The sequence below is a fragment of the Mesorhizobium sp. M0306 genome (assembly GCF_040321655.1).
GTDB lineage: Bacteria > Pseudomonadota > Alphaproteobacteria > Rhizobiales > Rhizobiaceae > Mesorhizobium.
Window position 1 is genome coordinate 220154 of record NZ_JAMYRY010000001.1, and the last position, 57523, is coordinate 277676.

General features: G+C 62.9%; 49 protein-coding genes and 2 pseudogenes (2 of these 51 cut by a window edge). 20 read left to right on the top strand and 31 right to left on the bottom strand.

Annotated elements, in window-relative coordinates; translation table 11 throughout:
- Together NKI95_RS01190 and NKI95_RS01195 are read left to right on the top strand one after the other, a co-directional pair.
- A protein-coding gene (locus NKI95_RS01190) for a transcriptional regulator NanR (RefSeq protein WP_352713369.1) crosses the window boundary here: on the top strand, positions 1-664 show its 3' portion. The gene continues 50 nt to the left of window position 1, outside the view; 664 of the gene's 714 nt are visible here — the last part of the coding sequence; the start codon falls outside the window, past its left edge; its stop codon occupies positions 662-664.
- Between the two features lie 309 nt (positions 665-973).
- Positions 974-1942: a GlxA family transcriptional regulator gene (locus NKI95_RS01195; protein ID WP_352713371.1), complete on the top strand. Its 969-nt coding sequence runs from the start codon at positions 974-976 to the stop codon at positions 1940-1942.
- A gap of 77 nt (positions 1943-2019) precedes the next feature.
- On the opposite strand, the gene apnL is transcribed toward NKI95_RS01195, so the two are convergent.
- From apnL to NKI95_RS01230, 7 genes are all read right to left on the bottom strand, one after another.
- Positions 2020-3927, bottom strand: a complete 1908-nt coding sequence (apnL, locus tag NKI95_RS01200; RefSeq protein WP_352713374.1) for a D-apionate lactonase — start codon at positions 3925-3927, stop codon at positions 2020-2022.
- Positions 3924-4958, bottom strand: a complete 1035-nt coding sequence (locus NKI95_RS01205) for a Gfo/Idh/MocA family protein (RefSeq protein ID WP_352713376.1) — start codon at positions 4956-4958, stop codon at positions 3924-3926. Before NKI95_RS01205 ends, apnL begins: the two co-directional genes overlap by 4 nt.
- 1 nt (position 4959) lies before the next feature.
- On the bottom strand, positions 4960-6024 hold the full coding sequence (locus NKI95_RS01210; RefSeq protein ID WP_352713379.1) for an ABC transporter permease: 1065 nt from the start codon (positions 6022-6024) through the stop codon (positions 4960-4962).
- The gene (locus NKI95_RS01215; protein WP_292663146.1) at positions 6021-7565 is read right to left on the bottom strand and encodes a sugar ABC transporter ATP-binding protein; all 1545 of its coding nucleotides are present in this window, start codon (positions 7563-7565) and stop codon (positions 6021-6023) included. Before NKI95_RS01215 ends, NKI95_RS01210 begins: the two co-directional genes overlap by 4 nt.
- Positions 7562-8215, bottom strand: a complete 654-nt coding sequence (locus tag NKI95_RS01220; protein ID WP_352713382.1) for a DUF2291 family protein — start codon at positions 8213-8215, stop codon at positions 7562-7564. The genes NKI95_RS01215 and NKI95_RS01220 overlap by 4 nt, the downstream gene beginning before the upstream one ends.
- A gap of 113 nt (positions 8216-8328) precedes the next feature.
- Positions 8329-9270, bottom strand: coding sequence for a D-ribose ABC transporter substrate-binding protein (locus NKI95_RS01225; RefSeq protein ID WP_352466724.1), 942 nt, complete (start codon positions 9268-9270; stop codon positions 8329-8331).
- Between the two features lie 264 nt (positions 9271-9534).
- Positions 9535-10362: a phosphogluconate dehydrogenase C-terminal domain-containing protein gene (locus NKI95_RS01230; protein WP_352713384.1), complete on the bottom strand. Its 828-nt coding sequence runs from the start codon at positions 10360-10362 to the stop codon at positions 9535-9537.
- Positions 10363-10693: 331 nt separating this feature from the next.
- Here NKI95_RS01230 and NKI95_RS01235 point away from each other — a divergent pair, with 331 nt between their 5' ends.
- The 3 genes from NKI95_RS01235 to NKI95_RS01245 all read left to right on the top strand — a co-directional run bounded on the left by NKI95_RS01235 (position 10694) and on the right by NKI95_RS01245 (position 13201).
- Positions 10694-11368, top strand: a complete 675-nt coding sequence (locus NKI95_RS01235; RefSeq protein ID WP_352713386.1) for a DUF2161 domain-containing phosphodiesterase — start codon at positions 10694-10696, stop codon at positions 11366-11368.
- A gap of 150 nt (positions 11369-11518) precedes the next feature.
- A complete protein-coding gene (locus NKI95_RS01240; protein ID WP_292663156.1) occupies positions 11519-11944 on the top strand; it encodes a hypothetical protein in 426 nt (141 codons plus the stop codon).
- Positions 11945-12010: 66 nt separating this feature from the next.
- The gene (locus NKI95_RS01245) at positions 12011-13201 is read left to right on the top strand and encodes an NADH-quinone oxidoreductase subunit D (protein WP_352713388.1); all 1191 of its coding nucleotides are present in this window, start codon (positions 12011-12013) and stop codon (positions 13199-13201) included.
- A gap of 286 nt (positions 13202-13487) precedes the next feature.
- Here NKI95_RS01245 and NKI95_RS01250 read toward each other — a convergent pair whose 3' ends face one another.
- Entirely contained in the window at positions 13488-13919 is a 432-nt protein-coding gene (locus tag NKI95_RS01250) for a hypothetical protein (RefSeq protein ID WP_352465792.1), read from the bottom strand.
- Between the two features lie 476 nt (positions 13920-14395).
- On the opposite strand from NKI95_RS01250, the gene NKI95_RS01255 reads away from it, so the two are divergent.
- The 3 genes from NKI95_RS01255 to NKI95_RS01265 all read left to right on the top strand — a co-directional run bounded on the left by NKI95_RS01255 (position 14396) and on the right by NKI95_RS01265 (position 17238).
- The gene (locus NKI95_RS01255) at positions 14396-15364 is read left to right on the top strand and encodes an HlyD family secretion protein (RefSeq protein ID WP_352713391.1); all 969 of its coding nucleotides are present in this window, start codon (positions 14396-14398) and stop codon (positions 15362-15364) included.
- Complete coding sequence (locus NKI95_RS01260; protein WP_352713393.1) at positions 15361-16974, top strand: DHA2 family efflux MFS transporter permease subunit; 1614 nt, start codon at positions 15361-15363, stop codon at positions 16972-16974. Before NKI95_RS01255 ends, NKI95_RS01260 begins: the two co-directional genes overlap by 4 nt.
- A gap of 93 nt (positions 16975-17067) precedes the next feature.
- Complete coding sequence (locus NKI95_RS01265; protein ID WP_352713396.1) at positions 17068-17238, top strand: hypothetical protein; 171 nt, start codon at positions 17068-17070, stop codon at positions 17236-17238.
- Here the strand turns inward: NKI95_RS01265 and NKI95_RS01270 are convergent.
- Together NKI95_RS01270 and NKI95_RS01275 are read right to left on the bottom strand one after the other, a co-directional pair.
- Positions 17235-17987 carry a metallophosphoesterase family protein gene (locus NKI95_RS01270; RefSeq protein WP_352713397.1) on the bottom strand — a complete coding sequence of 251 codons (753 nt, stop codon included), beginning with the start codon at positions 17985-17987 and terminating at the stop codon, positions 17235-17237. The genes NKI95_RS01265 and NKI95_RS01270 overlap by 4 nt on opposite strands.
- Entirely contained in the window at positions 17980-18792 is an 813-nt protein-coding gene (locus NKI95_RS01275) for a nucleotidyltransferase family protein (RefSeq protein WP_352713400.1), read from the bottom strand. Before NKI95_RS01275 ends, NKI95_RS01270 begins: the two co-directional genes overlap by 8 nt.
- 721 nt (positions 18793-19513) lie before the next feature.
- Between NKI95_RS01275 and NKI95_RS01280 the strand changes: the two genes are divergently transcribed.
- Positions 19514-20377 carry a hypothetical protein gene (locus tag NKI95_RS01280; RefSeq protein WP_352713402.1) on the top strand — a complete coding sequence of 288 codons (864 nt, stop codon included), beginning with the start codon at positions 19514-19516 and terminating at the stop codon, positions 20375-20377.
- Between the two features lie 59 nt (positions 20378-20436).
- On the opposite strand, the gene amaB is transcribed toward NKI95_RS01280, so the two are convergent.
- The 16 genes from amaB to NKI95_RS01360 all read right to left on the bottom strand — a co-directional run bounded on the left by amaB (position 20437) and on the right by NKI95_RS01360 (position 44193).
- Positions 20437-21948, bottom strand: coding sequence for an L-piperidine-6-carboxylate dehydrogenase (gene amaB, locus NKI95_RS01285; RefSeq protein WP_352713404.1), 1512 nt, complete (start codon positions 21946-21948; stop codon positions 20437-20439).
- A gap of 184 nt (positions 21949-22132) precedes the next feature.
- Positions 22133-23395 carry an RNA polymerase sigma factor gene (locus NKI95_RS01290; RefSeq protein ID WP_352713407.1) on the bottom strand — a complete coding sequence of 421 codons (1263 nt, stop codon included), beginning with the start codon at positions 23393-23395 and terminating at the stop codon, positions 22133-22135.
- The gene (locus NKI95_RS01295; protein ID WP_292663532.1) at positions 23392-23766 is read right to left on the bottom strand and encodes a YciI family protein; all 375 of its coding nucleotides are present in this window, start codon (positions 23764-23766) and stop codon (positions 23392-23394) included. The genes NKI95_RS01290 and NKI95_RS01295 overlap by 4 nt, the downstream gene beginning before the upstream one ends.
- A gap of 85 nt (positions 23767-23851) precedes the next feature.
- Complete coding sequence (locus NKI95_RS01300) at positions 23852-24970, bottom strand: DNA topoisomerase IB (RefSeq protein ID WP_352713408.1); 1119 nt, start codon at positions 24968-24970, stop codon at positions 23852-23854.
- A 118-nt stretch (positions 24971-25088) separates the two neighbouring features.
- On the bottom strand, positions 25089-25973 hold the full coding sequence (locus NKI95_RS01305; protein WP_352448166.1) for a transglutaminase family protein: 885 nt from the start codon (positions 25971-25973) through the stop codon (positions 25089-25091).
- Positions 25974-25980: 7 nt separating this feature from the next.
- Entirely contained in the window at positions 25981-28392 is a 2412-nt protein-coding gene (locus NKI95_RS01310) for a circularly permuted type 2 ATP-grasp protein (RefSeq protein ID WP_352713410.1), read from the bottom strand.
- A gap of 6 nt (positions 28393-28398) precedes the next feature.
- Positions 28399-31770 (bottom strand): transglutaminase family protein, encoded by a 3372-nt coding sequence (locus NKI95_RS01315; protein ID WP_352713411.1) that lies wholly within the window; start codon positions 31768-31770, stop codon positions 28399-28401.
- 380 nt (positions 31771-32150) lie between these two features.
- Positions 32151-33341: an acyl-CoA dehydrogenase gene (locus tag NKI95_RS01320; RefSeq protein ID WP_352664437.1), complete on the bottom strand. Its 1191-nt coding sequence runs from the start codon at positions 33339-33341 to the stop codon at positions 32151-32153.
- Between the two features lie 239 nt (positions 33342-33580).
- The gene (locus NKI95_RS01325) at positions 33581-35893 is read right to left on the bottom strand and encodes a Tex family protein (protein WP_352713413.1); all 2313 of its coding nucleotides are present in this window, start codon (positions 35891-35893) and stop codon (positions 33581-33583) included.
- Between the two features lie 120 nt (positions 35894-36013).
- On the bottom strand, positions 36014-37195 hold the full coding sequence (locus NKI95_RS01330) for a serine hydrolase domain-containing protein (RefSeq protein WP_352713415.1): 1182 nt from the start codon (positions 37193-37195) through the stop codon (positions 36014-36016).
- A 26-nt stretch (positions 37196-37221) separates the two neighbouring features.
- On the bottom strand, positions 37222-38418 hold the full coding sequence (locus NKI95_RS01335; RefSeq protein WP_352713417.1) for a serine hydrolase domain-containing protein: 1197 nt from the start codon (positions 38416-38418) through the stop codon (positions 37222-37224).
- A gap of 62 nt (positions 38419-38480) precedes the next feature.
- Positions 38481-39509 (bottom strand): extracellular solute-binding protein, encoded by a 1029-nt coding sequence (locus NKI95_RS01340; RefSeq protein ID WP_352713418.1) that lies wholly within the window; start codon positions 39507-39509, stop codon positions 38481-38483.
- Positions 39510-39551: 42 nt separating this feature from the next.
- Complete coding sequence (locus NKI95_RS01345; protein WP_352713421.1) at positions 39552-40364, bottom strand: ABC transporter permease; 813 nt, start codon at positions 40362-40364, stop codon at positions 39552-39554.
- Complete coding sequence (locus NKI95_RS01350) at positions 40357-41286, bottom strand: ABC transporter permease (RefSeq protein WP_352713423.1); 930 nt, start codon at positions 41284-41286, stop codon at positions 40357-40359. Before NKI95_RS01350 ends, NKI95_RS01345 begins: the two co-directional genes overlap by 8 nt.
- Positions 41286-42386 carry an ABC transporter ATP-binding protein gene (locus NKI95_RS01355; protein WP_352714565.1) on the bottom strand — a complete coding sequence of 367 codons (1101 nt, stop codon included), beginning with the start codon at positions 42384-42386 and terminating at the stop codon, positions 41286-41288. The genes NKI95_RS01350 and NKI95_RS01355 overlap by 1 nt, the downstream gene beginning before the upstream one ends.
- A 139-nt stretch (positions 42387-42525) precedes the next feature.
- Positions 42526-44193 (bottom strand): amidohydrolase, encoded by a 1668-nt coding sequence (locus tag NKI95_RS01360; protein ID WP_352713426.1) that lies wholly within the window; start codon positions 44191-44193, stop codon positions 42526-42528.
- Between the two features lie 141 nt (positions 44194-44334).
- On the opposite strand from NKI95_RS01360, the gene NKI95_RS01365 reads away from it, so the two are divergent.
- The 7 genes from NKI95_RS01365 to NKI95_RS01395 all read left to right on the top strand — a co-directional run bounded on the left by NKI95_RS01365 (position 44335) and on the right by NKI95_RS01395 (position 52001).
- A complete protein-coding gene (locus NKI95_RS01365; RefSeq protein ID WP_352713429.1) occupies positions 44335-45366 on the top strand; it encodes a histone deacetylase family protein in 1032 nt (343 codons plus the stop codon).
- Between the two features lie 237 nt (positions 45367-45603).
- On the top strand, positions 45604-47247 hold the full coding sequence (locus NKI95_RS01370) for an MFS transporter (protein ID WP_352713432.1): 1644 nt from the start codon (positions 45604-45606) through the stop codon (positions 47245-47247).
- Between the two features lie 137 nt (positions 47248-47384).
- The gene (locus NKI95_RS01375) at positions 47385-48245 is read left to right on the top strand and encodes an FAD binding domain-containing protein (RefSeq protein WP_352713436.1); all 861 of its coding nucleotides are present in this window, start codon (positions 47385-47387) and stop codon (positions 48243-48245) included.
- Complete coding sequence (locus NKI95_RS01380; RefSeq protein WP_352713439.1) at positions 48245-48721, top strand: (2Fe-2S)-binding protein; 477 nt, start codon at positions 48245-48247, stop codon at positions 48719-48721. Before NKI95_RS01375 ends, NKI95_RS01380 begins: the two co-directional genes overlap by 1 nt.
- A gap of 2 nt (positions 48722-48723) precedes the next feature.
- Positions 48724-50988, top strand: a complete 2265-nt coding sequence (locus NKI95_RS01385; protein WP_352713442.1) for a xanthine dehydrogenase family protein molybdopterin-binding subunit — start codon at positions 48724-48726, stop codon at positions 50986-50988.
- Positions 50988-51233 (top strand): MoaD/ThiS family protein, encoded by a 246-nt coding sequence (locus tag NKI95_RS01390; protein ID WP_352713444.1) that lies wholly within the window; start codon positions 50988-50990, stop codon positions 51231-51233. Before NKI95_RS01385 ends, NKI95_RS01390 begins: the two co-directional genes overlap by 1 nt.
- A gap of 204 nt (positions 51234-51437) precedes the next feature.
- Positions 51438-52001: a GNAT family N-acetyltransferase gene (locus NKI95_RS01395; RefSeq protein WP_352713446.1), complete on the top strand. Its 564-nt coding sequence runs from the start codon at positions 51438-51440 to the stop codon at positions 51999-52001.
- 89 nt (positions 52002-52090) lie between these two features.
- Here the strand turns inward: NKI95_RS01395 and NKI95_RS01400 are convergent, their stop codons facing one another.
- Positions 52091-52489 carry a GFA family protein gene (locus NKI95_RS01400; RefSeq protein ID WP_352448190.1) on the bottom strand — a complete coding sequence of 133 codons (399 nt, stop codon included), beginning with the start codon at positions 52487-52489 and terminating at the stop codon, positions 52091-52093.
- Between the two features lie 208 nt (positions 52490-52697).
- Between NKI95_RS01400 and NKI95_RS01405 the strand changes: the two genes are divergently transcribed.
- Positions 52698-53195, top strand: a complete 498-nt coding sequence (locus NKI95_RS01405) for a GNAT family N-acetyltransferase (RefSeq protein WP_352713449.1) — start codon at positions 52698-52700, stop codon at positions 53193-53195.
- 54 nt (positions 53196-53249) lie between these two features.
- Here the strand turns inward: NKI95_RS01405 and NKI95_RS01410 are convergent.
- From NKI95_RS01410 to NKI95_RS01425, 4 genes and pseudogenes are all read right to left on the bottom strand, one after another.
- Positions 53250-53426 (bottom strand): annotated as a pseudogene (locus NKI95_RS01410) (hypothetical protein); the annotation flags it as partial.
- A gap of 44 nt (positions 53427-53470) precedes the next feature.
- Positions 53471-53584: pseudogene (locus NKI95_RS01415) on the bottom strand (Lrp/AsnC family transcriptional regulator); the annotation flags it as partial.
- A gap of 121 nt (positions 53585-53705) precedes the next feature.
- On the bottom strand, positions 53706-54218 hold the full coding sequence (locus tag NKI95_RS01420) for an OmpA family protein (RefSeq protein ID WP_352664401.1): 513 nt from the start codon (positions 54216-54218) through the stop codon (positions 53706-53708).
- 10 nt (positions 54219-54228) lie between these two features.
- A complete protein-coding gene (locus NKI95_RS01425) occupies positions 54229-54888 on the bottom strand; it encodes a L,D-transpeptidase (RefSeq protein WP_352713452.1) in 660 nt (219 codons plus the stop codon).
- A gap of 282 nt (positions 54889-55170) precedes the next feature.
- Here NKI95_RS01425 and NKI95_RS01430 point away from each other — a divergent pair, with 282 nt between their 5' ends.
- From NKI95_RS01430 to NKI95_RS01440, 3 genes are all read left to right on the top strand, one after another.
- Complete coding sequence (locus NKI95_RS01430) at positions 55171-55581, top strand: DUF1194 domain-containing protein (protein WP_352713455.1); 411 nt, start codon at positions 55171-55173, stop codon at positions 55579-55581.
- Between the two features lie 341 nt (positions 55582-55922).
- Positions 55923-57053: an efflux RND transporter periplasmic adaptor subunit gene (locus tag NKI95_RS01435; RefSeq protein WP_352714567.1), complete on the top strand. Its 1131-nt coding sequence runs from the start codon at positions 55923-55925 to the stop codon at positions 57051-57053.
- Positions 57050-57523, top strand: partial view of an efflux RND transporter permease subunit gene (locus NKI95_RS01440; RefSeq protein ID WP_352713458.1) — the start only. Its footprint extends 2730 nt past the window's final position; 474 of the gene's 3204 nt are visible here — the first part of the coding sequence; the start codon lies at positions 57050-57052; its stop codon lies off the right edge, out of view. Before NKI95_RS01435 ends, NKI95_RS01440 begins: the two co-directional genes overlap by 4 nt.

A 57523-nucleotide genomic window follows, 5' to 3' on the forward strand; every position in this document is an offset into this window, starting at 1 on the left:
CTTGAGACTGAAGCGCCTGATCACCAGCGGCGAATTGCTGCCGGGTGACGACATGCCATCGGAGCGCGAATTGATGGAGCGCTTCGAGGTCGGCAGGCCGGCGATCCGCGAGGCGATGCAGGCGTTGAGCAATATGGGACTGGTCGCGATCTCGCATGGCGAGCGGGCCAAGGTGCTGCAGCTGACCGCCAAGTCGATCATCAAGCAGGTCGACGGCGCAGCCAAGATCATCCTGTCGTCATCGAAGGACACGCTCGAGCACCTCAAGAACGCGCGCATCTTCTTCGAGCGCGGCATGGTCAAGGAAGCTGCAGAAAAGGCCACAGCCGAGGACGTGCAGCGGCTGCGGGCAACGGTCGCCGAGCAGCGCAGCCATCGTGGCGACTCGGAAGCCTTCATATCCGCCGACATGAAATTCCACACCCAGATCGCGGCAATATCCGGCAACCCGATCTATGTCGCCGTCAGCGAGGCAATGCTTGGCTGGCTAAAGGAATACCACACCGAAATGCTGATCTGGACCGGCAAGGAAAAGTTCACGCTGACCGAGCACGAAGAGATCATCGGACGCATCGAAGCCAAGGATGTGGATGGCGCCGAGAAGGCGATGATCAAGCACCTCGAACGCTCGCGTGCGCTCTACGTGATGAACTCCGGAAACTGAAAATCTAGAGCAAGGTCCCGACCGGCGTAGCGGCCGGCACCGTGCTCTCGGCCTACTGACTGACCACAGATCAGCCTGAGCCCGGACCGACGAAGTTTTCTGTTGCCGTCTGAATCCGATGTATTTGCCGCGTGTTTTCATTCAGCGATTTCAGCATTTGTAGTTCCCAGCCATGGATTTCCGCGGGCGGCGTCGTCGGCAGCCCGCATGCGGCCATCCTGGAGGCGCCGCGGTTGCTCTGGAATTGGCAATTTTGACAAAGACTATGCTAGACTTGCCAGTCGACGAGAACGACACTGGAGTACCGCAATGGCTGTCAGGAGCCTCCACGTTGTGATCTGGCTGCCGTCGAATTTCTATTCGGCCGTTGTCTCGACGCTCGTGGAAATGTTTCAGCTTGTGAATGACGTCTGCCGTTCACAGGTTCTTTCATGTGAGTTCGTTTCAAGGGGCGCGCCGTCGACATCAAGCACCGGAATTTCCTTCCCGACAAAGGCTCAACCATCCCGGAAAATGGATGTCCTGATTCTCATTGCGATGCCGGGTGTCGAGATTCCCGAGCTTCTGCGCTCGCTCGACGAGGAGAGTGAACATTCAAAACCGCTGATCGCGCTCGCACAACAGCAGGGCGCAATCATCGCAGCACATTGCGGTGCATGTTATCTGCTCGCCAATTCAGGATTATTGGACGGCAAACGCGCAACGATATCCTGGTGGCTGAAAGCCGAGGCAAGCCGCCGGTTTCCGCAAGTGCGATGGGACGCTTCCCGCTTGCTCATTCGCCAGGACCGCCTTTACACATGCGGAGGCGGGTTTTCCGGGCTCGAACTCGCCAGGGCTTTGCTGATCGATCTGGGCTTCTCGAAGGAGGAGCGAATCATTCGAAAACTTCTGGTTCTTCCTCCGCCGCGCAAATTCCAGAGTCCCTACGAATTTCCTCTCGACGAAATTTCGAACGAGGCCAGCCCATTCGAGAACAAGCTGCGCGAGCTCTCGAAAGACAAGATGTCGGAAATCGATCTGAAATTTCTCGCAACCGAATTGGGCATGTCTTCGCGAACCCTGTCTCGCAGATTTTTCGACGAACTCCAGACAACGCCGGGAAAATGGATCCAGGAACGGCGGCTGGAGTTGGCAAAATCCATGCTTGAGGAAACGAAACTGAGCGTGTCAGAAATTTGCTATCGGGTGGGATATCAAGACGTCGCCTCGTTCAGCCGTCTTTTTTCCAAGACAACTGGAATGGCGCCAGGCGAGTTTCGAAAGCAAATCCGGTGACAAGTCGGCAACGGAAGTGCTGCGGCTGCGGGCAACCGCTGCGGAAGGCGGCTACCCATGAACCTCGGCAAATGACTTCAGCCGACCCGCACGATTGCGTAGGGCGTCATCACAAGACGGTCTCGGCCCGACGCGTCTTGCTGAATCTGGCGTGACATTCGTCCATCCCAAATCTTGAGAGGGCCCTGATCGGAGCCGAGCCCGGAAACGTCGACCGGAACGTCGTCCGGGGTAAGATTCGCCAGCCAGACGATGATCTTGCCTGTCTGGGAGCGGCCGGCCAGCGCCAGCACCCGCGTCTCATCAGTCGTTGTCGCCGCCACATGCGCATGGCCGGCCAGCTCGCAAAGTCCTTTCACCGCGTGGAAAATCGGCCGGGGTGTACCTTCTTCGACAGGTTCGCCCGACGAGGCCAGTACGCCGAATGGTCCGGTGAAGCTGCAGAGCGTGAGCATTTCGAGCCCGGCCGGCGCAACATGTGCGGCATAGCCGATCGTCCATGCGGCCCCGAACAGCCCGGCATGGCGCGGGTCGCGGTCGGCCATGGCGATGCGCTGATTGTCGGGATTGGCCTTGGTCGCGCCGCCGTAAGGGTTCTGGCGCATGGCAATGGTCGACGGCCCGATCCGGTAAGGTTTTGTTCCAAAGATCGCCCGTACAGACGCCGTTATGAAAGGCAGTGCCTCCAGCGATTGCATGACGCTGAGATCGTCGGCGGCATGCACGATCGGGGAGGTGCAATGCGTGACGAAATCGAGCGGATCGGCCGGCACACGCTTGCGGTTGAGTTCGGTGAAATAGCTGAACATGCCGCCGCCGAGGCGGGTGTCGGGAAAGGCGCGCCGCGCCGCGGCATAGACGTCTTCGAGCGGCGGGCATTGCGGCCACGCGCTGCCCGGTGGCGTCGACTGCCGGTCGACCGAGGGCGAGACGGCAATGGCCGAAAGCTTGAGCCCGGCCTGGCGCACCCTGTCGGCGACGCCTGAAAGCTCGGCGTCGAGATCGCCGTCGCCGGCAATGACACATTCGAGCGTTGTCCGGACCGGATAGGCGGCGGCGAGCCTGGCATAGGACCGCAAGGCGGCGAGCCCGTGGCCGCGCGTCGGGTCATAGTGGAACATCAATTGCTGCGGGCCAAGCCCGGACAGCACCGACAGCTTGCCCAGCGCCGCCTCGACCTCATCCGGGTAGATGATAACGCCGATATCCGGCAGCACCGGTCCGGCTTGGCCGAGCCTGACACGAATCGGTTCGGCACTTGCCGCGGCGGCCGGCACTTTCCCGCGACCCGCCACCCGCAAGCTGATGGTTTGGCGGAAGGTCTCGCCGGCCGGCAGCACGTATGGCCATGGCAGCGCGAGCGGCCGGACATAGGTCTTGTAGGAGGCATCCGACCAGTTGCGCTGGTCCTCCATCTCGAAGGTATCGCCTTCCATCCGGCATTCGGCGGTGACGCCCGGCCGGACCTGGTGGGTGATCGCCCGCAGATCCTTGAACGGCTGCCAGGGATCGATCAGCTCTGGAAGCCTGGTCGCGACCACGCTGCCATCGGTATGCTCGACCGTGACCGGGCTGCCGGCCAGGCCGGCGATCGGATGCAGGATGCAGAAACCACAGCGATTGGTTTCGAAATCGCTGTCGGGAAGAGCGCTCACGTCGAAGACCAATTGGCCATCGGCGGAGCCCTTGATGGTCGCGCGGAAGTCGAGCCGGCTGCCGTCCGGTGCCCGGCAATTTGCCGAATAGCTGACGGAAAAAGCCTCGGCATCCTGCTCGATAACAAGGTTGGTGAGCCCCGGCTCGTAGGTGCCCCAGTCGCGATCCCTGACGATGTAGGCGATGGCGCGCAAAACTTCGGTGTCGCCGTGCCGGATGGTGCGCAGATTGCCGTTGACGAAGTCCGCCGTCAGCGCGCCGGCGCGCAGCCTGACCGGTTCGGCTTCAACGGCACGTGTACCGTAGAGGAGGAAGGCGTCGGCTGTCATTTCAGCAAGGCGTCGAGTTGCACCGGTTCGCGGCTTGCGGCGCCGGCGTACGCTGCCTCGACCAGCGCTAATGTCTTCAGGTTGTCCGCGCCCGAGGTCGCGGGCTCGGTTCCATTGGTCAGGCAATCGACCCAATGCTTTTGAATGGCGACGACGCTTTCCTGGATGTTGTGCCACGGCCGCGATGCCCAAGGCAGCAGCGGCGGCGAGACGTCGCTGACGGCCGTCCCGCTCCTGCCGGTGACGGTGAGGCGGTAGCCCTGCGCCAGCCGGATCGTGCCGTCCTTGCCGTCGAGCTCGATCAGCGTCTCGGGAAACGGCTCTGTCGCGAGCTTGCTTGCATAGCTGCAATCGACCACGGAAGTGGCGCCGCTCGTATGGTCCATCAGCATCGTCGCAACGTCCTCGCCGGCAATGGCAGGGTTGACGCGCGCCGTTCGGGCGGTGACCGTCGAGACGTCGCCCAGCAGAAAGCGGGCGATGTCGAGGATATGGATGCCGAGATCCTCGATAATGAAGCGCTTGCCGGTCGCAAGATAGGGCTGGCCGGAAAACACGTCATAGGCAGAGCGGAACGAGATCCGTCCGAAGAAGGGCGTGCCGACCTCACCGCTGTCGAGTACGGCGCGCACCGCCTGGATCGGCGACTGCCAGCGAAAATTTTCATGCACCATCAACGGCACGCCGGCGTCGGCACAGGCCTTCACCATCGCCTTGGCATCGGCAAGCGTCGGCGCAAACGGTTTTTGGCAAATTGCCGGAACGCCGTGCTGCGCCGCCATCTCGACGAGCGTTCTGTGGCTTGGTGCGGTGGTGGCGATGTCGACGAAATCCAGCCTTTCGCCGGCAAACAAAGCGGCCGCATCGGTATAGCGCCGCGCAATCCCGAACTGGTCGCCGACGACCCGCAGCCGGTCCGGATCGCGGTCGCAGATAGCCACGATCGAGGCGCCCTCCACGTCGCGCCAGGCATGCATCTGGTTGACGGCAAAGAAGCCGCAGCCGATCAGCGCTCCACGCAGCTCCGCCATGTCAGCCGGCCTTTGCCATCTGCATCAGCGTGACACGGCTCTGCAGCCGGCGCTGTGCCTGGTCGACGACGACGGCGACGATGATGACGAGGCCCTTGATCACCATCTGCCAGAACGAGCTCACCCCCATCATCACCAGCCCGTCCGAAAGGATGCCGATGACGAAGGCGCCGACAATGGTGCCGCCGATGGTACCGCGTCCGCCCGACATCGAGGTGCCGCCGAGCACTGCCGCGGCAATGGCGTTGAGTTCGAAGCTCTCTCCGGTCGCCGGATGCGAGGCCATTAGTTCGGACGAGATGATCAGCCCGACGATCGCCGCGCAGAAGCCGGAGAACATGTAGACGAACATCTTCACCATGTTGACGCGGACGCCTGAAATCCGCGCCGCCCGCTCATTGCCGCCAACGGCAAAGATGTGGCGGCCGAGCGGGGTGTATTTGGCGAGATAGGCCGCCCCTAGCGCAACAACGAGCAAAATCCACAGCGCGACCGGCAGGCCAAGCAGCCGGCCGGCGCCAAGAAAGCCGAACCCGGTGGTGCCGAGCTCCGGCTTGCCGACGAGATTGGGGAAGGTGCGCCCGTCGGACGACAGCAGCGCCAGGCCGCGCGCGACATAGAGCACGCCGAGCGTGGCGATGAACGGCGCAACGTTAAGCCTGGTGATCAGCAAGCCGTTGACGGCGCCGATCAATATGCCGACGGCAAGCGTGATCAGCGCGATCTCGAAGACGTTGAAATAGATGGTATAGCCGACCTGCAGGTCGACGCCGTTGAGCACGAGATAGCCGGCCACCATGCCGCACAGGCCGACGATCGAGCCGACCGACAGGTCGATGCCGCCGGTGATGATGACGAAGGTCATGCCCATTGCGAGGAATGCGTTCAGCGCCACGTGCTTCGACATCAGGATAAGATTGGCGGCCGAGAGGAAATTGGGGGCAGCTATCGAGAAGAACAACAGCACGGCGATCAGCGCGATGAACGTCCTCGCCTTCATCAGCGTCAGCAGGACCGAGCCGCTCGAAATGGAGTTGACCGCCGCCTTGGCTGGAATGTCAGTCATGCGCCTTGCTCTCCGTGCGGGACCGGTCCGTGGCCGAAGGCCGAGGCAGCGACAAGTGCGGCCTCCGTCGCCTCTGCGCGATCGAACATACCGGTCAATTTTCCATTGCTCATCACTGCGATGCGGTCGGACAACGCCATCACCTCATCGAGATCCGAGGTGGCAAACAGGATCCCCAGGCCGTCGCGCGACAGCTTGCGCATGGTGCGGAACACGTCGGCCTTGGCGCCGACGTCGATGCCGCGGCTGGGCTCGTCCATCAGCAGCACCTTCGGTCCAGTGAGCAGCGCTTTGCCGATCACCACCTTCTGCTGGTTGCCGCCCGACAGCGACGAGACTTCCTGCGCCGGATCGGCGACCTTGATGGCCAGTTCGCGCACCGTCTGGGTCACCGCCTGTCGTTCGGCGGCACCACGAATGTGGAACAGGCGCACGAACCGCGACAGGCTGGCCAGCGTCAGATTGCTGGCGACGGAGAGGATCGACACCAGCCCTTCGCGCTGGCGGTCTTCGGGGATCAGCGCCAGCCCGCGCCGGATGCGCCGCGTCGTGTCCCGCTCGTGCACCTTTTTGCCGGCAATGAATATCGTGCCGGTCGAATGGCCGTGGCGGCCCATGATGCAGTCGAACAGCTCGCTGCGTCCGGCGCCCATCAAACCGTAGATGCCGAGGATTTCGCCGGCGCGCAGCGACAGCGAGACGTGATCGACCGCAAGCCCGCCGGTGACGCGCGGCAGGCAGATGTCCTCGGCGCGGAATATCTCTTCGCCCGGCACATGGCCGTCGGCCTTGGCGAAGTCCTTGGCGTCCGAGCCGATCATCTGCCGCACGATCCACTGGGTGTCGACGTCTTTCATCTCCGCCTGGCCGGTGATGCGCCCATCGCGCAGCACGGTGATGGTGTCGCCGATGCGGATCAGTTCCTCGAGCCGGTGCGAGATGTAGACGATCGCCACGCCGCGCGCCTTGAGATCGGCAATCACCTTGAACAGTATCTCGACTTCTGCCGCGCTCAGCGCCGAGGTCGGTTCATCCATGATGAGAATGCGCGCATCGAGCGAAACCGCCTTGGCGATCTCGACCAGCTGCTGCTGGCCGATGCGCAGATCCTCGACCAGCATGTCCGGCCGGATGCCGGCCTCCAGGCGTTCAAGGAATTCCGCCGCGCGGCGCTCCTGCTCTTTGCGGTCGATCTTGCGGAAACGATTGGTGATCTCGCGGGTGGCGAAAATATTTTCGGCGACCGTCAGATTGCCGAACAGGTTCAGCTCCTGGAACACCATGCCGATGCCGCGATTCACCGCATCCCCGGATGACGAGAAGGAAACCTCCTCGCCGTCCAGCAGGATGCGCCCGAGCGTCGGTTGCTCGACACCGGCGATGATCTTCATCAGCGTCGATTTGCCGGCTCCGTTTTCGCCGACAAGCACGTTGACCGCGCCCTTGCGCACCTCGAAATTCGCCCGCTTGACTGCGACGGTGCCGGAATAGACTTTCGAGACATCCTCCAGCTTCAGGATGACATCTTGATCGCCGCTCATGGCTTCGGCCCGATCTCTGCCTCCGCCGGCGTCACCAGCGGCAGGTCCTGGCCACTGCCCGGCGTATAGGCGCCAAGGACCTTGACGCTGCGGCCCTCGAGTGCCTCGCGCGGCAGCTTGGAAAGCACGGTCTTGTCGGCATAGGCGTTGAAAGCCTTGCCGAACTGGGCGAAGTCGATCTGGTTGGTGAAATCATTGAACTGGATGAAGTCGAGGCTGTCGCGCAGCGCGGTTCCGCGCATGGCGGGGCCGATCTGCACCCGCGCGTCCGCCTTGCCGTCGCCATCGGCATCGACGTCCATCGTCGCCGCCCGTGACTGTGTGTTGGCTGCAACGATCTTGCCCTCGAGCCGAACGGCGAAGGTCCATGGCGAATTCGCCTGCTTCTTCGGATTGCCGTATTTGGCGCCGGCAGCGGCGGGGTCGGTCTTGGCCAAGGCATGAACCTCGGCAAACGGCCCGGCCTTCTGCTGTAGATAGGGTATCACTTTCGTCGCCCAGATGTCCTCGACCATCTTGTCGGGATTGAACGCGGAGCCAGTGCCGCCGTTTTCCGCTGACGGCGTCGGCAGGATCTTGCAGGCGGTCAGGCTGCCTATTGCTGCGAGGAACAACGCGACAAGGATCGGCCGGATCAGCGTGTTGAACATGTCGGCTCGTTCGGCATGGCGGTCAGGAGCACCCAGAGAAATGGAAGCAAGGGCGAAATGGAAGCAAGGGACGAACCGGAGGCTCGTCCCTTGCTGCTTGATGTTACGCCGGCTCAGTTGGTGAGCGCGAACGTCTCCAGCTTGGCGGCATTGTCGCCATTGACCAGGACGCAGTCCATCAGCTGCTTTTCTTCGGCGGGAGACTTCTTGTTCTTGATGAAGTCGTTGGCCTGCTCGACCGCCATCTGCGCCTGCGCGAAGGCCGGCTGCAGGACTGTCGCCTTGATGCCGCCGGAGGTGATCGAGTCGCGCACATCGTTCGACCCGTCGAAGCCGACGACGATGACGTCCTTGCGGCCGGCAGCGGCAAGTGCCGCATAGGCGCCCATCGCCATCGTATCATTGCCGGAGATCACGCCCTTGATATCGGGATTGGCCTGAAGGATCGATTCCATCTTTGAATAGGCCTCGGTCTGGCTCCAGTTGGCCGACTGCTGCGCCACCATCTTCAGGTCCGGATAGTCGTCGATGACGTCGTGGTAACCCTTGGAGCGGATGCCGGCATTGGTGTCGGATTCCTTGCCGACGAGCTCGACGAAATTACCCTTCTCGCCCATCAGCTTGACGAATTCCTGCGCGCCGAGTTGGGCGCCCTGATAATTGTTGGAGACGATCTGCGCGACGGCGACACCAGTGGCATTGATCTCGCGATCGATCAGGAAGGAAGGAACGCCTGCGTCCTTGGCTTTCTGCACCGCGGCGACGGTGGCGTCGGCGCCGGCATTGTCGAGGATGATCGCCTTGGCGCCGCGGCCGATCGCCGTGTCGATCAATTCGGACTGCTTGTTGGCGTCGTCGTCATGGACGAGCACCAACGCCTCGTAGCCGAGTTCCTTAGCCTTGGCCTCCGCGCCGACAGCTTCCGCCTTGAAGAACGGATTATCATGCGAGGGCGTGATGATGGCGATCAAATCCGCCGCATAGGCGGGTGCGGCGGTGCCAAGCGCCAGTATGCCGGCAAAAGCCGCAAGCGTCATTCTGCGTGTCAGTTTCATGTATTCCTCCCGTTGAAAATCCGCGCCTTGTCCCAAGGCTATATGCATTCGATTTCGTTAGCCGGCCGTAGGCGGCGGGTCGCGTCAGATTCACAAGCCTTTGCCGGCTTCAACTCGACGGATCGCTCCCCCTATCCCTCCACTCATCCAGCCCCTGAGCCTGTTGCGAAGCTTGACGGTCCGATCCATTGAACAGCTAAGCCAACTGGTATAATGAGTCAATGACAATTTCAGGTGATATGTTCCGGAAGACGCGTCGCGCCCTCAGGTGATGCGCTGAATGCTCGCGGCAATCTCCTCCGGCTCGAACACCCGCTTCCAGTCGTCGCGCATCAGCACCGGCTTGCCGAACTCTATCGCCTTGTTGCAGGCGTCGGAGAACACGCCTTTGGTCTCGCCGAAGATGACGGCGCCAAGCACGTTCATATGGCCAAGCAGGAAATCGAGCGCCGCCTGCTTGTCGACCCCGCGCGCCACCACCTCGTCGACCGCCTCTTTCATGACGACGAGCAGCGAGGCGCATACCGTTTCCGAAAGGCCGGGCTCGAGCAGCGCCATCTGATCGACAGTGACGCGATGCGAGCGCATAACCGGCGCCCAGATGATCTTTGCGATCGCCTCACCCTTGGCGAAATCTCCCTCCGGTCCCTGCATCAAGGCGCTGACCATGTGCTGCTTGGCCTTGACGCCGCCGAAATAATCCTTCTTGGCCGCCATGTCGGTCTCGTCGTTGAAGATCGGCGGATGGCACGGGTGGGTGACGAAATAGGTCAGGTCCGGTCGCTTCGGCAAATGCCCGGCGAAAGGTGCCGCGGCGTCGAGCACGACAACCATCGTGCCTGATGCAAGCTTGCTCTCGATGCTCGCCGCGACCTTGCCGATATGCGTGTCCGGCACCGCCAGGATCACCACATCGGCGCCATCAAGCGCCTCATCGGCGCTGACGGCATCGATGTTGAGGCCCGACTTAAGCCGCTCGCGGCCGGCGTCGCTGACCTCGACATGGCGTATCGTGTAGGGAGATCCGCGAAAATTGGTCGACAGGCGGTAACCCATTTTGCCGCCTGCACCAAACAGCGCAATCGTTGTCATGTGTCCGTTACTCCTGATTACCAACGACGGCCCTGCCGATCGTCCCATTGACTTGTATGCACATTGCCGCCGGCTGGCGGATTAGAAAAGGCGGAAAGCCGCCGCTTAAATGACGTTCCCCTGGACGATGTCGTGGGCACCGTCCAGCACAGCGCCGCTAGGCGGAGCATGCTATATCAGGTACACATTATACCAGCATACCAAATTGGCAAGCGGCGTGGCACGGCTCTGACCAATTGTTTGGCCGTCGTTTACCTCCTGTTCAACGGCAAAGAGCGATCATCGCGCTGAACCGCCGATCGGCGGGATGATTCGCAGCCAACAAAGGCCCATGCTCGAAACGTCACTCTACAGCCCGGTCAAGACCTTCCTCGAAGGCCTGGGATTTATGGTCAAGGGCGAGATCGGCGGCTGCGATCTGCTGGCGCTGAGTGCCGACTCTCCACCGATCGTCGTCATCTGCGAGCTGAAGCTGAAGTTCAATCTCGAGCTGGTCCTCCAGGGCGTCGACCGTATGGCGGCGAGCGATGAGGTCTGGCTCGCGGCATGCGTGTCGGCCCGTGGCAAAGGCCGTGAGAGCGATGTGAGATACCGCAATCTCTGCCGTCGCCTCGGCTTTGGCCTGCTTGGCGTGCGGGCGAACGGCGAGGTTCAGGTGCTGCTCAGCCCGGCGGCATTGGCCCCGCGTCGGGATCCCCGTCGCCGCTCGAAACTAATCGACGAACATCGGCGTCGGCAGGGCGATCCCGTCGCCGGCGGCGGCTCGCGTGCGCCGATCATGACCGCTTATCGCCAGCAGGCACTGGCATGCGCCGCAGCGCTCGCCGATGGTCCAAAGCGGCCACGTGACTTGAAGCCCAACCTGCCGAACGCACCCAAGATCCTGCTGCACAACGTGTATCGCTGGTTCGCGCGCACCGATCGCGGGGTCTACGAACTGACCGCTCAGGGCCGTGAAGCATTGCAGCGCTGGCCGCAGCCCGATCGCAGCCACGCCGCTGCCTGAGACAGGGCAACGCCGGATTTCGCGCCCTGCTTTCCGCGACAATCACCGCTTTCGGCAAGACAGCAACCTCCGTAACGGAACCATATTTCGACACGATGGTTTTGTCGGGACCGAATTGATCGTCCGCTGAGCAAAACGGAAGGAACGGCCATGCGCCTATCGACGACAATTGTCACACTTTCGGCACTGGCCCTTGCCTCGCCGGTCTATGCGCAATCCGTGGGACCAGAGCTTGCCCCTGTCCCGCCAACGGCGCCGCAAACCCTGCCAGAGCAAGCCACGCCAGAAGGGGCCACTCCCGACCAGGCTACACCTGACCAAGCCTTCTCCGCCCAGAATTTCACCGCTGTGACAATCGTGGCGATGGAGGATCTGCCTCCTGAAATCAAGGCACAGGCGGAGGCCGTCGTCACCCAGACCAGCGCCGAGGATTTGCGCATCCTGCAAAGTTCGATCGACGCATCGCCGCAGGCGGCATCGGCACTGGCGGCGAACGGACTTAATTCCACTCAGGTCGTGGCGGCCAATATCGACGGCGACGGCACGCTGACGCTGATCATCCAGACGACGACGTGAGCGGGTGAAAGCGGACAAGCCGGTTCCGGCACGGAACCGAAGTCCGCCTGATCGCGGAGGACTGTCATGGCCGAGGCTGCAGTTCGCAACTTCACCATCAATTTCGGGCCACAACATCCCTCCGCTCACGGCGTCCTGCGGCTGGTGCTCGAACTCGACGGCGAGATCGTGGAACGCGCCGATCCCCACATCGGCCTGCTGCATCGTGGCACCGAGAAGCTCATCGAGTACAAGAACTACCTGCAGGCCTTGCCCTATTTCGACCGGCTCGACTACGTCGCGCCGATGAACCAGGAGCATGCATTCTGTCTCGCCGCCGAGAAGCTCCTCGAAATATCGATTCCGAAACGCGGGCAGCTCATCCGCGTGCTTTTCTGCGAAATCGGCCGGCTGTTATCGCACCTCCTCAACGTCACCACGCAAGCCATGGACATCGGCGCGCTGACGCCACCGCTCTGGGGTTTCGCCGAACGCGAGAAGCTGATGGTCTTTTATGAGCGCGCGTCCGGTGCCCGCATGCACGCGAACTATTTCAGGGTCGGCGGCGTGCATCAGGATCTGCCGCCGGAACTCCTCGACGACATCTGGAATTTCTGCGATCCGTTCCTCAAGGTCTGCGACAATCTCGAAGGGCTGTTGACCGAGAACCGCATTTTCAAGCAGCGCAATGTCGATGTCGGCGTGATCGGCCTCGATGATGCCTGGGCCTGGGGCTTTTCCGGCGTGATGGTGCGCGGATCGGGCGCCTCATGGGATCTGCGCAAGGCGCAGCCATACGAATGCTATTCGGAGATGGATTTCGATATCCCGGTCGGAAAGCATGGCGACTGCTACGACCGCTATCTCGTACGCATGGAGGAAATGCGCCAGTCGGTCCGGATCATGCGGCAATGCCTGGAAAAGTTGCGCTCGCCCGAAGGCCAGGGGCCGTTCGCGATCCCGAACCGCAAGATCACGCCGCCGCCGCGTGCTACAATGAAGCGCTCGATGGAAGCGACGATCCAACACTTCAAACTTTATACCGAAGGCATTCGCGTGCCGAGCGGTGAAGTCTATGCCGCCGTCGAAGCGCCGAAGGGCGAGTTCGGCGTCTACCTCGTATCGGACGGAGGCAACATTCCCTACCGATGCAAGATCCGCGCACCTTCCTTCGCCCACCTGCAAGCGATGGATTTCCTGTCCCGAGGCCATATGATCGCCGATGTTGCCGCGATCATCGGCTCGCTCGACATCGTGTTCGGAGAAATCGATCGCTAGTTTAGCCAGGTCGCAGGATCTTCCCCGATCGCAGGATCATTCGTCCTCAGCAGACCGCGCAGGCAGGCCTGGACGGCGCGCGAACGCCAGTGGACGAAGGCTCTCACTTGCGGCGGGCCAACTCAAATTCTCACATCAAAGACGGACGCATGGCCGCGACAAGGCGCAGCCAAGCGTCGAGGAGTTTCACAATCTGCGCGGCCTGACGGGCCACGAGCCCTTCCAAGTTCGGAAGCGCTCTCCACGGCGCGGAAAGAACGCGTGTTCCGCCGTTCCTCGTACCGCGTCAATGCACGATCAAGCCCTTCATCCAGGCAACAAATCTGTTGCCGCGAACTATCCCGCGCACCCTGGCAGCGGCCCATCTCGCTTGCATCGTAGCGCCAACATGGCAATGGCAGACGATTTGGTGCAACTGCCGGTCGCTCAGTTCGAAGAAGCGCTTTGCCTCACCATAGGTATCGTCGTTGAGGCCCATGGCACGCAGAACCGGATCCTCGAACGCGACAGTGAGCGGCGTCCCAGCCCCACGCGATCTGTCACGCGCTTCCCTGTTCATATATTCGGTGCCTGGAAGCGCCCCAAGGCATCGCGTCGGGTTTTGTTCGAGAAGTTCTGCCCAACGTTCAATCCGCTGGTTTCGAGTCATCGCCGGATACGCCGCGAAGGACTCAACTTCCGCGACGGCATGCAGTTGGTCGAGTGTTTGATGTTTCATGGTCGGCTCCTGTCGACAGGTGAATTTGCCCACGCCTATATGAGCAATTATCGCGCCGTGGAGCGCTGACAAGGCCGGACCGCCGCAACATGAAGCGTACGGATCACCAGCCCGGTGAAGCGGCACTCGTATTCCAACGCGCCCGCGCCGGTGGGTCCGATGTCGACTCGTTAACCGAACCCGTTCCGGACAGGAACTTTTGCGGAAGCTTGCCGTTTGGCTTTGCGTCCGTTTCGGCGGCTGCAATATCAATCTTGAAAGCAATTCCGTTGGACACGAAGCCTCAAAGCGTCGAACACGACGTCGAGCCTGTAAATGAAACCCGGGAGCAACCGACCCCGGTTAGAGAATCTCGTGAGCGATCGGCAGGGCCCCGGCAGGAAAAGCCCGACGGGAATGCCTCGCAACGAAAGGCAGGTCTGCTCGGCTTTCCCAGGCGCCATCCCTATGCGGCCGCAGCCATCGCGCTTGCGCTGTTGCTCGTCGCGGCAGGCGTCGCGATCTGGTGGCTGAACGCCCGCCAGTACGAATCGACCGACGACGCCTTCATTGACGCCCGAACGGTGACGATCGGCGCCCAAATCGCCGGCCGTATCACCGAGCTGGCGGTTACCGACAATCAGCATGTACAGGCGGGCGATGTCCTCCTGCATATCGACGACAGCGATTATCAGGCGAATCTGAAGCAGGCCGATGCCGGCGTCGCCGCGGCCGAGGCCGAAATCGTCAATGTCACCGCCCAGATCGAGGCTCAAAACGCAAAGGTGAACGCTGCCCAGAGGCAGGTTGGACAGGCCAAGGCAGCGCTGGATTTCGCCAAGGCTGAGGATCAACGCAATCGCGAACTCCTGGCCAGGGGCACAGCAACGCAGCAGCAAGCGCAGCAGGCAGCATCGACGCTGCGTCAGGATCAGGCCGCGCTGGACAGCGCCGAGGCCAATGTCGCCTCGGCAAAAAGCCAGGTTTCGGTCTTGCAGGCGCAGGCCAGGAGCGCCGAGGCGCAGCTCGAGCAGGCCAAGGCCAGCCAGGAGCAGGCCCGCACGACGCTGTCACGCACGACCATCACGGCACCCGCGGCCGGGCGGGCAACAAGCATTTCGGCCGCTGACGGCACCTACGCCCAACCCGGCCAGGTATTGATGATGTTCGTTCCCGACGAGGTCTGGGTGAAGGCCAATTTCAAGGAGACGCAGCTCGACCTGATGCGGCAGGGACAGCCGGTCGACATCGACATCGACGCCTACCCGGACAAGTCCTTCCATGGCCGGGTCGACAGCATCCAAGCTGGCAGCGGCACTGCCTTCAGCCTGCTGCCGGCCGAAAATGCCACCGGCAATTACGTCAAGGTGGTGCAGCGCGTGCCGGTGAAGATCGTCTTCGACAAGCCGCCGGATGTGCTTCTCGGTCCAGGCCTGTCGGTGGTGCCGACGGTCAAGGTGCGATGAGCGGCGAAAGCGCCAGAAATCAGGGCGAAAGCCGATCCGCCGCCGGGACACACAATCCCTGGCTCATCGCCGTCGTCGTCTCCATCGCCACTTTCATGCTGGTGCTGGACACCTCGATCGCCAATGTCGCCCTGCGCAACATCGCCGGCAGCCTGGCTGCCGGAATGGACGAAAGCACCTGGGTGATTACCACCTATCTCGTCGCCAACTCGGTGATCATCCCGGTCAGCGGCTGGCTGGCAAGCGTCATCGGCCGCAAGCGCTACTACATGCTCTGCGTGGCGACCTTCACCGTCGCGTCGCTGCTATGCGGACTGGCGCCCAACCTGGAACTGCTCATCCTGTTCAGGGTCCTTCAGGGCCTCGGTGGCGGCGGCATGGCGCCAAGCGAACAATCGATCCTTGCCGACACCTTTCCGCCTGAAAAGCGCTCGCAAGCCTTCGCACTTTACGGCATTGCCGTCATCGTCGCACCGACGGTCGGGCCGACGATCGGCGGCTGGCTGACGGACCATTTCTCCTGGCACTGGATCTTCTTCATCAACGTGCCGTTCGGCATCCTGTCGCTGGCGCTGGTGCAATGGCTGTTGGTCGAACCGGACGTACTCGAACGCGAACGCAAGGAACGGCTGAAAGGCGGCCTGAAGATAGACGGGGTCGGGTTCGTCCTGGTGGCGATAGCCTTGGGATGCCTGGAGATCTTCCTCGACCGGGGCCAGCGCTACGATTGGTTCGCCTCGAATTTCATCACCACTTTCGCAGTGATTTCCGCGATCGCGTTCCTGCTGCTTATCCCATGGGAAATCAGTCGCAGCGATCCGGTCGTCGACATGCGCCTGTTGTTCACGCGCCAGTTCGGTACGGCCTTCCTGGTCATGATGGCGGTCGGTGCTATCCTGTTCAGCACCACCCAGATCGTTCCGCAGCTGCAGCAGACGACATTTGCCTACACCGCGACGCTCTCGGGCCTTTCGATGATGCCGGGCGGCATCGCCATGCTGATCTTGATGCCGGTGTCCGGATTTGTAGGCAGCATCGTGCAACCCAAATACCTGATCATGATGGGCATGTCGGTGGTCGCAGTGGCCCTTTGGCACATGACCTCGCTCACCCCGGACGCCAGCTTCCGCTTCTTTGCCTTTGCCCGTGCCTTCCTGATGGTCGGGCTGCCGTTCTTGTTCATTCCCATTTCAACCGCGGCCTATGTCGGCCTGCCCCCGCAGAAGACCAACCAGGCATCGGCGCTGATCAACGTTGCACGCAATATCGGCGGCAGCATCGGCGTCTCGCTGTCCAACACCGTCATTGCGCAAAGCTCCCAGATCCATCAATCGAACCTGGTCGGCCGCACCGTGCAATCGTCGCCCGCCTATCAGCAGGTGCTTCGGCAGGCGACCGAGCATTTCGTCGCCCATGGTTCGCCGCTGGTCGAGGCGAAGCAGCAGGCGATCGGCTGGCTCGGCCAGTTGATCGCCCGCCAAGCCACGTTGCTCGCCTATGTCGATGTCTTCCGCTACTGCGCGGTGGCAACCGCCCTGCTTGTTCCGCTGGCGCTGCTGCTCCGGTCAAGCAAGTCGGGCGGCAGCCAGCCGAATCCCGAAATGGGCTGACCGGCAAGTGCGACGGTGTGGTTTTCCAAAAACGGGCAAGCCGGGAACCAGCCGACCCGTTGCGTTGTTCTGCGCCAAGAGGAGATGATTACGATGGCCACTGTTCCCACACCCGAGCCGACACCGACCCCGGTGCCACCGCCTCCCATCCCAGATCCCAAGCCCGTGCGTGAGCCGGACCCCGACAGGCTTCCCGACGAGGACCCCATTCCCAATCCGGATGAAAACGATATTCCGCCAAAGCGGGCGTTCAACACCTATTAGATTTCGAGCATGGCGTAGGGGCGGCCGGTCGGCTTGGCGACATGCATGGCAACGTTATAGACCGGCGCCCCGCCCGGCGTGCGGCCCTCATAGGCGCCGCGATGCGCATGACCATGCACCACCGCGCTGACCTGGAACCGGTCTATTGTCTCGGCCAGGCGTGACGAACCGAGAAACGGGAATATCTCCAGCGGCTCGCCTTCGACCGTCTCGATGACAGGCGCGTAGTGCAGAACGACAAGCGTGCGTTTGGCGCGGACCTGCCGCATTGCGTTTTCAAGCCGCATCGCTTCGTTCACGCTTTCCGCCACCATTGACTTGATCGCTGGTTCGCCGAAGGAGCCGAGCATGCGCGATCCAAAACCGCCAACGAAACCCTTGACCCCAACGAACCCGACCTCGTGAATCTCTGTCGCCTCGCCGTCGAGCAGGTGAACGCCCGCCTGGCGCAGAATGTCGGTGACCTGGGCGACGGCGCCTGACTCATAGTCGTGGTTGCCAAGTACGGCGACGACCGGGATCGTGCAAGCACGCAGTTCCTCGGCAAGGATTTCGGCCTCCCGAGGCTTGCCGAGATTGGTAAGGTCGCCCGTCAGCACGAGAACCTGGGCTTCACGCGACATCTCGCCGAAAAGATCGCGGTACGAGGCCTGGTCTTCCTTGCCGACATGCAGATCGCCAATGGCGGCGACTTTGAGTGCGCTGCCGCTTTCCGCCTTTGCCGGAGCAGTTTCGAGCTCGTCAGCCATTGCTATGTTCTCCTTCACCGCCGACGTCGGCAAAGCCCCAGTCCTTGACGTCGATCTCATAGTCGGTTCGTGAAAGCATGCGCCCACGGCAGATTTTCATCCGGGAAGGTGGCAATTCGCGCTGCTTGGCCAGCCGGTCAAGCAGCTCGTCGAGCAGCCAGGCGGGTACGCGGCCCCGCTCCGACGGATAGATCCATCGGAAGTTCAAGAGATGCATCAGCAGAACTTCCCAATGAACTTCCATGTAGGAAAGCAGCCTTTGCCAGTCGATCTGGTCGTGCGTCTTGAGGATGGTGTGCGAAACGTCGGCGCCATCGTGGCGGCCGCGGTCCTGGATGAAACATTTGGACCAGACAAGCTCGGTGGGACCGATGATCCGCACCTGGCTGCCCAGCAATTCGCCCTGACGGGCGTGCTCCAGCCACTGGTCGTCGACCGGCATTGTGCCGTTCATTGAGGCGAAAATGACGTCGAAAAAATGCGTCCCCTTGAACACTTTGCCCAGCCACCGGTCGTCCTCGACCACGACGGCGTAGCCGATCCGCTTGAAATGGGCGAGGATGCGCGGGCAGTCGCCGGCCTTGCAGAAAATGTCGAGATCCTTGGTCAGGCGGATGATCCCGGTATAGGCGCTTACGGCATAGGTGCCGGCGACAAGAAAGGGGATGCCGGTCGCGACAAGTTCGCGGATCGCTTCGATATAAAAGACCTCCGCTTCGGCATTGCGAAGCGTCGGGGCGGCTTTTGGATCGACCGACGGAACGGATGCCGGGATGGCGCTTTCCGGTGGGGGATTGATGATCATAGCAATGGCTCCTGGCCCGGCAGACCAGCAGCCGCCTGTATCTAATAGCCAAGCACGCCCGATGGTTCCCGCCGCTGCGTGCCACGGCCGCTCTCGCCTGCTGCATCAGGCGGACACGCCGCCGTGACAGGCCTTCGAAGCGGTCATGGCTGTCGGCTGCGGCGGCAGCCATAAAGAGATATGTGAGCGGTCATTTTTGACGTCAAGATAGCAGCGCGGTCAGCCTCAAGCGCGTCGAGGCGAAGTAGGCCCGCTATCGTCCCCGGGTTCGGAAAGGATTGGCTTCAACATGGTTCCCGAGCTGTCGGAGGCACTGCGCACCCGGCGCAACAGCCACTTGAGCGCTCGTGGCCAGACCGACTCTGTTTGCCGGAAAGCTGCAGGCGGCGTGGCAAGAAGGCCATTCTCCATTTGTAGTTCCTTACTGTCTCAGTCCAATCAGCGTTCTTCAACGAGCAAAACTTGTGTTGGTTCCGCATCGCCATCGACGGTAGCACGGGCTGGCCAGGCGAAGCCACCATTTGTGGGTTCGAGCAGGCTAGCCTCGTGCGGCAAGATCAGCGCTCGCGAGATCAGGGTCCTCGGCGACCAAGTCACGGAATTCAGCTACTAGCCGGCGGGATTCAGCTCGTATCCTGATGCGCCGGCTCTGGACACGGCCCGCGAAGGCTGAAATTGTTACCGGCATTTCCAGTTGCGAATTTGGTTGGGCTCGGCGGGGATGGCGCTGGTTTCTGAAGACATTGCCGGCCATCCGGCATTGCGTCGCCATGTCCAGACTCAGTCGCGGACGCTGCTCCAGACCTATGAAGCGAACCCGCGGCTGGCTTCCGTATTCGCCACGCAACAACGCTGGCTGATGGCCCATATCGGCCTTGCCTTGTATTTCGATCGAGAGCCGGACGATCATCGCAAGGGACTTACGTCTACACGGTTGATGGACGGCATCTGCCGGCATTCGGTGGCCAGCCGCAACACCGCCGATGCCTTCCTGAAGGAGATGCTGCATTACGGTTTCATCCGGCATCTGCCGATTAAATATGGGCGCATCCGCCCCTTTGAGCCGACCGCGGGCACTCTGGAGACGGTTGCCGGCTGGGTCATGGCCCATCTGAAAACGCTGGACAGCCTGGACGGTGGATCTCGACTGGCTGCATTCGTCGCACAACCGGACGTACTCGCCAAACTGCAGCCACTGGTGGCCGACGGACTGCTTTCGTCGCATGCCGTGCGCGAGCCAAGACAGACTTTTTCCTTGTTCACCTGGCTCGACAATGGCGGCATCGTCATGGATTGGCTGATGTCCGGCGTCGATCCCGATCATGCCGACCTGGACCGAATTCCGACCGGTGTCGTCTCAATCGGAGATTTCGCGAACTGGCTCAAGCTCTCCCGGACCCACCTGTCACGCAAATTGCGCGATGCCGAGGAACTCGGCAGCATCGGCTGGCTGGGCCAGCGCGGTCATTCGGTCATGTGGGTGTCGAGCGAGTTCTATCAGGAATACATGACCGCCCAGGCGGTCAAGCTCGCCATCATCGATACAGCCTTCGACAATTGTGTTGTAGCTTCCGACGGCAGCTGAACCGCGAGCCGAACGCCGTCGTGGCAGCCTTGGCGCCGCCGCGACGGAGGTCTGGCATTTCAATCGATGTCGAACGACACGCCCTGCGCAAGCGGCAGCGCCTTGGAATAATTCACCGTATTGGTGGCGCGCCGCATATAGGCCTTCCAAGCGTCGGAGCCGCTCTCGCGGCCGCCGCCGGTCTCCTTCTCGCCCCCGAAGGCACCACCGATCTCTGCCCCCGACGTGCCTATATTGACATTGGCGATACCGCAGTCCGACCCGTCGACGCCGAGGAAGCGCTCGGATTCCTGCAGGTCGCGGGTAAAGATCGACGACGACAGCCCCGCTCCCACCGCATTGTGCTCGTCAAGCACGGCGTCGAAGTCCGAATATTTCATCACATAGAGGATCGGCGCGAAGGTCTCCTCCGTCACTGGCGAAACCTGCCGCGGCATTTCGACCAGCGCCGGACGCACATAGTAGGCCTCGGGATGGCCGTTCTCGACCCGTATTCCGCCGGTTATCTTACCACCATGCGAAGCCGCCTCCTCCAGCGCCTTCTGCATATTCCCGTAGGCAGCCTTATCGATCAGCGGGCCGACCAGAGCCCTTGTCTCCAGCGGATTGCCGACCGAGACGCTTTCATAAGCTTTCTTCAGGCGCGGAACGAGCTGGTCGTAGACACTCTCATGCACGAAAAGGCGCCTTAGCGTCGTGCAGCGCTGGCCGGCCGTGCCCATGGCGCCGAAGGCAATGGCGCGGAGCGCCATGGCGAGGTCGGCCGTCGGGCAGACGATGCCGGCATTGTTGCCGCCGAGCTCCAGCACGGCACGGGCAAAGCGCTTCGCCAGCCGTGGGCCGACGTCCCTGCCCATGCGCGTCGAGCCGGTGGCCGATACCAGCGGCACCCTGGGATGATCGACCAGGATCTCGCCGACGGCGCGATCGCCGATCAGAACCGGCGCCAGCCCCTTCGGCGCATCGCCGAAACGTTCTGCTGCGCGCTTGAAGATCGCTTCGCAGGCGAGCGCCGTCAGCGGTGTCTTCTCGGACGGCTTCCACACCACCGCGTCGCCGCAGACCAGCGCAAGTGCCGCGTTCCACGACCATACCGCCACCGGAAAGTTGAAGGCCGAGATCACGCCGACGACGCCGAGCGGATGCCAGGTTTCCATCATGCGATGGCCGGGACGCTCGGTGGCGATGGTCAGGCCGTACAATTGCCGGGAAAGACCGACGGCGAAATCGCAGATGTCGATCATCTCCTGCACTTCGCCTAGACCCTCGGACGGGATCTTGCCGACTTCGATCGACACCAACCGGCCAAGCTCGGTCTTGTGTGTGCGCAATTCCTCGCCGAGCAGCCGCACCAGCTCTCCACGCTTGGGAGCTGGCACCTGCCGCCACGCCAGGAAAGCCTTGTGGGCATTGTCGATGGTCGTTGCCGCATCAGCCGGCGAGATGGTCTTCAGCGCGGCGATCTGCTCGCCGGTCACCGGGCTGCGCACGATGAGGTCGCCGCCCGTAAGCGCGCCCTCGGCAACGCCCAGTTTCGCCAGAAGCCCGGCCGTTTCCTTCGCAATCGTCATTTTCATCCCTTTCCAGATCCCGTCGCTCATATGGCGTCGGTCCAAGCCTTGCGCCATACCCGCTCCCTGCCGGTCGGCACACCAGGCGCTGTCATGGCGTGGCATTACGCGTTTCAGGGAAAAATCGCCACCCCGGCATGGTCTAAGCAAAGGTCAGACCGTTGAACCAGGCGGAGGCGTCGGATCAATGCGCCGTTTGCTTAGCGCCTTCTTTCATCAGCCGGTCGATATGCATGCGGATATGCGCTGCCTCTGCGGCCGTATTGGCAAGCGCGATGGCGCGGTCGAAAGCGACGCGTGCCTCCTCGCCGCGGCCAAGCTGCATCAGCAGTCCGCCCTTGAGGCCGAAGAAATGGAAATAGCCGGAAAGCCTTCCCTCCAGCGGCTCGATCATGGCGAGTGCGGCTTCCGGTCCACGCACCTTGGAGACCGCGACGGCGCGGTTGAGCGTCACCACCGGCGACGGCTGCATCTGCTCGAGCAGGCCGTAGAGCAGGTCGATCTCGTTCCAGTCCGTATCCTCGGGCTTTTCCGCCCGCGCATGCAGTGCGGCGATCGCCGCTTGCACCTGGTAGGGACCGGGCTTGCGATGGCGCAACGCCTTATCGACCAGCGCCAGGCCTTCATCGATCATCTTGCGGCTCCACAGGCTGCGGTCCTGGTCTTCGAGCAGCACGATCTCGCCGTTCTCGTCGAAGCGAGCCGGCGAGCGTGCATGCTGCAGCAGCAACAGCGCGGTCAGCCCCATGATCTCCGGCTCGGTCTGGAATAGCCTGAGCAGCAGGCGGGCCAGCCGGATCGCCTCTTCGCAAAGCGGCGCACGCGCCGAAGCCTCGCCGCTGTTGCTGGAATAGCCTTCGTTGAAGATCAAGTAGACCATGGCGGCGACGGCGGCGAGCCGTTCGGAGCGCTCGACCGCTCCCGGCGTCTCGAACGGCACCCCGGCGTCGGCGATACGCGCCTTGGCGCGCGTGATACGTTGCTCCATGGCGCTTTCACCGACGAGGAAGGCGCGGGCGATCTGCTTGACCGCCAGGCCGGAGACGATGCGCAACGCCACCGCGATCTGCTGTGTCGCCGGCAGGTCGGGATGGCAGCAGATAAACAGCAGCCGCAAAATATCGTCGCGGTAATGCGCCCCGTCCAGCCGCTCGGCGACGTCGCTCTCGGCATCTTCCAGATCGGAGATCTGATCCTCTTCCGGCAGCGGCGCCTGCTTGGCGCGCTTGCGCACCGCATCGATGCCGCTGTTGCGGCCGACGAAGATCAGCCAGGCTGCCGGATCGCGCGGAGGACCGTTTTTCGGCCAGTTGTTCAGTGCCCTCAGGCAGGCGTCCTGGAATGCTTCCTCCGCCGCGTCGAGGTCGCGGAAGTAGCGCAGCAATGCCCCCATCGCCTGCGGGCGAGCGGTGCTGATTGCCGTGCTGATCCAGGCGAGTTCGGTCATGCGGAAACCTTGGCGGGATTGAAGAGCGAGACCGGCCGGATTTCGTAGGAGCCGCCGCTCGGGTTGACCTCGGAAAGCTCGCGCGCGAAGTCGACGGCCTCATCGAGGTCGGCGCATTCGAGCGTGTAGAAGCCGAGGAACTGTTCCTTGGTTTCGGCAAACGGCCCGTCGATGACGATCGATTCGCCCTTGACCTTCCTCAGCGTCGTCGCCGCGGTCGTCGGCAAGAGCCGCGCCACCGGGCCAAGCCGGCCGGCCTGGGCATATTTTTCCTGCACGCCGATAAGCTTTTCCATGACGGCATCGTCCTGCTCCTTGCTCCAGGAGCAAACGACATCTTCAGAGGCATAGCAGAGGATCGCGTAGAGCATGGGTCGTCCTTTTCTTTATCAAAGGACGAAACACTAGGACCGATGCCGACATGGCGTCGACAAAAAAATACGCTCCGGTCCGGCGTCATTCCCTCGCCTTCAGCCATCTCAAGACCAAGGCTTCCTCGTCGTCGAGCCCGGCGATCGACCGTTTCCCTTTGTTGGCATCCGCCATTTCGTCGAGCAGCCGTCCTTCGGACCAGGCGCGGAAGACTTCCGGATGGATGTAGCATTGGCGACAAACCGCGCGTGTGTTGCCAAGCCGCTCGGCAACCTTGTCGATGACATTGTTCATCACCCGCTTTTGCTGCGCCTGGCTTTCCGGACGTTCGGTTTGCGCAAACAGCGACGCCGCATGAATGGTGCCGCCCCAGGTTCGGAAGTGCTTGGAGCTGAACTCCGCCCCGGCGTTATCCCTGATATAGCGGTTGACGTCGTCTGAGCGCACCGGACGCCTGTTTCCATCCTCGTCGAGATACTGGAACAACTTCTGTCCCGGCAGGTCCTGCGCTCCACGCACGATCTTGGCGATCCGGCGATCGACAAGCTTCAATCTCCATTCCTTGCCGGATTTGCCGGTGAAGGCGAAACGCAGGCTCGAGCCCTTGATGTCGACATGGCGGTCACGCAGCGTGGTCAGTCCAAAACTCTTGTTGTCGCGGGCATAGGCGGCATTGCCGACACGGATCATTGTGTTGTCGAGCAGCCAGACGATGGCCGCCACGACGCGCTCCAGCGGCAGGCCGTGACGACGCAGATCGGCGTCGATCTTCCGTCGCAATTCGGGCAGGCTTTCGGCGAAGGCGATGAGGCTCGAATATTTGACCCCGTCGCGCTCCTCTGCCCATTGCGGATGATAGCGGTATTGTTTGCGGCCGCGCTGGTCCCGACCGGTCGCCTGGATGTGACCGTCGGCATCCGGCGAGATCCACACATCCGTCCAGGCCGGTGGAATGGCAAGCGCCTTGATGCGTGCCAGCGCCTCCCCGTCGACAATCGGCCCGTCGGGTCCTTTGTACGAGAACCCCTTGCCCGAACGCAGCCGGCGAATACCGGGTTCAGTGTCGGTGACATAGTTGAGCGAGGCCCGAACGGCCGAGGCTTGCGCGCCGTTCTCCAGCGCTCCGTTCTGCGGCACCCCGTTCTTTGGTGCAGCTTTCCTCACAGCCGATCGGCCAGACGACGACCCGGATTTGTCCAGCATGTCCTCTCCACGGAATTTCCGTAGATAAGCCGCTTGCCGGCTGCGGGTTCCACCGCCTCTTGATCTCTTGGTTCCAGGACAGCCTATCGACACCGCCGTGCAATGAAGAGGTGCATTCTCACGCCTTTTCGAGCACGACCGGAATGACGTCGACCGCTTGCTCGCCGACCTGTCCACCAGTGGTTTTCAGCACGCCGACGATCGGCGCCACATCGGAGTAGTCGCGGCCATAGCCTACCGTGATATGGTCGTTGCTTGCCCGCATGCCATTGGTCGGATCGAATTCCTGCCAGCCGGCATCGCGCCCGCACCACACCTTGACCCAGGCGTGCATGGCGTCGGCGCCTTCGAGCCGCGGCTTCCCGCGCGGCGGAATGGTGCGCAGGAACCCGCTGACATAGCCTGCAGGGATGCCGAGGCCGCGCAGGCCGGCGATCATGATGTGGGAAAAATCCTGGCAGACGCCGCGCTTCAGGCCGAAGGCGTCGCTGGCCCGCGTCTGCACGGTGGTCGCCTCGCCGTCATAGGTGAAATCGCGGTGAATGCGGTTGCACAGAGCCATGGCCGTGCCGACTGTCGAACTGCCGGCACTGCCTTTCGCATAGGCAGTGATTGCCGCATCGATGCCGGCATGATCGCTGGCGGCCAGAAAGTGATGCGGCGAAGCCGGCGCCAGCGAGTGCACTGCGCCGAGTTCTTCCCTCAGCCGGCGTATGTCCGGCGATACGTCGAGCCCGGGCTCCGGCCGCGACACTGAAACACGCGCGCTCATCCTGATGTCGAGCGCATCATGCGCGTCACGAAAGGCGATCGAGGTGACACTGTTGCCGAAAAAGTCGGAAAAGTCGGAGCGTTCGCTGGGCGCCGGCACAAACGACAGAGAAGCGGCGATGACGCGCTGCACGCCAGGGATGGTCGGCGGCAGCACGCGGACCTGATGGCGGCCGCCGCCGGCCGCCGCATCATAGTCGTAACGCAGGTGAAGCCTGATGTCGTAGAGCATGCCGTCTCTACCCGAAATAGGCTTTGGAGAGGCTGTTGTAGAGCCCGCCGATTTCATTGGCGAGATCGCCGAGGGCCTTGGCAGTCATGTCCGAAGGCTCCTTGATGGCAATCGACGTGTTGAGCTGCAGGATTTCCTTGGCCGCGGGCGACATATGGCCTTCAGCGCCGACAGCGGGCAGCAGCGCGATTTCGGCCTTCAGCCGTTCGAGCTGAAAAAGGATTGAGCGCGGGTTGAGCGGATCGAGCGCCAGAAGGTCGACCACCGTGCGCCGTCCCGCCTGCACCGGATATTGCCGACGGTGGGTCATGACGCTGTCGCCGATCTCCAGCATCATGTCGAGCGCGCCTTCCGGCGCCTGGGCTCTGGTCAGCCGGGCGAGCGTGCGGGCGATCTGGATGCCGCGTTCGAGCCTGCGGCCGATTTCCAGGAAACGCCAGCCGGCAAAGCGGTACATGTTCTCGTGCAGCAGGCCGGAAAACCCGGCCAGCTTGCGCAGGATGACCGTCATTGCCCTTGTCGCGTCGTCGCCCGGCGCCACTGTCGCGGCAAATTGATGGATGGTCTTCGACAGATCTTTCAATGCCAGCCAGCCATCGGGCGAGAAGCGGTCGCGGATCTGTCCGGCACTGTAGACGGCGCTGTCCAGGGTGCCGATGAGCCCCAATGGGATTGCCGTCTCGACGTCGATGCCGAACGGCGCGAGATAGTCCCTGATATCGGCGAGCAGCGGCATCTCGGGATCGGATGTCTCGGCCAGCCGCACATGGTAGGCGCGCAGGATGCGCACCGTGTCTTCCGACCGCTCGATATAGCGGCCGAGCCATGTCAGGTTCTCAGCCGCGCGGCTGGGCAGGCTGCCCGGCAAGGTTCGGGTGAAGCTGTCGTGCTCCTGCGGCAGCAGCGTCTCGCGCTCGACCGGCCTGTCGCTGACCACCCACACATCCGCCGCCTGGCCGCCGCGCTGCATGGCGATGGCCGTCGGGTCGAGCGAAAAGCCGACACGAGCAAAACCGCCCGGCATCACCGTCCAGCCTTCCGGCGTCCGCGCCAGATAGACGCGCAGGCTTGCCGGCCGCGGCTCCAGCCAGCCGCCGACATAGACCGGGGTGGTCGATAGCGTCACCGCTTCCTGGCCGACGAAGTCGCCGCCGTCCTGTTCGATCCGGGCGACGAGCGCGGCCCGTTCCTCGACCGACAGCGCTGACCCGAGCTTGGTCGAGCCGTCGTCCTCGAAGGCAAGCCGTGTCGACAATGCCGGGCCGATCACCATGCGGTCGATATTGGCGAGCACATGCTCGCGCTCCGTCTCCTGCCCACACCACCATGTCGCGACGGTCGGCAGCAGCAGCTCCTCATTGCGCAGGGCGCGCGAAATCTTCGGCAGGAAGGCGAGCAGCGCGCGGGTCTCCATCAGGCCGGAGCCCAGTGCATTGACGGCCGAAACCGCCCCTTGCCGGACCGCTTCGACCAGCCCCGGCGTGCCGATCTGCGAGTCCGGCCGCAGTTCGAGCGGATCGGCGAAGGCGGCGTCGAGTCGTCGCCACAAGACGCTGACCGGCATCAGCCCCGAAACCGTGCGCACCATCAGCCTGCCGCCGGAGACGGTCAGGTCCTCGCCCTCGAGCAGCATGATGCCGAGATAACGGGCGATGTAGGCATGTTCGTAATAGGTTTCGTTCAGCGGTCCCGGCGTCAGGATGGCGACACGGCCGCCGGCTTGCTTGGCCATGCCGATCAGCGCATCGCGGAAACGGCGGAAGAAACCGGCCAGGCGGTGCACATGCATCTCGCCGTAAATGTCGGACAGCGCCCTTGTGGTGGCGACGCGGTTTTCCAGCGCAAAGCCGGCGCCCGACGGCGCTTGTGTGCGGTCGCCAAGCACCCACCAGCGGCCATCCGGGCCACGGCCGAGCTCGAAGGCGCAGAAGTGCAGGAAATGGCCGCTGGCCGGCCTGGTTCCGACGACCGGCCGCAAATATTCGGGGCTGGCCGCGATCAATCCGGCCGGCAGAATGCCTTTCTCGACCAGCCGGTTCGGTCCATAAATGTCGGCGATGGTCTCTTCGAACAGATCGGCACGCTGGACCAGGCCGGCGCTGATGTCAGCCCATTCCTGCTCCTCGATCAGCAGCGGCACATGCGCCAGCGGCCATTCTCGCTCATTGGCGCCGGCCTTGTCATAGACGCGGTAATAGACGCCGGCATCGCGCAGGTACTGGTCGGCGCGGGCAAAGCGCTGGGCAAGTTTTTCCGGCCCCAGGTCCTCCAGTGCCTCGATGAAGTGCCGCCAGGCCGGCCGCGGATTGCCCGACGCATCGACCATCTCGTCGACGACGCCGTCGATCGGCTGGTAGTGCTCCAGCAGACTGTGGGTTTGCGGCTTGCTGCGCAGCCTTTTGTGATTCCCCTTCGCCATTGTTGATCAGAGTCTTTGCGGCCGCCGAAGGTCAAGGGTCATCGGGAAATCTTCAGAGGCTTCTTCGTTGCGCAGCACATAGCTGGACGGCGTATGGCCACGCGGCTCGAAGCGGGCGAGCCGCCGCGCCTCCGCTTCATTGCCGTTGACCGGGAACGTGTCGTAGCTGCGCCCGCCGGGGTGTGCCACATGGTATACGCAGCCGCCGACCGCGCGGCCCGACCAGCGGTCATAGATATCGAAGACCAGCGGCGTGTTGACCGGTAGCGCCGGATGTAGGCCCGACGCCGGCTGCCAGGCCTTGAAGCGCACGCCGGCCACAGCGATCTCGCGGTTGTCGGTCACCTTCATCGGCACCAGGCGGCCGTTGCAGACGACGGCGTGACGCTCCGGGTTGAGTCCCTCGGTCTTCACCTGCAGCCGCTCGACGGAGGAATCGACAAAGCGCACGGTGCCGCCGATCGCGCCTTGCTCGCCCATCACATGCCACGGCTCCAGCGCCTGCCTGAGCTCCAGCTTGATACCGGCATGCTGGACCTCGCCGCAGAACGGGAAGCGGAATTCGAGCTGCGCGTCGAACCATTCCGGACGGAATGCAAAGCCGTTCAGCTTGAGGTCGTCCAGCACATCGAGAAAATCCGCCCAGACATAATGCGGCAGCATGAAACGGTCGTGCAGCGAGGTGCCCCACCGCACGAAACGGCCGTCGAGCGGGTTCTTCCAGGCCCGGGCAATGATGGCGCGGACAAGCAATTGCTGCGCCAGGCTCATGCGCGCATTGGGCGGCATCTCGAAGCCGCGGAATTCGACCAGCCCCAGCCGGCCGGTCGGCCCGTCCGGCGAAAACAATTTGTCGATGCAGATTTCCGAGCGATGCGTATTGCCCGTCACGTCGGTCAGAAGGTTGCGGAACAGACGGTCGACCAGCCACGGCAGGGGTACCGCGCCCTTATCCGGATGCGGCACCTGCGCCATCGCGATCTCGAGTTCGAAGAGCGAATCATGGCGCGCCTCGTCGAAGCGCGGCGCCTGGCTGGTCGGGCCGATGAACAGGCCGGAGAACAGATAGGACAGCGACGGATGCCGCTGCCATTGCAGCACCAGGCTTTTCAACAGGTCGGGGCGGCGCAGGAACGGGCTATCATTGGGCGTGGCACCGCCGACGACGACGTGGTTGCCGCCGCCGGTGCCGGTGTGGCGGCCGTCGATCATGAACTTGTCGGCGCCAAGCCGCGTCTGCCGCGCCTCTTCGTAGATCGCCGTGGTCGTCGCCACGCAATCCTGCCAATTCGCGGCGGGGTGGATATTGACCTCGATGACGCCGGGATCGGGTGCGACACGGATGACATTGAGGCGCGGATCGTGCGGCGGGCCGTAGCCCTCGATGTGCACCGGCAGTCCGATCGCCCTTGCCGCATTCTCCGCCGCCGCGACCAGTTCGAGATAATCCTCCAGCGCCTCGACCGGCGGCATGAACACACAAAGCCGTCCGTCGCGCGGCTCGACCGAAAGTGCCGTGCGCACGGCGCCGCCGATCTCGGTGATCTCCTGTTCGACGCGGTCTTGCTGGCCTGTAACGGCCGTGAAGGATACCGCCTGCTGGCGGCGCGCCATCTCGTCGGCGCCTTCCAGTTCGGCCGGAGCAGGCGAAGAAGCAGCACCGGGCAAGATCGCCTCACGCGCCGGCAATGGTCCGCGCGGCAGCGATGGATCGACCGGCACGATATAGGGGAACTGCGCCGGCGGCACATAAGGCAGCGTGCCGAGCGGCAGGCGGTAGCCGACCGGCGAATCGCCGGGCACCAGGAACAGCCTGCCGCGGCGCGTCTTCCATTTCTCCGAGCGCCAGCGCGGTCCGGAAGCCTGGCTGTTCCAGCGCTGGACCGGCAGCACATAGCCCGACGGCTTGGTCAGCCCGCGTTCGAACACCCGCGCCATGCGGCTGCGCTCCTCCGGGTCCTCCAGCTTCGAATTGGAAGGATCGACGTTGTCCGGCAGCTTGCCTTCCTTGAGCAGCCATTCGGCCGGATCCTCATAGGCTTCGCTGACCATCATCTTGTCGATGCCGAGTTCGTCGGCAATCGCGGTCAGCAGGCTCTCGGCCTGCTTTGGTCCGACATCCGCCTCGCTCTTTTCATGCGCGATCAGCGACGGGTCGCTCCACACCGGCTCGCCATCGGTGCGCCAGTAGAGCGAGAACGTCCAGCGCGGCAGGCTTTCGCCGGGGTACCATTTGCCCTGCCCGTAATGTAGGAAGCCGCCCGGCGCGAAGCGTTCGCGCAGCCGGCGGATCAGCGCATCGGCCTTTTCCCGCTTGGTCGGCCCGACGGCCGCGGTGTTCCACTCGGCAGCCTCGAAATCGTCGATCGAGACGAATGTCGGCTCGCCGCCCATGGTCAGCCGCACGTCGCCGGCCTGGAGCGCGGCATCGACTTGGTTGCCGAGCGCATCGAGCGCCTGCCAGCTCTCGTCGGAGAACGGCTTGGTGATGCGCGGATGTTCGGCGATGCGATCGACCCGCATGTCGAAGCCGAATTCGACATTGGCGAAGCTCGCCATGCCGGAGATCGGCGCGGCATTGCGGAAATGCGGCGTTGCCGCGAGCGGCACATGGCTTTCGCCGGTGAGCAGGCCGGAGGTCGGGTCGAAGCCGATCCAGCCGGCGCCCGGCAGATACACCTCGCACCAGGCATGAAGATCGGTGAAATCGGTCGCCGTGCCAGGCGGCCCGTCGAGCGCGACGAGGTCGGGTTTGAGCTGGATCAGATAACCGGAGACGAAACGCGCGGCGATGCCGAGGTTCCTCAATATCTGCACCAGGAGCCAGCTCGAATCGCGGCACGACCCCTTGCCCGCGGCCAGCGTTTCCTCGGGCGAGAAGACGCCGGTTTCCATGCGCACGATATAGGCGATCTCGCGCTGCAGCCGCGCATTGAGGTCGACGACAAAATTGACGGTATCGGTCGGGCTGCGGTCGAGGGTTTTCAGGAATGCCTCCAACAGCGGCCCCGCCGGTTCCGGCGTTCGGTAGATGGTCAGATCGTCCCTGATCTCTTCGGGGTATTCGAACGGAAACGTCTCGGCCGAGGGCTCGACGAAGAAATCGAACGGATTGTAGACCGTCATGTCGGCAACGAGATCGACCTCGATCTTCAGTTCCGTCACCGGTTCGGGGAAGACGAAGCGGGCAAGGAAATTGCCGTAGGGGTCCTGCTGCAAATTGACGAAGTGATTTGCCGGCCCGACCTTCAGCGAATGGCTGAGCACTTTCGTGCGGGAATGCGGCGCAGGCTGCAACCTTATGACTTGCGGGCCCAATACGACCGGCCGGTCGTATTTGTAGTGGGTCAGGTGATAGACGGCTGCCAGAATTGCCATGGTGCCCCTGAAGTCGGCGTTTCAAAAGGAGTTCGCTGAACCCTGACACGAATGCTGACCATTCTCCAAGCAGAGATGTTGCGCTGCACCTAAATTAAGCAGCTTTCACAGCTTCACGAAACGGAGCGCCGACCCTGGGATTCCGCAGCGTGGCGGTATCGGCAGCACGCGCGATGCTTGGTCGAAAAGAAGCTGAAAAGAAAAACCCGCCTCGGTGGGCGGGTCGTTGGCGCTAATTAGCACCATAGTGAGATTAGTAGCATAGCTGCCGGCACAAAGCAAGAACAAAATGTGGCACCGCGGCAAAAGTTGCGATCTCCCGCTTTGCGAAGGGAGATGCCAAGCAGTGGCGCCCTGGAAGCGGAGGAGACCTGCCAATGCTAAAAGAACGCCTGCAACCCGGTCTGCGCCCGTCCGAGGATCAGCGCATGCACATCATGCGTGCCCTCGTAGGTGTTGACGGTCTCCAGGTTCTGGGCGTGGCGCATGACGTGATAACCGATCTGGATGCCATTGCCGCCATGCATGTCGCGGGCCTGGCGGGCGATGTCGAGCGCCTTGCCGCAATTGTTGCGCTTGACGAGCGAGATCATCTCCGGCGCCATCTTGCCTTCATCCATCAGCCGCCCGACGCGCAGGCTGCCCTGCAAGCCCAGCGCGATCTCGGTCTGCATGTCGGCGAGCTTCTTCTGGAAAAGCTGCGTGCCGGCCAGCGGCTTGCCGAACTGCTTGCGGTCGAGGCCATATTGGCGGGCGCGGTGCCAGCAATCCTCAGCCGCGCCCATCGCTCCCCACGAAATGCCGTAGCGCGCCCGGTTGAGGCAGCCGAACGGTCCTTTCAGGCCCGAGACGTTGGGCAGCAGCGCGTCCTCGCCGACCTCGACGCCTTCCATTACCACTTCGCCGGTGATCGAGGCTCGCAGCGACAGCTTGCCGCCGATCTTCGGCGCCGACAGCCCGTTCATGCCCTTTTCCAGGACAAAGCCGCGAATCTCGTTGTCATGCGCGGCCGACTTTGCCCAGACGACGAACACGTCGGCGATCGGCGCGTTGGAAATCCACATCTTCGAACCGGAGATCCTGTAGCCGTTCGCAGTCTTTTCGGCCCGCGTCTTCATGCCGCCCGGGTCGGAACCGGCATCCGGCTCGGTCAGGCCAAAGCAGCCGATCCATTCGCCCGACGCCAGCTTCGGCAGGTATTTTTTGCGCTGCTCTTCCGAGCCATAGGCATGGATCGGATACATTACCAGCGACGACTGCACGCTCATCATCGAGCGATAGCCGGAATCGACGCGTTCGACCTCGCGCGCGACCAGCCCGTAGGTGACGTAGTTGGCGCCGAGCCCGCCATATTCCTCGGGGATGGTGATGCCGAGCAGACCGGCCTCGCCCATCTCGCGGAAGATGCCGGCGTCGGTCTTCTCTTCGAGATAGGCTTCCTCGATCTTCGGAGCGAGCTTGTCGGCGGCAAACGCCGCGGCGCCATCGCGCACCATGCGCTCGTCCTCCGAAAGCTGGTCCTCGATCAGGAAAGGATCATCCCAGACGAATGCGTTCTTATCGGCGGCCATGGCTCTCGGTCTCCCAAACTCATGCATGTGGCCCAAAGCTTGCCCGCGGGCCTGACCCGACGGTGTTTGGCAGCTTGGAGATAACGACATGCATCGAAACAGAAATCTTGAAACGCGCGGCTTATCGGCTCCCGTCCTGAAAAAATCAAACGAAATAGCTTCGCCGATGCATGAGCATTGGTGATGGATCATCAATATCGAGCGCCGCCGTCTGACCTGGCGCAGCCCGGCTCGCGAAATTACTTCCGCTTCAACGCATCGGCCAAAGCGGCGCCGAAAGTGCCCTGCTGCGCCGGCCGCTCCGGCTGGCGTTGGGGCGCCGGCACACGCGGCACCGGCCTGCTGCCATTGTCGCGCGGCTTCGGTGCGCCACCGTCACCGTCCTTGCGCATCGACAGGCCAATGCGCTTGCGCTTGAAATCGACGTCGACGACACGCACCTTGACCACGTCGCCGGCCTTGACCACCTCGTGCGCGTCCTTGATGAAACGGTCGGCCAGTTGCGAGACGTGCACCAATCCGTCCTGGTGCACGCCAATATCGACGAAGGCGCCGAAGGCCGCGACATTGGTGACGGTGCCTTCAAGCCGCATGCCGGGCTTCAGATCCTTGATATCGTCGACGCCGTCGGCAAAGGTCGCGGTCTTGAAGCCGGGGCGCGGATCGCGGCCGGGCTTTTCCAGCTCCGCCAGGATGTCGCGCACCGTCGGCAGGCCGAAGCGCTCGTCGACGAAGACGCGCGGATCGAGCGCCTTGAGTGCGGCGCTGTCGCCCATCAGCGAGCGAACGTCGCGCCCGCAGGCCGCAACGATCTTCTTGGCCACGCCATAGGCTTCCGGATGCACGGCCGAGGCGTCGAGGGGTTCGCTGCCGTTCGGAATGCGCAGGAAGCCGGCGCATTGCTCGAACGCGCGGGGTCCAAGGCGGGAGACCTTCAACAGTTCGCGGCGGCTGGCGAACGGGCCGGAGGCGTCGCGATGCGTAACGATCGCCTCGGCCAGCGATGCGCCGAGACCCGAAACCCGCGCCAGAAGCGGCGCCGACGCCGTGTTGAGATCGACGCCGACGGCATTGACCGCATCCTCGACCACCGCTTCCAGCGAGCGGCCGAGGCGGTACTGATCGACATCGTGCTGGTACTGGCCGACGCCTATCGATTTCGGCTCGATCTTGACAAGTTCGGCGAGCGGATCCTGCAGGCGCCGGGCGATCGACACCGCCCCGCGCAGCGACACGTCGAGGCCGGGAAATTCCGCCGCCGCCGTTGCCGAGGCGGAATAGACCGAGGCGCCGGCCTCGCTGACGATCACCTTGAGCGGCTTCGGTCCGGACCCGGCAGGCATGTCACCCAGCATGTCGGCCACCAGCCTTTCGGTCTCGCGGCTGCCAGTGCCGTTGCCGATCGAAATCAGCTCGACGTTGTGCAGCCGGATGAGCTTGGCCAGTTCGGCCTGCGTGCCGCGGACATCGTTCTTCGGCGGAAACGGATAGACGGTTGTCGTCGCCAGAACCTTGCCGGTGCCGTCCACCACCGCGACCTTGACGCCGGTGCGAATGCCCGGATCGAGCCCCATCGTCGGCCGCGAGCCGGCAGGCGCGGCAAGCAGCAAATCCTTGAGATTGCGGGCGAAGACGTGGATTGCCTCCTCCTCGGCCCGCTCGCGCAGATCGCGCATCAGATCGAGCGTCAGGTGAAGCGACAGCTTTATGCGCCAGGTCCAGCCGGCTACTTCCATCAGCCAGCGGTCTCCCGGCAACTGGCGGCCGATGGCGTAGGTATCGGCGATCATCCGCTCGACCGGTTTCACCGGTGACACATCGTCCGCATCGACCTCGATCTCGAGCGACAGCACCTCCTCGTTGCGGCCGCGCAGCATGGCCAGCGCGCGATGGCTGGGCACGTTGGCCCAGCGCTCGACATGGTCGAAATAGTCGGAAAATTTCGCGCCCGCCTCCTGCTTGCCATCGACGACGCGCGAGCGCAGGAAGGCGCGTTCCTTCATATAGGTCCGCAACTTGCCGACTAGGTCGGCATTCTCGGCGAACTGTTCGGACAGGATATCGCGCGCTCCCTCGAGCGCCGCCTTGGTATCGACGACGTCTTCGCTGATGTAGGCCAGCGCCAGCTCGGCGGGTACGGCCGTACGGTCGGCGAGAATGGCTTCCGCCAGCGGGCCCAGCCCGCGCTCGCGTGCGATCTCGGCCTTGGTCCGGCGCTTCGGCTTGTAAGGCAGGTAGATGTCTTCGAGTTCGGCCTTGGTAGCGGCCGCAGCGATCTTTGCCTCGAGCTCTTCGGTCAGCTTGCCCTGCTCGCGGATCGAACCGAGGATGGTGTCGCGGCGCGCGTCGAGCTCGCGCAGATAGGCGAGCCGCTCGGCAAGGTCGCGCAGCTGCGTGTCGTCGAGGCCGCCGGTGACCTCCTTGCGGTAGCGCGCCACGAACGGCACCGTCGCGCCGTCGTCGAGCAAGCCGATCGCCGCCGCAGCCTGTTCGGGCCGCGCGCCGATCTCGGCGGCTATGATGGTTGCGATGCGCTTGATGTCGGATGCCATGTCGTACCTGTCGTTGGTCGAAAAGAGCAGCGACCATAGGCGCAGAGCACTGCTGCGCCAACTGCGCCATTTTCAACCCGGCGAGAGGTCCACAGGAAAGGCGCGGCTGTCTGGATCGGATCAGACCATCCGGCTCAGCGCCTCGAAGAAAGAAATCATATCCAGATCGAGCGGATCGTCGACCGGTACCGGCTGCGACGACATCTTTGCGATTACCATTTCGGCCTTCGGATTGACGTAAAGCCACTGGCCGTGGATGCCGATGCCGCAGAAGGCGCCGCTTGCCGCGCCCGTCTGGTACCATTTGTTGCGATAGCGGCCACGCGGAAACAGGAACGCCATCGTGCCGCGTTGCCAAGCCTCGGCGTCACCGCCAGTTTCGGTCGTGTCGCGCACCCAGCTCTCCGGCACGATACGGCAGCCATTGGCCATGCCGCCTTGCCGCATCATCTCGCCGACCCGGGCGAGGTCGCGCGGCGTCACCGAAATGCCGCCGGCCGTACGCGCCGTGCCTTCCATGTCCGCGGTTACCAAAGCTTCGCTGACAGCGCCGAGCGGCTCCCATAATTTCTCGCGCATCAGATCGGCGAAGCGCCGGCCCGACGCACGTTCGAGCAGGATGCCGAGCAGGTCGGAATTGGGCGAACGGTAGCGGAACGTCCGGCCATGCGGCTCGGACAGGCCCTGCAGCGTCATGAGGAAAGTGGCCAGGCTCTCGGTGCCCCCGCCTGGATTCCACAGCATGGCGCGGCGATAGCGGGCGAAGGCGCTTTCCGGATCGAGATAGGCCTCTTCGAAGTCGAGGCTGACACTCATGTCGAGCACGTGCCGCACACTCGCGTCGCCATAGGCCGAGCCTGCGGTTTCCGGGATATAATGGGTCACCGGAGCCTGCGGATCGAAAATCCCCTCCCCTTCCAATATGCCGGCGACAATCGCGGTCAGCGACTTGCTAATCGAAAAGATGATGTGGCGTGCACCGGACTCCATATGCGGCGCGAACCAGTCGCCGACGAATTTGCCGCCCTTAATGATCGTCAGCGCGTCGGTATCGGAGCGCTTGAGAAAAGCTGCGACGGTCTGCGCGCCGCCTGCAAGAGCGACCTTTTCACCAAGTAGCCCGCCGAAATCCTGCGCCGGCGCCTCGCTGCTGCCCGGCTTTGCCGCCACGGCAGCGCTCGGCACCAGTTCACCGACATTCTGGAACGACCACCGGCTGAACGGGCTTTCCCGCCAATTGCCGAGCAGCACCTCCTTGCGGGCAAAGCCATATCTGGTTTCGAACGCGGTCTTGCCGGCCATTGGCGCTTCCTTCGGTCTTTGGCGTTCTAGGCGAGCGCCGCGGCGATGGCGTGCACGGTTTTCAGTGTCGCCACCGAATAGGCGACGTTGGTAAAATTCGGATAGCTCGAAAGCTTCACCACGACCATTTTCGTGTCCCAGTCGATATGGATCAGCTGCCCGAACACGCCCCGGCACATCAGCGCCCGCGAGCGCGGGTCCTCGATCCAGAACTGGTTCCGGTAGCTGCCTTCCGGCAGGCTGGGACTGAAATCCGGTCCATGCCTGCCATTGCGCGTCGCCTCGATCCAGTCGGCCGGCACGACGCCACCGCCATTGTCGAGGATCAGCTGGCCGAAGCGGCCATAGTCGCGCAGCGTGGCGTTGAAGCCGCCATCGGCAACTGCATAGCCGGCGCTGTCGACGGTGAAGCAGGCGCTTTCATCCGCACCGAGTTTTTGCCAGAGCTCTTCCGAGACCAGCTGCGCCAGCCGTTTGCCGCTCACGCGTTCCATTATGAAGGCGAGCACGTCGGTCTCGATCGAGCGGTATTCGAAGGCAGCGCCGTGTGGCCGGCTCTTTTCCTTGAGGCCCAGGATCAATTCGAATATGTGCGACGGCCAGCGGAAGGCCGGATCGCTGCCCGGCGGCACCGGCTTCCAGCCGGTGGCGACGTCGACCTGGCCGATGTCCGAATAGGGATCGGTGTATTCCTCGGAAAAGCGCACCCCGCTCGTCATGTCGAGCACATGCTGCACGCTGGCGCCTGCCCAGCCGGTCGCTTCCAGCTCCGGCAGATAGGTCGTCACCGGCGAAGCCGGATCGATCAGCCCGCGCCCGACCAGTATGCCGAACACCGAGGCGGTGACCGACTTCGCCATCGACTGCGACAGATGCAGCGTGCGCTCGGTCATGCCGTTGAAGTAGCGCTCATAGACGATCTTGCCGTCCTTGAGCACGAGAAACCCATCGGTATAGGTCTCGTCGAGCAGCCCGGCCAGCGTCGTCGGCTGCCCCATGCTGTCGTCCACCGGCAGCGGGTCGAGGTTGACCTCGGCGCGCTCCAGCCTGTGGCGATGGCCATTGCCGCGCCAGACTTCGACGGTCGGCAGAATTTCGCGGATATGCTGGAACGCCCATCGATTCCATGGCGGCCGGTCCCAGTCGAGCTTCGGCGGAACCATCTGCGGCGGCGAACCCTGCATGATCGGCGGCGCCGGTTCGCTGTTGCGGTAAGAATTCATCCAATCCCCTTGCACAAGGAAGGGAGGCCGAAGCCTCCCTTCGGTCTGATCCTAGAGCAAGGCTACTTGCGCAAATTGGTCCAGATCTTGTTGTAGATCTCGACCACTTCCGGTGGGCAAGGCGGTACGAATTCCGCCGCCGGTGCACCGGCCGGCGGATTGATTTCCGGCGCGCTGGCGAAATCGGGCGGCAGGAACTTGTGGCTGCCGGTGATGCCGTTATCGTAGCCGGCGAATTCCGAAATCAGCGCCGCGTTTTCGGGAGCCATGACAAAGTCCTGGAACAGCTTGGCATTTTCGAGATTCTTGGCGCCCTTCAACACGGCGACATTGTCCATCCAGCCTTCGATGCCTTCCTTGGGATAGGCATATTTGATCGCCGGGATTTTCTGGCGCGCACGATAGGTCGCGCCATTCCAAGCCTCGGTAACGATCACGTCGCCGGAGGTGATCTTGGTGATGGTGTCGTAGCTGAAGGTCTTCCATGACGGCTTGGCGGCCATCAGTATGTCGTTGACCTTCTTCAGATTGGCCTTATCGGCGCCGCAACGCGGTACGCCGGCGTAGCGCTCGGCCGCATGCATCACAGTGTTGACATCGTCGAGCATGTTGATCTGGCCCTTCAACTCGTCCGGCGGGTCGAACAGGATCGCCAGCGTGTCGATGTCCCCCTTGTATTTGTCGGTGTTGACTTCGAAGGTCGTGGTGCCGAACTGCCACGGCACGGTGTAGTGGCGGCCATTGTCCCAGTAGATGTCGACGAAGCGCGGGTCGAGGTTCTTGCCGTTTGGCATCGCATTGGGCTCGGTCTTTTCGAGCAGGCCCTCGTCGATCATGATCTTCACGGTGTAGTCGGAAGGGACGACGATGTCGTAGCCGGAATTGCCGGCGCGTACCTTCGACAGCATGGTCTCATTCGAATCGTAGTCGTCCAGCGTCACCTTGACGTTGTATTGTTTTTCGAATTTTTCGATCAGCTTGGGGTTGGTGTAGTCACCCCAATTGTAGATGTGCAGCTCGCCGTCAGCGAGCGCAGGCACCGCCCATAAAAGCGCCGCCGTCGACACGGCAGCCATCAGTTTCCTAGACATCACACTCTCCTTTGCCTTCCCATTGATTCACTTGGCCTTGAGTCACTTGGCGCGGCGGCGCGCGATCAGGAACGATATCGAGACGAACAGGATCGAGACCAGCAGCAGGATGGTGGAGATGGCGTTGATCTCCGGCGTCATCGGCCGCCTGATCTGGTTCCAGATGTAGAGGGGCAGCGTCGTCTGCCCGGGGCCGGCGACCAGCTGCGTGATGGTGAAATCGTCGAAGGAGACGATGAAGGCGAGCGCCCCACCCGACAGAACGCCGGGAACCAGCAATGGCAGCGTTATGCGCCTGAAAGCATGCCACGGCGTGGCATAGAGGTCGGCCGCCGCAGCTTCGAGCGTCAGGTCCATGTCCTCGAGCCGCGCCCGGATCGGCATATAGGCGAATGGAATGCAAAAGACGGTGTGGGCGAGGATCAGATTGCCGATGCCGAAATTGAGCCCGAGCGTGCCCGCGATCAGCGCAAAGAACGAGAGCGTCGCCACCGCTGTGATAATTTCCGGAACCATCAGCGGCAGATTGATGATCATGAAGGCGGCCGACAGCCCGCGCCACGGCTTCACCCGGGTCATGCCGATTGCCGCCAGCGTCGCGGCGATCGTCGAAATGATCGTGGCGGTGACAGAGATGATCAGTGTGTTCTTGGCGGCGTTGTGGAATTCCTGGTTGAGCAGCGCACTGCCATACCAACCGAATCCGATGCCTTCCCAACGCGTCACCAGCGAACCGGTGTTCAGCGAAAAGATCATCAGGATCAGGATTGGCGCGTAAAGCACGCAGAGGCAGATGATGGCGATCGAGCGGAACCCCGGCTGGTCCTTGATATCGGCACTGCGGGGGTCAGCCATGCCGCATCTTCCCCGACGTGGTGCGGACATAGAAATAGAGCGCCACCAGCACCGCGGCCATCAGGATCAGCGCCTGTGCGCAACCGAGCGGCCAGTTGCGCCCGGAACCGAATTGCTGGGCGATGAGATCGCCGATCATCAGATGGATGCCGCCGCCCAGGATCAGCGGCGTCACATAGGCGCCGAGGGCTGGAATGAAGACCAGCAGGCAACCGGCGATGATGCCGGGCCGCGACAGCGGGATGATCACGCGCCACAGCACCTGCCGACGGGTCGCATAGAGGTCGTAGGCCGCCTCGACCAGGCGGAAATCCAGCTTCTCCAGGCTGGAATAGAGCGGCAGCACCATGAACGGCAGGAACGAATAGAGCAGGCCGAGCTGGATGGCGAAGTTGGTGTAGAGCATGGTGATCGGCTTCTCGATCACCCCAAGTGCCATCAGCGCGTTGTTGATGAGGCCCTCGTCGCGGATGATGAACATAATGGCGAGTGTGCGCACCAGAAGGTTCGACCAGAATGGGATGGTCATCAACAGCACCCACCAGTTGCGCTGCGCCGGCGGTCGCGTCGCCATGAAATAGGCGGTCGGAAAGCCGAGCAGCAGGCAGATGATCGTCGTCACCACGGCAAACAGAAACGAGCGCAAATAGATGATCAGGAAATCCGGCGTGAACTGCAGCGTGTCGTCGAAAATATCGCGCTGGAACAGGAAGTTCAGATAGGCGTCTGTCGAGAACTTCCACTGCACACCGCCATAGGGTGCTGCGGCGAGAAATGAATAGATGAGGATGATGAGAAGCGGCAGCACGCCGAAGACGCCGATGATGACCAAAGCCGGCAACGAAAGCAGGCGGTGGCGCCTTGCAGTGGCTTTCTCCGCCTCCGCTTCGAATACCGCCGCCTTGGAAAAGGTGATTGCCATCAATCCCTCAAAATGCGCGCGCCATCGTCCTCGAACACGACACCGACCTTGGCGCCCGGCTCGAATGAGACGGCGCCCGAGCGGCTGTTCTGGTGGCGCACGATGAAATCGTCGCCGCCTTCGAGCTTCACGTGATAGTGGGTGTCGGTGCCGAAATAGACGACATTTGCCAGGGTTCCCGAGACCATGCCCTTGGCGGCATCGGCGACGAGATCAGCATGTTCCGGCCGCACCACCACAGTCACCGCCCCGGAAGGGTCGAAGTTTTCCGGAAATCCCGCCGCCACCGTAGCTTCGGACGCGATCTTCACCATTGCGATGCCGGATTTCTTCGACACGACAGTGCCCTTGAGGAAATTGGTTTCGCCAATGAAGTCGGCGACGAAGCGCTCGGCCGGCCGGTCGTAAATATCGCGCGGCGTGCCGACCTGCAGGATCTTGCCGGCCGACATCACGGCGATGCGGTCGGACATGGTCAGCGCTTCTTCCTGGTCATGGGTGACGAAGATGAAGGTGATGCCGGTCTGGTGCTGCAGCCGTTTCAGTTCGATCTGCATTTCCTTGCGCAGCTTGTAGTCGAGCGCCGACAGCGGCTCGTCGAGCAACAGCACTTTCGGCTGTGGCGCCAGCGCGCGCGCCAGTGCCACGCGCTGCTGCTGGCCGCCGGAGATCTGGCTGGTGCGGCGGGCACTCAGCGCCTCCATCTTGACCAGCTTCAGCATCTCGGCAACGCGTGCCTTGATTTCGGCTTTCGGTTTGCCCAGCATCTCCAGGCCGAAGCCGATATTCTCGGCCACCGTCATGTGCGGGAACAGCGCATAGGACTGGAAGACGGTGTTGACTGGCCGCTTGAACGGCGGCAGCGGCGCGATGTCCTGGCCGTGCAGCAGGATTTCGCCTTCGCTGGGGAAATCGAAGCCGGCAATCAGCCGAAGCAGCGTCGTCTTTCCGCAACCGGACGGCCCCAGCAGCGTGAAGAACTCGTTCTCGCGGATCGACACCGAAACCGTGTCGAGAGCTGCGACTTGTACATCCCCGGTACCGAATACCTTGCGGACGCCGCGGACTTCGATTGCACTCTTACCCGGCTGATCCGGCACGCACTTCCCCATTGTTATGTCCGCTCTTGTTGGCGGATCCAGTTCCCATTCGATTGTCAGCATATGCCGGTCGGCTTGGCAACCATGCATCTGAATCTCGGTTCAGAACGCAAGCCCCGTGCCATAGTCAGCGCCACCATTAAACCTGATAAGTGATCTTGCCGCCGCAAATGGTGCTGACCGGATGCACCTTGTGTAACAAACCCGGTTCAGCTGCCTCGATATCGGCCGACAGCACCACCAGATCGGCCAGATAGCCTGGTTTCAGCCGGCCCTTGCGGTGCTCCATGAATTCGGCATAAGCGCCTTCGACCGTATAGCCCGCAAGCGCTTCCAACAGCGAGAAGCTCTGGTCGGGAATGCCGTCTGCCCAAGGTTTGCGCAGCATCGCCGCCTGAATGCCCAGGATCGGGTCGATCCGCGACACCGGCCAGTCGGAAGCGAAGACGACATGCGCGCCCGCCTGCTTCAGCGTCCGCCAGGCATAGCTCAGCGGCCATCTTTTGCGACCGATGCGCGAAAGCGTCGGCTCCAACGGGAAGTCCATGGCGCCGGGCGGGTGCGGCGGCTGCATCGAGGCGATGACGCCGAGTTCGGCGAAGCGCGGCACGTCGGCGGCAGTGGTGACCTCGATGTGCTCGACCCGGTGCCGGCTGTCGCGTTTGCCGTTCTTCCGCTGCGCCGCCTCGTACCCATCGAGGACCGCGCGCACCGCGCCGTCGCCGATCGAATGCACCGCGACCTGCAGCCCGCGCCGGTCGGCCTCCACCGCCACCTCGGCGAGATGCTCCGGCGTAAACAGCGGCTCACCGCGCCAGCCCGGCCGGTCGGCATAGTCGTCGACCATGACCGCGGTCCAGCCTTCCAGCACGCCGTCGTAAAACATCTTGACCATGCCGGACGACAGCCATTCCGATTGGTAGGAGTTGGCCATGCTCGATGCCTTTTCCAGCCTGTCGAGCGTCATGAAGTTCTTGAAATGAAAAGGTATCTTGGTGCGGCAGAGCAGCCGCCCTTCCTGTTCCAGCCCGGCTAGCAGCTCGAGCTGGTAAAGATTGCCGTCCATGTTCTGGATCGAGGTGATGCCGTGGCGGGCGCACCATTCCAACCCGCGATGCATCAGGTCACGATCGGCCGCGACTTCGGCGGCGGAAGGGTACGGCTCGGGCTCGCCGCCTGTCGCAAGGCCGAGCCGCACGCGGTTCTGCCCGGAAAGCTCGAGGATCGGCCCGAACGCCTCGCCCTCGCGCAATTCGCCCGCCGCGAGCCCGTCGGCGCCCATGACGATCTCATTGCCGGGGCCGAGTTGCTTGCCGTGCAGGATGCCAGCCAGCTCAAGCGCCTTGGTGTTGGCCCACATCGTGTGGTGATCGGAAGCCGACATCGCGAACGGCCGGTCGGCGATGATGCGATCGAGATGATGGCGGGTGACCGGCTCTTCCTTCGAAAGGATGGTGTAGTCGACGCCGGCCCCAAGCAGCAATTTGGCGTTCGGCCGTGCTGCCGCATAGGCGCGGATCGCGTCGCTCAGCGCATCGAAGCCATGCACGCCCTGAAGGTGCAGATTGTCGAGCTCGGCCGCGCCGCCGAAAAGATGCATATGCGCTTCGATGAAGCCCGGCACCACCGAACCGCCTTGCGCATCGATAATCTTCGTGGCCGGCCCTTTCAGCGCCTCGATCGTCCGACGATCGCCAACCGCCAGGATGTTGCCGTCCTTTACCGCCACCGCCTCGGCCGTCGGATTGCCTTCGTCCATGGTCAGCACACGGGCATTGGTGACGATTAGGTCGGCATTTGAACTCATGATTACCCGCGGTTCGGTTGCGCTGCCGGCAGGCTAGACGACCGGCTACCGTGCCAGCAAGCCATGGCTGGTTGGCCCAGCGCCTTGTGAAAGGCAGTGCAGGACGGTTAGGGTCGCCGCGTCTCACCACGGAACAATTTCATGAAGACTGTTTTTTCGCCTCTCCATGCCGGCCATTCCGGCAATGTCGAATTGATCGCCGGCGCCATCGTGCCGGCATTTGAAAAACCTTCGCGCGCCGAGTTCATCAGGGCGCGGGTGGAGAGCGAGAAGCTCGGTCCGATCCTGCCGCCGGAAATCCACGACCTCGCCGCCGCCAGGAAGGTGCATGCCAGCGACTACATCGATTTCCTGCCGACCGTGTGGCCGCTCTGGGAAGCGTCGGGCCGCAGCGGTTCGGCCATTCCCTTCACCTGGCCGACGCGCGGCCTGCGCGGCGACGTGCGCCCGAAAGGCATCGACGCGCTGCTCGGCTTCTACTCCTTCGACGGCGGCGCGACGTTCGTCAAAGGCACATGGGACGCGATCAAGTCGTCCTATGACGTCGCGCTGACCGCCGCCGCGCTGGTCAAGGCCGGTGAGCCGTCCGCCTTCGCGCTCTGCCGCCCGCCGGGGCACCATGCCGGTGCAGCTTTCATGGGCGGCTATTGCTTCATCAACAACGCCGCCGTCGCCGCGCAATGGTTCCGCGACCATGGCGCCGGGCGCGTTTCGATCCTCGACGTCGATTATCACCACGGCAACGGTACCCAGGAGATCTTCTACCGCCGCGGCGACGTTCAGGTGCTGAACCTGCATGGCGATCCGATGACCGAATATCCGTTCTTCCTCGGCCATGCCGACGAACGCGGCGAGGGCGACGGCGAAGGCTTCAACGACAATTACCCGATGCCCTTCGGCACCGGCTGGGACGTGTGGAACGCCTCACTTGAGGACGCTTGCACGAGGCTTTCGGCTTATGCTCCTGACGTCGTCGTGGTTTCACTCGGCGTCGACACGTTCGAGAAGGATCCGATCAGCCAGTTCAAGCTGAAAACGGGCGACTATCCCAGGATCGGCCGCCGCATCGCCAGGCTCGGCCTGCCGACGCTGTTCGTCATGGAAGGCGGCTACGCCGTCGAGGAGATCGGCATCAACGCCGTCGGCGTGCTGACCGGCTTCGAGGACCGCTAGAAGTGCTGCCGGTGCCTGCCAATTACATGGCAGCGCTCGGCAAGCGGTGCCGCCGGCCTGACCGACCGCTCCGCCTGCAGCGGCACGCGCTGGCCGGTCCGCTATCTTGTTGTTGGACCATGATGTTTTTCCAGAATGCGTTCGCCCTTTGCGACATGATGTTCTATTTTTTGAATCCATGGCTTGAGGGGCCGATTCATCGGAAGAACAAACGCGTTTGAGCCCGGGAAAGCATTTATGAACGACGACATACCGGAAAGCGAAAGCGCCTCGGCGCTGGCGCCGTTCCGGCACGGCATCTTCCGGGCGGTGTGGTCCGCCAGCCTCGTCTCCAATTTCGGTGGCCTGATCCAGGGCGTCGGCGCCGCCTGGATGATGACGACGATCGCCACCTCGTCCTACCAGGTCGCATTGGTCCAGGCCTCGACCACCTTGCCGATCATGCTCTTCGCGCTGCTGGCCGGCGCCATCGCCGACAGCTTCAACCGTCGCAAAATCATGCTGATCGCGCAGATCTTCATGCTCGCCGTCTCGGCACTTCTGACCGTCTTCACCTATCTCGACCTGATGACGCCGTGGACGCTGCTCGCCTTCACCTTTCTGATCGACAGCGGCACCGCGCTCAACAGTCCGTCCTGGCAGGCTTCGGTCGGCGACATGGTGCCTCGCACCAAGGTGCCGGCGGCGATCGCTCTCAACTCGATGGGGTTCAACCTGACACGCAGCGTCGGCCCGGCGATCGGCGGCATCATCGTTGCCGCCGCAGGCGCCGCCGCGGCCTTTGCCGTCAACACGCTGAGCTATGTCGGCCTCATCGTCGTGCTGGCCCGCTGGAGGCCGGAACTGCCGGCATCGACCTTGCCGCGCGAGACGCTGGGCGCCGCAATGGGCGCCGGCCTGCGCTACGTCGCCATGTCGCCCAATATCGGCAAGGTGCTGGTCAGGAGCTCGGCTTTCGGCTTCAGCGCCGGCGCGGTCCTGGCGCTGCTTCCCCTGGTCGCGCGTGACGTCGTCAAGGGCGATGCCTTGAGCTACGGCATCATGCTCGGCGCCTTCGGCATCGGCGCCGTCGGCGGCGCGCTGACCAGCGTCAGGCTGCGGCAGCTGCTGTCCAGCGAAACCATGGTGCGCATGGCATTTGCCGGTTTCGCCGTCTGCGCCTTCAACGCCGCCGTCAGCAATCATGCCTGGCAGACGTCGCTCGGCCTGCTGGTCGGCGGCGCCTGCTGGGTGACTGCGCTGTCGCATTTCAATGTCACCGTGCAGATGTCGACGCCGCGCTGGGTGGTCGGCCGCGTGTTGTCGGTCTACCAGACCGCGACCTTCGGCGGCATCGCGCTCGGCAGCTGGGTCTGGGGTGTCGTTGCCGACGCGCATGGCGCCGAAGTCGCCCTGATGGCGGCCAGCGTCGCGATGCTGGCGGGAGGCGCCATCGGCCTGCTGCTGCCGCTGCCGCAGCAGGCGGTGCTTAACCTCGATCCGCTTAACCGTTTCCAGGAACCGCATCTGGCGCTTGATCTCAAGCCACGCAGCGGCCCCATCGCCATCATGATCGAATATGTCATCCGTAACGAGGACGTGCCGGAATTCCTCGCCACCATGGCCGAGCGCGGCCGCGTTCGCCGGCGTGACGGCGCCCGCAACTGGACCTTGGCGCGCGATCTCGAAAATCCGTCGATATGGATCGAGCACTACCACACGCCGACCTGGGTCGAATACATCCGCCACAACAGGCGCGCCACCTACGCCGACGCCGTCATCGGCGAGCGCATAAGGGCGCTGCACAGCGGCAACGAGCCACCCCGCGTCCGCCGTATGATCGAGCGCCCGACGACAGCAGGCACGGCGCTGGTGATGCCGAAAGGACCGATCGAGCATTAGTGGCCAGCGGGACGTCCAGTTGGTCGAGCAAATGAAATTGCGCCGCCTGGCCCAATCCGCGAATGCACGAACGGGATGGCCATTGCGTAGAGACGGTTTATATCAGTTGATGTGACTATGACCACTAAGGGGAGACGATGCGTTACATACGTCCGCTTTCAATTGAAGACGCCGCCGGGCTGTTGGCCGGTTCAGCCGGCACGGCCGCCATCCTCGCCGGAGGCAGCGACCTCTTGGTGAGAATGAAAGGCGGCTTTATCGAACCCGACCTGATCGTCGACATCAAGGCGATCGACGGGCTTGGCGAGATCAGGGAAACAGCCGAGGGCTTCAGCATCGGCGCGGCGGTCCCCTGCGCAGTGCTGGGCGAGAGCAAGGCCCTGAAGAACGCATGGCCCGGCGTCGTCGAAGCTGCGAACCTGATCGGCTCGAAGCAGGTGCAGGGACGCTGCACCATCGTCGGCAATCTGTGCAACGCCTCGCCGGCCGCGGACAGCGTGCCGGCGCTGGTGGCCGCTGGCGCCAAGGCGGTGGTCGTCGGCCCGGGAACCAGGCGCACGATTGCCGTGGAAGCGGTACCGACTGGGCCGGGCAAGACGTCGCTGGCCAAGGGCGAGATCATCGAGGCAATCCTGCTCGACAAACGTCTGCCGCGTTCGGGCGATGCCTATCTGCGTTTCATTCCGCGCACGGAGATGGACATCGCGGTGGTAAGCGCCGGCGTGAACCTGACGCTCGACGAGCAAGGTCGCGTCAAATCCGCCCGCCTGGCGCTAGGCGCCGTGGCGCCGACGGTGATTCTGGTCGAGGAGGCCGCCGAGGTTCTCATCGGCTCCAAGCTGGACGAAGCCACGCTGGAGAGGCTCGCCAAGGTCTGCTCGGGGGCCTGCCGTCCGATCGACGACAAGCGGGGCACTATCGAATTCAGACGGAAAGTTGCGGGTGTGCTGGCCAAGCGGGCCGCCACGACCGCCTATGCGCGCGCAGGAGGCAAATGATGGCTGGTGTGGCAGTATCAACGACAATCAACGGCGACAATGTCGAGTTCCTTTGCCAGCCGGACGAAACGCTGCTTGATGTGCTGCGCGATCGCCTGGGGCTGACGGGTGCTAAGGAAGGCTGCGGCACCGGCGACTGCGGCGCCTGCAGCATCATCCTCGACGATCGGCTGGTGTGCTCGTGCCTGGTGCTCGGCGCGGAGGCCGAGGGTCGGCACGTCGAGACCATCGAGGGCATGGCGCGTGGCGACAGGCTGCATCCGCTGCAGCAGAAATTCCTGGAGCACGCCGCACTTCAATGCGGCATCTGCACGCCGGGCTTCCTCATGGCGGCCAAGGACCTTTTGGCCAAGAACCCCGATCCGACCGAGGAGGAGATCCGCTTCGGCCTTGCCGGGAACCTCTGCCGCTGCACCGGCTATGACAAGATCGTGCGTGCCGTTCAGGACGCCGCCAGCGTGATGAAGGGAGCCTGACGATGAATTTCGATCCGCGTTACTCCGGACGCAATTTCACCTCTGTCGGCACGCGTCCTATCCGTCCCGACGGCGTCGACAAGGTGACGGGCCGCGCACGCTATGGCGCCGACTTCAACATGGCCGGGCAACTGGTCGGGCGCGTTCTCAGAAGCCCTCATGCGCATGCCACGATCAGGAAGATCGACACGTCGAAGGCGGAGAAGCTCGCCGGCGTCAAGGCCGTGATCACCGCGGCCGACCTGCCCGACCTCACCGACGGCGATGCCGCCATGTACGACATCCTCGACAACTGCATGGCGCGCAAGAAAGCGCTCTATGACGGCCATGCCGTGGCCGCGGTCGCGGCGGTCGATGCCCGCACGGCGAGACAGGCACTGAAGCTGATCGAGGTCGACTATGAGGTGCTGCCGCATGTCACCGACGTCGACGAGGCGATGAAGCACTCCGCACCCCTGGTCAACGACGCCATCTTCACCGAGGGCCTCGAGGAGAAGCCCGTCAAGCCTTCCAATGTCACCAAGCGCACCCAGTATGGCCATGGCGACATCCATGAAGGTTTCGGCCAGGCCGATTTCGTCGTCGAACGCTCCTTCAAGACCGAGCAGACACACCAGGGTTACATCGAGCCGCATGCCTGCGTGGCCAATGTCAGCTCGGACGGCACCGCCGACCTGTGGGTCTGCACGCAAGGCCATTTTGTCTACCGCCAACACTGCGCCCAACTGCTTGGCATGGAAGCCTCGAAGCTGCGCGTCACCTCGTCGGAGATCGGCGGCGGTTTCGGCGGCAAGACCCATGTCTGGGCCGAGCCGGTGGCACTGGCGCTGTCACGCAAGGCCGGGCGGCCGGTCAAGCTGGTCATGACGCGCGACGAGGTGTTCCGCGCCTCCGGCCCGACCAGCGCCACCTCGATCGATGTCAGGATCGGCGCCCGCAAGGACGGCACGATCACGGCGGCCGAGGCGACGCTGCGCTATAGCTGCGGCCCCTATGCCGGCATGTGGGCCGAGATCGGCGCCATGACCGCCTTTGCCTGCTACAAGCTCGAGAACGTCAAGACGGTCGGCTACGAAGTGCTGGTCAACCGGCCCAAGACCGCGGCCTATCGCGCGCCGTCGGCTCCGATGGCGGCGTTTGCGGTGGAAAGCGCGGTCGACGAACTGGCCAAGGAAATCGGCATGGACCCGGTCGAATTCCGGATCAGGAACGCGGCGCAGGAAGGCACCAGATCATCCTACGGCCCGGTATATGGCCCGATCGGCATCGGCCCGACTCTGGAGGCGGTGAAGAACCACCCGCACATGAAGGCGCCGCTCGGCAAGAATCAGGGCCGCGGAATGGCCTGCGGCTTCTGGTTCAATTTCGGTGGCCAGACCTGCACGGACCTCAACATCGGCATGGACGGTTCGGTCTCGCTCGCCGTCGGAACCGTGGATGTGGGTGGTTCGCGCGCCTCGCTTTCGCTGGTCGCGGCGGAGGAGCTCGGTATCCCCTATGAGCAAGTCAAGGCGGTGGTCGCCGATACGTCCAGCCTCGGCTACAACGACATGACGGATGGCAGCCGCGGCACCTTCTCGTCTTCGATGGCGACGATCTCGGCGGCACGCAACGCCATCAAGGTCCTCAGGCAGCGCGCCGCGCAGATGTGGGACATACCCGTCGACGATGTGGTCTGGGAAGAGGGTCACGCGATTGCCAAAGGCGCGACGCACGGCAACCTTTCGCCGCTGTCGCTGAAGGAGATCGCGGCCGCTTCCGGAAAGACGGGCGGACCCATCGCAGGCCACAGTGAGCTCGTCGCCGACGGCGCCGGCGTCTCCTTCGCCACCCATATCTGCGATATCGAGGTGGATCCCGAGACCGGCTCCACCAGGGTGCTGCGCTACACCGTCGTTCAGGACGCCGGCAAGGCGGTGCATCCGACCTATGTCGAGGGGCAGTATCAGGGGGGTGCCGCGCAAGGCATCGGCTGGGCGCTCAACGAGGAGTATATCTACGGCAAGGACGGGCGGTTGCAGAACCCCGGCTTCCTGGACTACCGGATCCCGGTCTGCTCGGACCTGCCGATGATCGACACACAGATCCTCGAGATCCCCAACCCTAACCATCCCTACGGGGTGCGCGGTGTCGGCGAGACCTCGATCGTGCCGCCGCTGGCGGCGATCGCCAATGCGGTGTCGAACGCGGTCGGAGTGCGCATGACGCACATCCCGATGTCGCCGCCGCGCATCCTGGCGGCGCTCGAGGCAGAACGGGAAGGCTGATGGTCGAAGTAACGCTCTGGGGATCGCTCGCCGCGATCGCCGGAGGCAAGAGCAAGGTCGAGATCGAGGCGAAGGATATTCGGGAGCTGTTCAGGAAACTGGCTGAACAGTATCCCGGCCTCGAGCCCTACATCGATCGCGGCATCGCCGTCGCCATCGATGGGACGATCTATCGCGACACCTGGTCGAAGGAATTGCCGGAAGGGGCGGAGATATTCCTGCTGCCGCGTCTTGCCGGGGGATAATTTGGGCTCGACCTCAAGCCGCGAAACGGCCTCGTGCAGCCAACCTCGAGCCCGCCCGTAGCTGGCTTGGCAGCAATTTTTCGCTATTGTGGCAGCCGACTGTTCCGGTTGCGGCCGACGGACGAAGCCGGGCGACTCCGGCCAACCGAAGGGACATGCAATGCCCTACATATGGTCCAGATAAATGGTGCAGTGAGGGCCTGCATGCAGATCGCATCCAAGCCACGCGTCCGCCTGGCAAGCCGTCAGGAACTGGATGAAATTGGCGGGCTCGTCTCCGACGCTTTCGCATCGTTACGGCCCGTTCTGGCGCCACACATCTTCGAGCCCTACGTGAACGATGCACGGGATGTCGCGGGGCGATGGACGAAGGCTAGCGTCGCGGTGCTCGAAGCCGAGGGACGGCTCGTCGGGACGGTCACCTACTACGCCGATGCCGCCTTTGACGGCATGGGCTGGCCGCCCGGGCTGGCAGGCCTCAGGACCCTCGCGGTTGCTCCCTCGGCACGGGGCCGCGGATATGGCCGCGCGCTTTGCGAATGGTGCGTCTTGCAAGCGCGTCTGCAGGGCTCAGGCGGCCTTGCGCTTCACACCGCCTTGTTCATGACGTCTGCATGCAAGCTGTATGAGAGCCTTGGCTTCGAGAGACGCCCCGCCCACGACCTTTTTGCATCCGACATTATTGGTTTTGATCCAGCTCTCGGCGATCAGAAGATCATCGCCTACCTGCTGCCGCTCAAGCAGGTCGAGAGCAGCCGCGATCGATAATGTTCGATCACCGTTGGAACGGAGGGGTCATCATCTCGCTTCCGCATGCTGTCCGCAGCTTCCACCGTTTGTCTCGATGCGAGCAGATCCTAGTCTTTCGTATAGTCAGGCCCAAAACGGGTCGGCAGGTTGTCGGCGAGTTTCAACCAAGGGAGCTTCTCCTCAAAAGCGACATGCAGCGTAGGTGCAAATTTTTCTGGCTCCTCCATCGCTGCCGCAAAAAAATGCATGACATCAGACATGTTCTTTGAGCGGAAGGACAGCGGCGTGCCACAGTGATCGCAAAATGTTCTTTCCACACCGGGAGAAGAGTTGAATACCTTCGGTAGCTTGCCCAGCCATCGCCATTGACCGTTCAAGACGCCAATATAGGAGGTCATCGGCGCAGAACATTGCCGCCGACAACTTTCACAATGACAGACCACGCAGGCCTGTGCCGGGCCATCGACTTCAAAAGCAATAGCGCCACATAAGCAATGACCACGCATGCAAATACTCCTTGAGTCAACAAGGACAGCTTCATGCCTGGGCGTGAGGGAGGCGCCACGAAATGCGCCGAGCTGGCGCCCAGTTCCGACATTCGGCGCCGGCGATCGTCCTCGCGTGCGCGAGGCGTTGCCTCCAAGCTGCGGGCGCTGGCGGATCAGGCAATCTTCGGCAAAGACTTTGGAATACTGGAGAACCTCGGGAGGAAATGTGGCTGAGATTGTCAATACAGCCGTAGAGCACATTGAGAGTTTCCATGCGGCTCTCGACGTTGTCGCGCGGGAGAGAAAATACCTGACCATGCTTCAAGCGTTCCCGCTTCCCGAGACACGCGATTTCGTCTTGAATATGATTAAGCAGCGAAACCCGCATATCGCGGCGACGGAAGGAAACCGTGTTGTGGGATGGTGCGACATCACCCGCCATTTCTTTCCATCCCACGCTCATCGCGGAAGTTTAGCGATGGGAATCATACCCGGTTTTCGTGGACAGGGATTGGGCCGTCGCCTCATCACCGCCGCATTAGAAAAAGCTCGGCAAGAAAACTTCGTTCGCATTGAACTCTCGGTGCACGCCGATAACAGCCGGGCCATAACGCTGTATGAAAAAACTAGTTTCGTTACGGAAGGTGTCCTCAGGCGTAGCGTTTGCATTGATGGTCGCTATGTCGACGCCATATGCATGGCTGTGATGCTTGACGGTCAATGACGGATGCTGGCGCATCCCGGACGACAGTATGTTTGAACGCCTTGATCCTGCTAGTTAACTTCGGATGTTTTCCGACGGCTTCCGGTCAGCTTTGAGCCGATTGGAACGTGGCGAAGGAAGCCCCTTTCGACAACTTCCGGAGCGAGGCTTGGCCAGGCGCGAGGCGCGATTGCCTCCGCATCGAGGGCATTTGAAACCGAACTTCCAGCGTCTCGTTGCGAAGTAGTCGGCGCATGCGTAATCGGCCTAGCAGGTCTATCGCAACCCGAACACCACAGTGGAATTGCGGTCACTTCTTTGGCCGTTCGGATCACGAACATCGTGTGGTATCGCGCGACGTTGCTTCGGTCTCGGAACAGGCGCTCGCACAGCGCATCGAACTCTTCCATCGCGAGGGTCCGTTCTGAGCGCACAGCGATGCTGGTCTCAATGTCCGAGATGAGACGCAAAGCAGCCATGCCGCCGTCGGGTGCGAGACTCTGATTTGGTGACAAGCAAAACAGCGGCCCCCTACGGCTCGTCCCGCACATCGCGCAAATTAGACACAACGCGGCGGTTCTGCGACCTGCAGGCGGTGTCGGGGCACTCGCGGACGAGCCTGTCCTTGCCGTAGCCCTTGGCCCACATGCGGTTGCGGTCTATGCCGCCGGCGGCGAGGTAGTCCATCACCGCATCGGCGCGCTGCTGCGACAGCGCCGTTTCACTTGCGCCGGGATCGTCGGCGAAACCCTGCAGCTTGAGCAGCCAGCGCGGATGCTTTGCTAACCAGGCGATCTGGGTGTCGAGGGTGGCCTTGGCGACAGAATCGAGCGCGGCCGAACCTTGCGTGAAATAGGTGCGGCGGCCGACATTGAGGATAAAATCCTCCTCGCTGCCCGGCTGCACGTTCTGGAAGCCGGCAACCTCGGTGTTGGTGACGTCGGGCGTGGAAGGGGCCAGCGTGTTGCTGGTCGAGCAGGATGCGACCAACACCAGCAGGCCGGCGGCGAGCAGCCGGCGCGTGTTTTCAATCATGCGGTTCATGAGGCGCCAATCATTCGACAGTGGTGGAAGCGGGCGCCTGGTCGGCGATGTGCGGCAGGACCTGCACCGCGGTGCCGATCGGGCAGCGCTGGTAGAGGTCGATGATGTCTTCCGGGAACATGCGGATGCAGCCGCTGGAAGCGTCGGTGCCGATGCTCCATGGCTCCAGCGTGCCATGCAGGCGGTAGCCGGTGTCGGCGCCGTCGCGGTGCAGATAGAGCGCGCGCGGCCCGAGCGGATTGTTGGACGCGCCGCCTGCGATCATGGGCGGTAGTTCCGGCCTGCGCTTACGCATTTCGGGGGGCGGGACCCAATCCGGCCACAGCGCGCGGCGGTCGATCGTCGCGCGGCCGTACCATTTGAAGCCCTCCTTGCCGACGCCGACGCCGTAGCGGATGGCGGTCTTGTTTTCCATGATGACGTAGAGGAAGTGGTGGCGCGTATCGACCACGACGGTGCCGACCGGCTCGCTGCTGAAATACTTGACGATCTGGCGATGCCATCTCTTGTCGATCTTGGCGAAGTTGGTCTTGCGATAGACAAAATTGTTGTCGCTGGCGGTACCGGCGAAAAAGGATTTTGCCGCCGCGGCTTGAGCAATATTGCTGGTTGCACCCACCGCGACCAGCGCCAGGCCGCCAAGCACGACACCCCTGCGTGATAAAACCATCGGCAATATTCCCCCATGCCTAAAGCCTGGCGGACCATAGTTGAGAATTATTTCGCCTCAAAGTGGAAAATGCTGCGGTGCTTCAGTCCGCCGGGAACGAACGGTCCGGTTCTGGGACGAACTAGCCAGAAGGTGCCATTCCGCTGGCGCCCCATCTTGGCCGCAACGACGTTACTTGCCGTTGCCTGAAAACAACTGCGGCGCCGCGTTGGCCGCCTTGCGCCAGCACCTGCCTCTTGACGCTTCCGGCCGTGATACGCTCCTACCAATCGGTCATCATGCGTGTGGCCGAAGGCGGGTGACGAGCGTGGCGAGTTCCGCTTGACGGTATGTGTTGGTTTTGGCGAATACCTCTTTGAGCTGGGTGCGCGCGGTTTCGCGGCTGACGCCGAGTGCAATTGCCGCCGCAGCATCCTCCCGTTTGACCAACCGGATGGACGCGCCGAGATGATGTCCTTCATTCCACGCTTCGCTGGTCGGAGAAAACCCGAACGGGCACGAGGCGTGCTATTCCCTCTGGCGGTGAGCCTGACAACGTCGCTGTCGGCCACGGCGGAGCAGGTTTCCTCGGTGGATCTCGAACTGGTTCTTTGTGTCGATGTATCGTCTTCAATGAGCGAGACGGAACAACGGCTGCAGCGGGAGGGATATGTCAACGCACTGCTCGATGCCGCAGTGTTGCAGTCCATTTGAATCCGGCCGGCGTGGTAATGCCCATATCGGTCTCCTTCGAGCAATATGAATCATAAGCCGTCCATCAAAGGAATCCTGAATCCCTTAATTCGCGACTGACTTTAGCCCGGTGGCAGGGCAGCCACAGGGTGGACATTTCAGCCCACATGGAAAATGATCATGTTGCCATGCACAACACTGCAATGCTCTGATCTCGACGAGAAGCCTGAGCGTAGAAGCGGATCAACCGACCTCCGGTCCAGCGAGCGAGGACGCAAATGGACACCCCAGAGAATGGGCAATTGCATCGCGACGCGGGCGGGCGACCCCGTCGATCGGCCGGCTGGCTTGCCCGCGCCGCCATGTCGGCGGCATTCCTGCTCGGCATGGCTTTCAGCAGCACTGCGTTTGCGCAGGACCAGCAGCTTCCCGAGGTGACGGCGGCCAAGCCGGTGGTCCGTGAAATCGTCGAAGACGACGAGTTCGTCGGGCGCTTCGAATCCGTCGACCAGGTCGCCATCCGTTCGCGCGTCAGCGGCTATCTGGACAAGGTCAGCTTCCAGGACGGCGCACTGGTCAACAAGGGCGACCTGCTCTTCACCATTGACCAGCGTCCGTACCAGGCGGCTTATGATGCCGCCAAATCGCAAGTGGACGTCGCCAAGAGTCTGCTCGAATTCTCCAAGATGCAGCTGGATCGCGCCGACGAACTCGCCAAGACCGGCAATATCTCAACCGCGACGGTCGACGACCGCCGGCGGGAATACCTTTCGGCGCAGGCGCAGATGCAGGGCGCGACGGCTGCGCTGACGACGGCCAGCCTGAACATGGAATTCACCGAGATCAAGGCGCCCTTGTCCGGCCGCATCGACCGCCGGCTGGTGTCGGTCGGCAACCTCGTGCAGCCGGATACCACCTTGCTGACGACCATCGTTACGCGCGATCCGATCGACTTCTATTTCGACGTCGATGAGCGCCTGTATTTCAGCTACGCCCGCGACGCGAAGGAGCGTGGCGGCAGCATGCAGGAAGGCGCCGGCGGGCTCGAGGTGGTGGTTCGCGTCGCCGACCGCGCGGAGGCGGTATTCAAAGGCAAGCTCGATTTTGCCGAGAACCGGATCGACAACGCGACCGGCACCATGCGGGTGCGTGCAAGGTTTCCCAACGCCGACGGCATTCTCCAGCCAGGCATGTTCGGGCGCATCAACGTGCCGGGGTCGCTGCCGCATAGCGGCGTGCTGGTGCCCGACGAGGCGATCGGCGCCGATCAGGATCGCCGCATCGTGTTCCTGGTGGATGAGGCCGGGATGGTGTCGGCGAAGCCCGTGCGCACCGGCCCGCTTCTCGACGGCTACCGGGTGATCCGCGGGGGCCTGACCGGCGACGAGACGATCATCGTCAACGGGCTGATGCACGCCAGGCCCGGCACCAAGGTGAAGGTCGAGATGGTGACATTGCCGCCCAAGGCCGAGACCGCCGAGTTGCAGCAATGAGGTTCGCACATTTCTTCGTCGACCGTCCGATCTTCGCATCGGTCGTTTCGATCGTCCTGCTGGTCCTCGGCGGGATTGCTTATACCCAGCTGCCGGTCGCGCAATATCCCGAGATCGCGCCGCCGACCATCGTCGTTCGCGCGCAGTATCCGGGCGCCGACGCCGAGACGGTTGCAGCGACGGTGGCAACGCCGATCGAGCAGGAGATCAACGGCGTCGAGGGGATGCTCTACATGTCGTCCTATTCGTCGGGCGACGGGGCGATGGCGCTGACCATCACCTTCAAGCTCGGCACCGATCTCGACCAGGCGCAGGTGCTGGTGCAGAACCGCGTGTCGGTCGCCGAGCCGCGCCTGCCCGAAGAAGTCCGCCGCCTCGGCATCACCACCACCAAGAGCTCGCCCGACCTGATGATGGTCGTGCACATGCTGTCGCCCGACAATACCTACGACCAGCTTTACGTCTCGAAC

Excerpts from the sequence above, each read along its gene's own strand:
- NKI95_RS01195 (WP_352713371.1), top strand. The coding sequence starts at position 974 with ATGGCTGTCAGGAGCCTCCACGTTGTGATCTGGCTGCCGTCGAATTTC.
- apnL (WP_352713374.1), bottom strand. The coding sequence starts at position 3,927 with ATGACAGCCGACGCCTTCCTCCTCTACGGTACACGTGCCGTTGAAGCC.
- NKI95_RS01205 (WP_352713376.1), bottom strand. The coding sequence starts at position 4,958 with ATGGCGGAGCTGCGTGGAGCGCTGATCGGCTGCGGCTTCTTTGCCGTC.
- NKI95_RS01210 (WP_352713379.1), bottom strand. The coding sequence starts at position 6,024 with ATGACTGACATTCCAGCCAAGGCGGCGGTCAACTCCATTTCGAGCGGC.
- NKI95_RS01215 (WP_292663146.1), bottom strand. The coding sequence starts at position 7,565 with ATGAGCGGCGATCAAGATGTCATCCTGAAGCTGGAGGATGTCTCGAAA.
- NKI95_RS01220 (WP_352713382.1), bottom strand. The coding sequence starts at position 8,215 with ATGTTCAACACGCTGATCCGGCCGATCCTTGTCGCGTTGTTCCTCGCA.
- NKI95_RS01225 (WP_352466724.1), bottom strand. The coding sequence starts at position 9,270 with ATGAAACTGACACGCAGAATGACGCTTGCGGCTTTTGCCGGCATACTG.
- NKI95_RS01230 (WP_352713384.1), bottom strand. The coding sequence starts at position 10,362 with ATGACAACGATTGCGCTGTTTGGTGCAGGCGGCAAAATGGGTTACCGC.
- NKI95_RS01235 (WP_352713386.1), top strand. The coding sequence starts at position 10,694 with ATGCTCGAAACGTCACTCTACAGCCCGGTCAAGACCTTCCTCGAAGGC.
- NKI95_RS01240 (WP_292663156.1), top strand. The coding sequence starts at position 11,519 with ATGCGCCTATCGACGACAATTGTCACACTTTCGGCACTGGCCCTTGCC.
- NKI95_RS01245 (WP_352713388.1), top strand. The coding sequence starts at position 12,011 with ATGGCCGAGGCTGCAGTTCGCAACTTCACCATCAATTTCGGGCCACAA.
- NKI95_RS01250 (WP_352465792.1), bottom strand. The coding sequence starts at position 13,919 with ATGAAACATCAAACACTCGACCAACTGCATGCCGTCGCGGAAGTTGAG.
- NKI95_RS01260 (WP_352713393.1), top strand. The coding sequence starts at position 15,361 with ATGAGCGGCGAAAGCGCCAGAAATCAGGGCGAAAGCCGATCCGCCGCC.
- NKI95_RS01265 (WP_352713396.1), top strand. The coding sequence starts at position 17,068 with ATGGCCACTGTTCCCACACCCGAGCCGACACCGACCCCGGTGCCACCG.
- NKI95_RS01270 (WP_352713397.1), bottom strand. The coding sequence starts at position 17,987 with ATGGCTGACGAGCTCGAAACTGCTCCGGCAAAGGCGGAAAGCGGCAGC.
- NKI95_RS01275 (WP_352713400.1), bottom strand. The coding sequence starts at position 18,792 with ATGATCATCAATCCCCCACCGGAAAGCGCCATCCCGGCATCCGTTCCG.
- NKI95_RS01280 (WP_352713402.1), top strand. The coding sequence starts at position 19,514 with ATGGCGCTGGTTTCTGAAGACATTGCCGGCCATCCGGCATTGCGTCGC.
- amaB (WP_352713404.1), bottom strand. The coding sequence starts at position 21,948 with ATGACGATTGCGAAGGAAACGGCCGGGCTTCTGGCGAAACTGGGCGTT.
- NKI95_RS01290 (WP_352713407.1), bottom strand. The coding sequence starts at position 23,395 with ATGACCGAACTCGCCTGGATCAGCACGGCAATCAGCACCGCTCGCCCG.
- NKI95_RS01295 (WP_292663532.1), bottom strand. The coding sequence starts at position 23,766 with ATGCTCTACGCGATCCTCTGCTATGCCTCTGAAGATGTCGTTTGCTCC.
- NKI95_RS01300 (WP_352713408.1), bottom strand. The coding sequence starts at position 24,970 with ATGCTGGACAAATCCGGGTCGTCGTCTGGCCGATCGGCTGTGAGGAAA.
- NKI95_RS01305 (WP_352448166.1), bottom strand. The coding sequence starts at position 25,973 with ATGCTCTACGACATCAGGCTTCACCTGCGTTACGACTATGATGCGGCG.
- NKI95_RS01310 (WP_352713410.1), bottom strand. The coding sequence starts at position 28,392 with ATGGCGAAGGGGAATCACAAAAGGCTGCGCAGCAAGCCGCAAACCCAC.
- NKI95_RS01315 (WP_352713411.1), bottom strand. The coding sequence starts at position 31,770 with ATGGCAATTCTGGCAGCCGTCTATCACCTGACCCACTACAAATACGAC.
- NKI95_RS01320 (WP_352664437.1), bottom strand. The coding sequence starts at position 33,341 with ATGGCCGCCGATAAGAACGCATTCGTCTGGGATGATCCTTTCCTGATC.
- NKI95_RS01325 (WP_352713413.1), bottom strand. The coding sequence starts at position 35,893 with ATGGCATCCGACATCAAGCGCATCGCAACCATCATAGCCGCCGAGATC.
- NKI95_RS01330 (WP_352713415.1), bottom strand. The coding sequence starts at position 37,195 with ATGGCCGGCAAGACCGCGTTCGAAACCAGATATGGCTTTGCCCGCAAG.
- NKI95_RS01335 (WP_352713417.1), bottom strand. The coding sequence starts at position 38,418 with ATGAATTCTTACCGCAACAGCGAACCGGCGCCGCCGATCATGCAGGGT.
- NKI95_RS01340 (WP_352713418.1), bottom strand. The coding sequence starts at position 39,509 with ATGTCTAGGAAACTGATGGCTGCCGTGTCGACGGCGGCGCTTTTATGG.
- NKI95_RS01345 (WP_352713421.1), bottom strand. The coding sequence starts at position 40,364 with ATGGCTGACCCCCGCAGTGCCGATATCAAGGACCAGCCGGGGTTCCGC.
- NKI95_RS01350 (WP_352713423.1), bottom strand. The coding sequence starts at position 41,286 with ATGGCAATCACCTTTTCCAAGGCGGCGGTATTCGAAGCGGAGGCGGAG.
- NKI95_RS01360 (WP_352713426.1), bottom strand. The coding sequence starts at position 44,193 with ATGAGTTCAAATGCCGACCTAATCGTCACCAATGCCCGTGTGCTGACC.
- NKI95_RS01365 (WP_352713429.1), top strand. The coding sequence starts at position 44,335 with ATGAAGACTGTTTTTTCGCCTCTCCATGCCGGCCATTCCGGCAATGTC.
- NKI95_RS01370 (WP_352713432.1), top strand. The coding sequence starts at position 45,604 with ATGAACGACGACATACCGGAAAGCGAAAGCGCCTCGGCGCTGGCGCCG.
- NKI95_RS01375 (WP_352713436.1), top strand. The coding sequence starts at position 47,385 with ATGCGTTACATACGTCCGCTTTCAATTGAAGACGCCGCCGGGCTGTTG.
- NKI95_RS01380 (WP_352713439.1), top strand. The coding sequence starts at position 48,245 with ATGGCTGGTGTGGCAGTATCAACGACAATCAACGGCGACAATGTCGAG.
- NKI95_RS01385 (WP_352713442.1), top strand. The coding sequence starts at position 48,724 with ATGAATTTCGATCCGCGTTACTCCGGACGCAATTTCACCTCTGTCGGC.
- NKI95_RS01390 (WP_352713444.1), top strand. The coding sequence starts at position 50,988 with ATGGTCGAAGTAACGCTCTGGGGATCGCTCGCCGCGATCGCCGGAGGC.
- NKI95_RS01395 (WP_352713446.1), top strand. The coding sequence starts at position 51,438 with ATGCAGATCGCATCCAAGCCACGCGTCCGCCTGGCAAGCCGTCAGGAA.
- NKI95_RS01400 (WP_352448190.1), bottom strand. The coding sequence starts at position 52,489 with ATGCGTGGTCATTGCTTATGTGGCGCTATTGCTTTTGAAGTCGATGGC.
- NKI95_RS01420 (WP_352664401.1), bottom strand. The coding sequence starts at position 54,218 with ATGAACCGCATGATTGAAAACACGCGCCGGCTGCTCGCCGCCGGCCTG.
- NKI95_RS01425 (WP_352713452.1), bottom strand. The coding sequence starts at position 54,888 with ATGGTTTTATCACGCAGGGGTGTCGTGCTTGGCGGCCTGGCGCTGGTC.
- NKI95_RS01435 (WP_352714567.1), top strand. The coding sequence starts at position 55,923 with ATGTCGGCGGCATTCCTGCTCGGCATGGCTTTCAGCAGCACTGCGTTT.